Origin of the sequence: Flavobacterium sp. 28YEA47A, assembly GCF_041262125.1 — a bacterium.
Classification (GTDB): Bacteria; Bacteroidota; Bacteroidia; order Flavobacteriales; family Flavobacteriaceae; genus Flavobacterium.
Window position 1 is genome coordinate 230,686 of sequence record NZ_JBGCCI010000006.1, and the last position, 48,994, is coordinate 279,679.

Consider the following 48,994-nt stretch of genomic DNA (forward strand, 5'->3'; position numbering starts at 1 on the left):
CTTCCAGATTACATGGAACTTATGGGCGAAGAAGAAAATCACAATGGTTTTGCGACAAATCAGACGATTATTGACCTGTTTGTAAATAAGAAACCACCAGTTTTATTTAAGCCGGGTGAAAAGCACGAATACAGCAATACCGGCTATGCCATACTGGCCAGCATTATTGAAAAGGCTTCAGGAAAAAGCTTTGGGGATTACTTGCAGGAAAACATCTTCAAGCCTTTAAAAATGAACGATACCCGAATTTACAGAAGATGGTTTAAGCCTGAGAAGATTAAAAATGTCACAAAAGGATATATTTATTCTGACATTATAAAAGGGTTTGTCACGCCAGATGAAATAAGCAAGGATTATTATTCAATCTATCTTGACGGAATCGTTGGTGATGGTATGGTCAATTCGACAACATCCGATCTTTTATTATGGGATCAGGCGTTGTATACTGACAAATTAGTCAATAAACAGGACAAAGAATTGATCTTCAGTTCCTATCCAACCCAAAGTGGCAAAGCAACTCGTTATGGTTTTGGGTGGGGAATATCATCAAGTGACGTATATGGAAAAGTAGTATCGCATAGCGGAGGATGGTCGGGTTATGTGACTTATATAGCCCGTTATCTGGATAAAGGCTACACTATAATCATGCTTCAGAACGTATCCTCCGAAAAAACAAGTATCCCTCAAATGGAGGTTAAAAATATACTTTTCGGTACTCTTTATAAGGCAGATAAGAAGAAAATGGAAGAAATGGCAGGAACGTATAAAAATGATAAGGGAAAAGAAAGAGAATTGCTTTTTGAAAAAGGAAAGCTATACACTAAGCTCGACCCGGAAAATAAACTGGAACTGATTCCGGTTTCAGAAAATAAATTCCTGGTTGATGGTTTCCAGCCTGAGGTTTACTACGAATTTGTAGCAGAAAACAATAAGATTTCCAAATATATAATAACACAACCAGAACTCTCGATACGATCTGAGGGCGTAAAAATTAAGTAGACAGGATATGCAGTCAGAACCTACAAAATCAGAACTAGAAATTTTACAAGTCTTATGGCAGTTTGGCCCTTCGACAGTACGATTTGTAAACGATCAGCTTAATGAGCAAAAAAGAGCCGTTCAGTATACATCAACCTTAAAATTGATGCAGATCATGACCGAAAAAGGAATGCTTGTTAGCGATAAGAGCCAGATGAAACACGTTTATAGTCCGGCAATAGAAGAAAAGAAAACAAAAGGATTCCTTTTGGAAAAATTTGTTGATGCACTATATAATGGCTCCAGCAGCAGCTTGGTGATGCAGCTGTTAGGAAATAAAAACACAACTAAAGAAGAAATCGAAGAAATTCGGAATCTTTTGGATCAGTTAGACCAAAAAAAATAATAACTTAAAAAATCAAACTATGATTATGCCAAATGAAAACGTATTGAAGGCAATTTCTTGGACACTGATCCATTCAGTGTGGCAAGGATTGATTCTGGCAATTGTTGCCGGATTGGTTATAGTGTTTACAAGAAAATCCAAAGCGATAGTTCGTTATAATATACTGTCCGGATTGTTCTTGATTTTCATACTAGCAGTAGGATTTACATTTAATTATGAATACCAGCAAGAAACGGTAATAGTTTCAGAAGGAACGATAACAGGCACAACAGTTTTGGAGCTAAAAAATGTAATGGCAAGTCCAACAGAAGTCGCTCCCGATTATTTACAAAAAGCCAGAATTTATCTTAATGAGCACGCAACGACAATTGCGGCAATCTGGTTCCTGATTTTTGCTATAAAATGTTTTGGTGTGTTTAGAAACCTGACAAATGTTTACAGAATCCGAAACTATAAAGTTCACAATGCCTCTGAATATTGGAACAGCAGAGTAGTGGATCTTAGTAAAAAACTGAACATCAAAAAACATATCGTACTGTTAGAATCCCAATTGGTCAAAGTTCCTTCCGTGACGGGTTTTTTCAAGCCAATTATACTGATTCCGGTCGGATTGCTTTCTAATCTTCCGCAAGACCAGATAGAAGCAATATTGCTGCATGAACTGGCACATATCAAACGCAGGGATTACTTCATCAATTTATTGCAAAGTTTTGCCGAAATTCTGTTCTTCTTTAATCCAGGTTTCCTTTGGATATCTTCATTAATCAAAGATGAAAGAGAAAACTGCTGCGATGATATTGCTGTTGCTATTACGCAAAGCAAATCCCAATTTATCCATGCTTTGGTTTCTTTTCAGGAATACAATATGAAACAGAACGAATTGGCACTTGGTTTTGGAAAAAATAAAAACCAGCTTTTGGCAAGAACAAAACGTATCATTCAGGACAATAATAAGTCGCTCAATACTGTCGAAAAGACTTTTCTATCACTTTGCATCATTATCATGTTAAGCTTTTCTTTGGCTTGTTCGAATACTAAGGCAACAACAGCAACAACAGCTGAAAAGGAAAGTAAGGCTGAAATAGTCTATCTGAAAAACCTAACGAGAGATAAGTTGTTAGGAGAAGAGGAAATTCGTCAGGCAGAAATCGCTGCGCAAGATGCACATAAAGCTGCCGCTATAGCAAAAGTTGAGGCTGAAACAGCTCAAATTAAAGCCGAAGAAGCAAAAGTTGAAGCTCAGAAAGCCCAACAGGAAGGTACGATTTCTCCAGATGAAGTCAAACAATATGAGATGGGAGCTTCACAGGCGAAAATTGAATTTGAAAAGGCTAAAAAAGACCATGAAATTGCGATGAAGGAGCATGAAAAGGCCAAAAAAGAACACGAAATAGCAAGAAAGGAAAATGAAATAGCGAAGAAGGAAGACGAAAAAGCCTGGAAAGAACATGAGAAGGCTAAAAAAGAGCATGAAAAAGCCAAGATTGAATTTAATAAGGCCAGAATGGAAGCCGATAAATACAGACAATCTACTGGTGCTACTTACCAAATTATAAGGCCTATGACATTTGAAGAAGCGCAAAAATTAGGAATTTGTATTGTAACCGACCAGACAAAGGCCGATATCATAGCACAAAAAGAAGCCCTAATCAAACAAATAAAGGAAAATAAAGACCTGATTGTGTATAAAAAAGCTGAGCAAGGCAAAATGATTCAGGAAAAAAGAGCCCAAATGGATGCTTTAAAAGAAAAAAAAGAATTGTGGTTGGCAGATCAGAAAGCTAAGTTTGTGTTGAAAAAAGCAGAAATGTTTGAAATCAAGAAAATAAAGCAGGAAGAACTACAGAAAATGAAATTTAATAGAGACAGTATTTATAAAATTTATAAAATAAAAGGGGACAAAAAAACAGGCAGTATTGATGTTTCAAATGACATAAATAATCAAATCATACAGGTTTTGGCAAAAGAAAAGGCAATTGCAAGCACAGACAATTTGTCCTATAAGCTTTCTCACAATTCTATTATCATCAATGGGAAAACGATCACTGGAAATGTACATTATAAGCTCACAAAGTATTTAAACCCAAATATTAGCGCCATTTATTACAATTATGACATAGCAAATCAAGATCTTATCGATAATGCTAGGCCTAGAAAATCTTAAAACTGCCTCATCAGCAGAGTTTCAATCATCATCAAATCAATCAAAATCTTCAAAACGGCTTGCCTGAAAAACAAATAGGGCAAAGTCAAAAATCAAATTTGTTATTGAGTTTAGTAACCAGAAGGAACCGCCATATCGAGGTTCCTTTTGGGTTTATATAAGTTACCAAGTTTCTAAGTGTCTTAGTCCCTTGGCATCTTAGCTGCTCATTTCAAAACAAATCCCTAAATTTGCAACTTAAATTATACGCTATGTCAATGCTGCGCTTAAAATTGCCAACCGACCCAAGATGGGTAAACATTGTAGAAACCAATATTGAAGAAATATTGACAGACCATGCCTGGTGTGAACAAAAGGCAGCGTCGAATGCTATTACTATCATCACGATCAATTCGGAGTATCCGGATTTGGTAACGGATATGTTGGCTTTGGCAAAAGAAGAAATCGAACACTTTGAAATGGTGCACGAAATTATCAAGAAGCGCGGATTAAAGATGGGGCGTGAGCGTAAAGACGAATATGTTGGAGAATTGGCGCAGTATATGAAACGCAGCAATACCGGAAGTCGTGTGTCCGGGTTTGTAGAAAGGATGCTTTTTTCAGCGATGATCGAAGCTAGAAGCTGTGAGCGTTTTAAAGTACTTTCAGAAAATATCAATGACGAAGAACTTTCAAAATTTTATCGTGACCTGATGGAAAGCGAAGCCGGACATTATACTACATTTATTTCCTATGCTAGAAAATATGGACAGGGAATTGATGTTGAAAAACGTTGGAAAGAATGGCTTGAATTTGAAGCCACTGTCATTGCAAAATATGGCAAAAAAGAAACCATACACGGCTAATCATTCTTTGATTATCAACTCGTGTTTTTGCAATAAACCTTTAAGGCCGGCTAATGAAAAGCTGGCTTTTTTGATTTTGTTCTTTTCCGGATCGATAGAGAAATTATAACTTGTCGTAAAATCAGCCTTGATAGCCGTTGTATTTGAAAAAACGCTCTTGTGCAGGTTGCAATGGTCAAACAATACATTGGTCAGGTCTGTGTTCATAAAATCGAGTGCAATCATGCTGCAATTGCTAAACGTAGTGCCTTTCATTATCAGGTCATAGAATTTGCAAAAATCCAGAATACAGTCTTTGAAATGGATTTCAAAAATCAGCTTGTCGCACATCGAAAAATTGACATCCAATACCTGACAATCGATAAAATTCACTCCCCTAAAAGCCACATGATTGATTCGGGCGCCGCTGAAATCACAGTTGGTAAAACTACAATCTGTAAAAGTAACTCCGATAAAATTACAGCGTGTAAAATCACAATTTGAAAAATGGCATACCTCAAATTCTTTCAGATTGAAAGCATTTTCTGTATAAACTTCATTTGAGTAATTCTGGTCGTGAATATAATCGGTCATAAATCTTTAGATGAATTGCAAAGCTATTTCAATTTCAAATGCGACAAAAAATTATAATTAATACTTGTCAACAATTCGATGGAAGCGGAACTTCATTTTAACTAAAAATTAATACCGTGCCCAAACCATCACATCTGATTAAACATTAATTTTATCATCTATGGAAACTAATAAAAGAAAAGGCTTCTTATTCAAAAAATACGAAGCTCCTAATTTGTCTCCTTTTGATAAACTCTTCGAAATTTTCAAAGAACTAATAACGCACACTTCAGGCGATTTTGACGAAGCTATTGATTGGCTTCGGGAATTGGATAAGGAATATAAACTGACGGATTCAAGCTATACTATTGATGACTTTATCGAAGATCTTAAGAAAAAAGGATACATACGGGAAGAAATAAAAGATGATGGTTCTGGCGGACTAGCCATTACATCAAAAACAGAAAGAGCCATACGCCAGCAGGCACTCGATCAGATTTTTGGAAATCTGAAGCGCAGCGGCTCAGGAAATCACAAAACAAAACATTCAGGAAACGGAGACGAACATACGGGAGAATTCAGGGAGTTTCATTTTGGAGACAGTCTGGAACGGATTTCTTTAACGGAAAGCCTGAAAAATGCCCAGGTCAATAATGGTATAGACAGTTTTAAACTGACCGAAGATGACCTTGTGGTAGAAGATGCCCAATTCAAGGCACAGATGAGTACCGTGTTGATGATTGACATCAGCCACAGTATGATTTTGTATGGAGAAGACCGTATTACGCCGGCTAAAAAAGTAGCTATGGCTTTGGCAGAACTGATTACTACACGATATCCGAAAGACACGCTCGATATATTGGTATTTGGAAATGATGCCTGGCCAATTGCCATAAAAGATTTGCCTTATCTCAAAGTAGGACCTTATCATACCAATACTGTGGCAGGATTGGAGTTGGCAATGGATTTGCTACGCAGGAAACGAAATACCAACAAGCAGATTTTTATGATAACAGACGGTAAGCCAAGCTGCATACGCGAACGTGACGGTTCGTATTATATGAACAGTTATGGCCTGGACGACTATATCGTTGATAAATGTTATGCCATGGCGCAACAAGCCAGAAAACTGCATATTCCAATCACTACTTTTATGATTGCCAACGATCCGTATTTGCAGCAATTTGTCAATTATTTTACAGAAGCCAATCAGGGAAAGGCGTTCTATACCGGACTAAAAGGCTTGGGTGAAATGATTTTTGAAGATTATGAAACCAACAGAAAAAAAAGAATAAAATAACAGACAAAGTAAAAGAATCCCTAATAAAAAGAGTAAGAATAAAAATGAAAGCAGAAACTATAAAAACCCTAGGGGAACTAAAAAAATCAGGATACCAATCCAAAAGTATAAAAGACGAATTGCGTGACAATCTTCGGGAGAAAATCAGCAAAGGAGAAACCGTTTTTCAAGGTGTACATGGTTACGAAGACACTGTTATTCCGGAATTGGAAAGAGCCATACTCTCACGTCACAACATTAACTTACTAGGACTTCGCGGTCAGGCCAAAACCCGACTGGCACGTTTGATGGTTAACTTATTAGATGAATGGATGCCGATTGTGGCAGGTTCCGAAATCAACGACGATCCGTTGCAGCCTATTTCACGATATGCCAAAAACCGTATTGAAGAACATGGCGACAATACGCCAATAGAATGGATACACAGAAACGAACGTTTTTTTGAAAAACTGGCGACACCAGATGTTACGGTAGCTGACCTGATAGGTGATGTAGATCCGATTAAAGCCGCCAACCTGAAACTATCATATGCTGACGACAGGGTTATCCATTTTGGGATGATACCAAGAGCCAACCGCTGTATTTTTGTTATTAACGAATTGCCGGATCTTCAGGCAAGAATTCAGGTGGCCCTTTTCAATATATTGCAGGAAGGAGACATACAGATACGCGGATTTAAAGTACGCTTAGCTTTGGATATGCAATTTATATTTACTGCCAATCCAGAGGATTATACCAATAGAGGAAGTATTGTCACGCCGCTAAAAGACAGAATCGGTTCACAGATATTAACGCATTATCCGGAAAGTATCGAAATTGCAAGAACGATTACTGAACAGGAATCCAATCTTGACAGCCGCCAAAGTAATTTAATACATGTGCCTTCATTGGCAAAAGATTTGCTGGAACAGATTAGTTTTGAAGCCCGCGAAAGCGAATATGTTGATGCTAAGAGTGGTATAAGTGCCCGATTAAGTATTACGGCTTTTGAAAATCTGTTGAGTACGGCAGAACGCAGAGCTTTAAAAACAGGAGCTGAAAAAACGGTCTTGAGACTTTCTGATTTTATGGGAATTATTCCTGCCATTACCGGAAAAGTAGAATTGGTTTATGAAGGCGAACAGGAAGGAGCAGGAGTTGTAGCCCAACATCTGATTGGTGATGCTATCAAGACTTTCTTTTCGATGTATTTTCCAAAAATAGAAAAGCTCGAAAAACAAGAGGAAAAAAGTCCTTATAAAGACATGGTTGATTGGTTTTTCAATGAAAGTGGTTTTGAGCTTTTAGACGATGCGACTGATGCAGAATACAAACAACAGCTTGATTCTATTATTCCGCTTAGAGCGTTGATAGCCAAATACCAGCCTGATGTGACACCTGAGGATATTTACTTTATGAAAGAATTTGTACTTTGGGGACTGGTCGAATACAACAAACTCAGCAAAGACAGGATTGTCAAAGGCTATCAGTTTAATGATCTTTACGGAAGTTATATTCGAAAACTATAAAAAAATGCCTCTCATTTGAGAGGCATTTTTTGCATAAAGCATAGGGGAAAAAAGAGCTGCCGCTGTTAATCTTGCAAACCAGGAACCAGGAAAGTCTTATGCTTATTTTTATTAAACAGCCTAAGATAGAAATAACCTGTTCCGGCAATTCCCATCATCAGTCCGGGCGTATACTGTCCGGTGTTGATGCCAGTAGGCCATGAAATTCGGTTTTCCTGATATTTTTGGATGCCGGCAGTTCCTACAGCTTCTGCTAATTGATGGTATTCAACTCCGCCGCAATCCAGCAATATTTCTGCATTGCCCGCGATTCCATGGCATAAAGAATAATTTGTGGTATTTAGATTATCTGTAAGAGCATGATAAATACTTGAAGTTGTTGTTTTTAAAGCAACACTCATTTCCTGTACAAAAACAGCATTGGCTTTTGTCTGATTTGCTTTTAAGCGTGATAAGGCAATACCGGGAGCACCATGGCACCATGCCAGTCCACAGACTTTTGCAGTTGTTGTAGAAACTCCGTCTCTGAAATCAGGCCAGTTTTGCTGTGAAATATCAAAAGATTGTCTTTCATAATTAAAACCTCCTTCAGCACCTTTTAGAAAAATTTCTTCTCCGGTAACTTCATGTAATTGTAGTAAGGCCAGGGCAACACCGGATGATCCATGAGAAAATCCTGTTAAGTTTTTAGAAGAGGGAACCGTTGCCCAAGACCATACAGTTTCATTTTTTACAGCCATATCACATAACAAATGTCCGAGTGTGATGGCTTTGTCCAGCAAATCTTGTTTTTGGAAAGTCTTATAAGCGTCAATTAACACCGGAATTGTTCCTGCTGCGCCGCTAATGACATCAACTTCATGAGATTGTAATGATGAAGGAATAATGCTGTCGAGCAGACTGAGTCCGTATTCAACCCAATCTTCCCGTTCCAGTTCCTTCCCAATGTGGATCAGGGCAGTGGCAATGCCGGATTTTCCTGCGTAAAAACCAAGATCAGGTATAGTATCGATATTGTTTTGTATATGGGCGATGCTTCCTTCTATCGTTTTGAGCAGGATTGGGTCTTTTCTTTCAGCATATAATGCCGTCAGAAAAAGTGCAATTCCTGAAGTTCCGGAATACAAATCGGCTCCAAAAGTTCTTATAATAGGCTGGTAGGCGCCATCAACGAATTCAACAGAATAACCTTGCCAATTACAGGAATTGTTATGCCAGATGCTGTTTTTCATCAATTGACATCCAATTTCCCATGCCGTTTCCAAGAAGGTGTTTTTAGATATAGCTTCCATGATTGTCTTTTTTATTGAATGCTTTTTTTGTTCCTTTATTTAAAAAAGTAGTTTCCGGATCGATTCCTTTTTGTTGGAAAGCTGTTGCTATTTCCTGAAGCACTAGGTCGGTATCCCATTTTTTAGATGCCGAATTAGCAAGTACTGAGGCAACGGTAGTCATTCTGTTCATTCCAAAACTTTCCTGTGAAGATGGATTTTCTGCCATGCCCATCCCTTTTTGGTAACGGTAGCTAAAAAGAGGTACATCTTCTTCAAGATATTCTTTTATATCCCCATACAATTCAGGAAGTAATTCGTCGAGTAGGTGTTGCAATGTATCTTCCAGATACAAAACAGCGGCATCACGTCTGAAATAAAGCTGCGGATGGTTGAGGCATTTAAAAAGGAATGGAATATTATAACGGTTGAGTTTTTTAGTGATACTGTCAATCAATACGGGAGCGCCTTCGCTTGTAATGTTCCAATACACCCGAAGTAGATTTTTTGAAGTATCGAGATTCTGATTTCCGAAAACATAATAAAAGGTCGGTTGTCGATGTTGGTCTTCTTTCGGAAAAAACACAGAAACATTTTGTCCACTGGTTTCTTTTAATGCACTTAACGGAACGATGTGGCTTTCTGAATGCCTAACGACTTCAACATAGCCGCCAGGATAATTGGTCTTGACCTGCCAGCCCTGTTCAATCCTGTCTTTGCTATGGTTATTTTGAGAAAGCAGTCTCATAAAATTAGCGTCATTCTCGATTGAATAATTAGGCTTATAATGTAAACTGGATTGGTAGGATTCTTTGAGGGCATAACATTCAGAATACAGAATCCGGGTAAGCGATTCCTGTAAAGTATCTGGTGTCACAGCATATTGTTTACCTCTGAACACAATATGGGAAGAGGTAATCTGTAATTGATTGATGAGCCGGGTAAGCTCTTTTATAATAGTGGAATCTTTAAACATATTGATAAAGTTTGATATCAAACAATTCTTCTAAAGCAGCAAGAGGATCTTTCATGATGTTGAAAGCAAGCTGGATGCAACGCATATTGTTGGCTTCTATTTTAGTATTGAAAGTAATGCCTTCAACACTGGTTTGTATGATCCTGGCGGCAGTAAATTGCATCAATCGTGTAAAAAAAGCCGGGTGGTCTGATTCAGGAATAGTCTTTTCTTTTAAATACTGGTAGATAAAGGCTTGTGCCGATGGCTGCATATTTTTAAGATCGTAAAATTTCATATGTTCTGGCAGTTGGTTGCTAAAAGGATCGTTATTGTCAAATCCCAAAAGCCATGTTGCAACATAAGATTGCAGAAGTCCGCCAACATCCCACATCGGATCTCCGATATCTGCCAATTCCCAATCAATAAGTCTTTGGCTGATCCCGTTTTCATTTTCAATAGCCAAAAAATTAATCCATTTGATATCACCGTGAATAAGATGGGTGTATTGCCAAGAAGCTCCCAATTGTGACAAAGCGTTTAGCAATAGAGGATTATCCTTGATTAATTGAATTGCTGATGCACTGGCTTCGTTATTTGCAAAAAAAGAATCGGCATTATGGCGGTCTAGTTGCAACACCCATGGAAGTAATTTTGGAAATAAAGATATATCTGTTTCGGCGTTAGGACGGATATGGCATAGAGCCAATATAGTGGCTTGCTCTCGGGCAAGATGTAAGTCGAAATTTTTAGTGAGCATATAATACTCGGTCAGGTTTTTTGCATTGTGCAACAATTCAAAAACCATTACATTATTTTCATCGTCATGGTCTAATAGACGTGAAGTAAGAGGAGCAACAGCAGAAAATGTCTGGCTGTTCTTGAATAAATCATAAGCGTTTATTTCTCGTAAAAAAAGGCTTTTGGACACGGCATCGTTCGCTGTCTGTTTTACAAAAAGAGAATTATGAGGTTCCAGAACTATCTTTAGTATCGTATTTCGGGTTTTTACAGGATGTACCATAAAATGGCCATTGACTACGGTTTCTTCATCAATAAGCTGCCTTTTGTGCAGGTAGTGGTATACATTTTCAGGAATTAGCTGCATAGTAGTTTTTTTAAGAATTTAGTAGAATAAGCCGCAAGATTTAATCTCGCGGCTTATGAAGAAATGCAATATTCTTAACAGATAAATGGTATTCCGGTACAAGAAATTGTAGGGATACAAGATATTGTTGGAATACAACCAACGCTAGGTACACACTGGTCTACCGGTAATGTCGGAACTGCTGCTGCTTTTAGCCCGCCATTATTGCCCTGCTTGGTAAAGTCACATATAGCAGGTCTTGTGCTACATATGCTTGTTTGTGTTGGAGGACATATAGCTAGGGTAGGATAAGGAGTACAAGCAGGAGGCATTGTTGGATAACAAAACTGCGGCAATGTTGGAAAACACTGTGAGGCAACGATAGTTGGTATATTCTCAGCAGCCGGTGCGCCAACAAGTCCTTCCTGAGCACTACAGATTGGTGATATTCCGGTAACACATGAAGTTATAGTTGGAATACACTTTACTGTTGGGATTGGAAAACACTGTGTTACCGGAATCGTTGGAAAACCAGCTCCAACATTTGCTTCCTGTTGTGCAGCACAAATTGGCGATACTCCAGTGATACATGAAGTCACAGTTGGAATACATTTTACCGTTGGGATTGGAAAGCACTGTGTTACCGGAATCGTTGGAAAACCAGCCCCAAGATTAGCTTCCTTCTGCGTAGCACATATTGGAGATACTCCAGTGATACATGAAGTTACAGTTGGAATACATTGTACTGTTGGGATTGGAAAGCACTGCGTTACCGGAATCGTTGGAAAACCAGCTCCAAGATTAGCTTCCTGTTGTGCAGCACATATTGGAGATACTCCAGTGATACATGAAGTTACAGTTGGGACGCATTGAACAGTAGGAATTGGAAAGCACTGTGTTACCGGAATCGTAGGGAAACCAGCTCCAAGATTAGCTTCCTTCTGTGCTGCACATATTGGAGATACTCCAGTGATACATGAAGTTACAGTTGGGACGCATTGAACAGTAGGAATTGGAAAGCACTGTGTTACCGGAATCGTTGGAAAACCAGCTCCAAGATTAGCTTCCTTCTGTGCTGCACATATTGGAGATACTCCAGTGATACATGAAGTTACAGTTGGAATACATTGAACAGTAGGGATTGGAAAGCACTGCGTTACCGGAATCGTTGGAAAACCAGCTCCAAGATTAGCTTCCTTCTGTGCAGCACATATTGGTGATACTCCAGTGATACATGAAGTTACAGTTGGAATACATTGAACAGTAGGGATTGGAAAGCACTGCGTTACTGGAATCGTTGGAAAACCGGCTTGGCTGTTCAGGTAGTTGTTGTAAATGTCGCCTTGCAATAAAGAAGATCCTTTGTCGTCGCATCCACATGAAGCGTTGAAAGCATTTCCTGAATGTAATGCTATGGTACTTGCAAATTGGCTGTCATCGATATCGCTCTCAATACCATTCAGTTTCAACGGCACGCTAAAGTGGTGGCTGAAATTAAAGCATTTCCATCCCAAGAAAGGAACATCAACACATGGCTGTAGCCCTAGGTCAAAACTAAAAACACCACCAGCTTCGTTAAAGTTAGTGATGCTTACAGAAATTTTAAATCTTGAGAAAGGCTGCCAAGTGAAGCTTACATTTGAATTGAAGTTGAAACTTTTACCAACATTACCAAAAGGTGTCTTTAAATTAATGGTTATGGTTACTAATCCGTTGACTGCACTAGCGCTTATACATGCGCTACAACTCAAAAAGGAGGGCGTACACCATTCCATAGCAGACAGATGGTCATATCCGTTATAAACGGCGCCTTCTTCTACTTTTTCTACGTTTGTTATTTTTGCCATGTTATTTATGTATCGGTTTGCCTACTCTTTTATAGGGTTTTTCGGCTTGCTTCCCTATAGTTTTAATAAATGGCCTATTTAAAATAAAATCCTAATTCAGGTTGGTAAGACATGTAAACACATGCAGGTTATTTAGGAAGGGGGATTTTCAAATAAGCCCAGAAACAATCGATGCTAGCTTTCTTTTGTATTCTGAACTAAAATTACAGGGGTTGCCAGGGTTGTAGTAAACAAATGATATGAGTAAGGAAAATATTGACATGAGCCGTGAAAAACAACGCATGAAAATTGAGGAATAAAAAAGCCCTTCCGGATGGGAAGAGCTGTTAAAATGTAAGGAGAAAATGCCTTATCTTAGGATATTCAGCTTCTTGATAAAATCTTTATGTTTTTCGCTTAAAGTTACTTTATGGTTTCCTTTTAAGATAACCAAATTGTCGTGCAATACTATTTCTTCAATCTTATTCGCATTTACGATATAATTTCTATGGGTTTTGACAAACTTGTTCTTTTCCAAAAGTTCGCTGATTTTGGTAAGTGAAATCATGATGACGAATTTTTCATGTTCCGTAATAATATTGCAATATCTTTCTTCAACTTCGATATAAACAATATCGTCAATCAACACCTTTTTCAAAGAGTTTTTTTTCTTGATGAATAGAGAGTCGGTGCTGAGAACGGTATCCAGGTCATCACTTAGAAAGACATTGGACTGTTCGTAAAATTTTTCAACGGCCATTTCTATCGCATACAGGATTTCCAGTTCATTAAATGGCTTTAGGAGGAAACTAAAAGGTTTTGTGAGTTTGGCTCTTTCAAAAATCTGGCGATCGTTGGAACTCGTTAGGAATACGAAAGGGCGTGAAATATCAGGAGTAATGTTGATGGTTTCCGCAAAAGTGATGCCTTCGGGTGTGCCATTCAGGAAAACGTCAATAATTACAATATCTACCGTATTTTTATAAAATAAGGCCAAAGCCTCGCTGAATGTAGTAGCTACACCAGCAATAGCATAATTGTTTTGCGTGAGTACTTTGACAAGTGCCTCGCTTTCTGCCGGTGTATCTTCAATAATCAATACGCTTACCTTACTCATTTTTCTTTGCCTTTAAGAGTTGTATGCTAATCCTTGTACCTTTATTTTCTTCGCTTTCAATAAGTAATTTTCCTTCGTTTTTCTGTGCCATTGACAGGCATAATTGCATACCCAATCCGGTTCCGCTTTTTTCAGGATTTTCTTTTTTAGATACCAGTGCCGATTGATCCAAAAGCTGGCTGATTATTTCCTGGCTCATTCCTTGTCCGGAATCTTCAACGGTCAAGGTACAAAAATCTTCTGAAGAACTGCCATGAATTGTTATCTGACCATTTTCTCTGGAAAATTTGATGGCATTGTCAATCAGGTTTCGCAGGATTATTTTTAAAGAACTTAAATCGGCATAGGCGAATAATGCTTTTGGAACCGAGTTTTCAAAACTTATATTTTTTTCTAGCATAAGTGGCTTGTAATTAAATTCCATCTGCTGTACGACAGAAAACAAGTGTACCGATTCTTTATGGAAATAAAGCTGTTTTGTTTGGAGCAATGCCCAATGCAGCAGATTGTCAAGCAGATTATACGAACTGTGTGCAATAGCACTGTTGCTCTGAAGTTGTTTGTCAAGTGCCTCGAAATTTTTGCTTTCCAGACTTTCTGCTAACTTAGAGTTGCTGGTTTTTAGTGCATTGACAGACGAACGGAGATCATGGCTGACGATAGAAAAAAGCTGGTCTTTGGCAGCATTCAATTCATCGAGTTTGTTTTTTTGTGATAGAATGATGCGGTTGCTTTTTATTTTCTGTCTATAGAAATAAATACCTGTTCCAAACAAAACCAACAACAGTAAAGAAGAATAGAAAAAGCCATTTCTTTCAGCAATTTTCACCTTATTTTTAGCTTCCAGAATGCCAATTTCCTTTTCTTTCTGCTTGACGGTAAATTTCTTTTCCAGTTCTGCAATCGCCCATACTTTGTTCTGGTCATTTAGAGAATCTCTCCAGCTTTCGTATTCTTTTCTGTAGGTTAAGGCAAGAGGAAAATTCTTGTTGTTTTCTGCAACGACTGCCATATTCAGCGCAGCATTCTGCTTTAATTCTACATTTTTAATCTTTTTGGATAGGGAATAGGCTTTTTCAAAATACGGAATAGCAAGATTGTCTTTGTATTGTTCGTAGTAAAGGTTTGCAATATTCATATACGAACCAATTAAGGAGATTGTATCTTTTTCTGCCTGCATGACTTCTGCGCCTTTAGAAAAATAGGCATCAGCCTGATCGTATCTTTTTTGGTGAAGATAGCATACACCAAGATTGTGATACACTACACCTCTTTTAAAATCATAGTTGCCGGTTTCCGGGAGGTTTTCTATTTCTTTGAAATAGCGGATTGCCAGTTCGCTATTGCTTTCCTCTAAGGCAATTTCACCCAGATAAAGCCTGACTTTATAGTAAAAACGAAACTTTTTCGAAATCTGTAAAAATTCCTTTCGGGCTTGCTGAAGCAATTTTTTGTTTTTGAAACTAAATGCCCTAAAATAGTGGCAGTAATCTGCGAGTTCCTGATGACCAGCATGTGCCAGATGTTTCATGGAATATACCAGGGTAGAATCCCAGTTTTTTTCTAAAAAGAAAGCTTGCGCTTTATAAAAATCAGTCTTGTCCTTATTTTCAAGTGCTATTTTCCTGATTTCTGAATCCAAGAGATTGTTATTCTGTTCTTGGGAAAAAAGAGAAAAAGCCAGAAAAAGGAATACGACAATAAGCGCTGGTTTAATCCTGGACATCATTAAAGGGTGGTGTAGTGGCAATAATTCTGTTCCTAGCTTTGCAATACGTGAGTTACTGTACCTCTTGAAGTTCTTGGATTTGCATCATCAGGATCCGAGTCTTGTACGAATGTCCTAATGCTTGTGAATTGCTCTTCACCTTTTTTTATCTCATGCGCATAGCTGATAAACCAGGCCAGATACTCTTTAGGAGATTTTTCGGAACTCTCATATTTTAGCACAAATTTTAATTCGTTTGGAAGGGCATTATCCAGGTCAATAAAAAGTTCAATAGGAGCTTTTCCCAAAAGTGTTTTTGGAATAAGGATTACCATTTTTACATTTAAAAGAGGGCCTTTGTCGGTCCAATCGACCTCGGCAGAAACCATAGGAGTCAAAATTATTGAAGGTTCGGTTACGCCAATAATGTTGAAGGTTTCACTACTAATTTGTAAAATCTGCTGTGCGCTCACGGGCGTCAGTTTGCCTGATGAAATTGAAGCATTCATAATATTAAGTTTTAATTGTTGAAGATTTGGTAGGGCCTGGGTGCGCTTTGGAAGGTTAAAGGTAATTTTTTTCTTGAATATATTCCTTTTTAGTAAGAAATATTTGATTTCAAATGATAAAATGCTTCAATTGTTTTTAAATAAAAAACTCTGACTATACCAATTTTTTTGAAAAGAAGTATAGCCAGAGTTTATGATTGATTCCCGAAAAAAGGAATATTTTAGTAGAAATTAGCGGGTTGTGTATCCGCCGTTTGCAAAGATGGTTTGTCCAGTAATCCACCATCCATCGGTTACCAGAAATTCAACCAAAGGAGCGATATCTTTGATGTTAGTCAAGCCGCCCAAAGCAGAAGCCGATTTATGGTAGGCCACCGCATCCTCGTTTTCCTGTCCGTAGAAAAAAGGTGTATCCATTGGGCCGGGAGCAACTCCGGTTACTGAAATTCCTCTTGATCCAAATTCTTTTGAAGCCATTCTTGTAAAATGCTCTACAGGCGCTTTTGCTCCGGCATAGGTCGAATACAATCCTGTATAAGCAGCCAAAAGCGAAGTTACAATCGTGCAGATTTTACCATTATCATTCAGATTTTTCCCTGCTTCCTGTATAAAGAAATAAGCCACTTTTGAATTGATATCGAACATAGTATCATATTCTGCTTCTGTTGTATCCAAAAAAGGTTTTTTCAGTACCATTCCTACCGTATTGATAGCAATGTCAATGCCTCCGAATTTTGTTTTTGTTTCTTCAAAAAGTTTTTTGATATTTTCCACTTTTGTCAAATCTCCCTGAAATAAAAAAGCTGTTCCGCCGGCATTTTGAATTTCTGCCAATGTTTTTTCCGCATCGGCTTTTGTATTGCTGCTATTGTAATGAATTGCCACTTTAGCTCCTTTAGCTGCAAAATCACGACTTAATAAACCTCCCAGGTTTTTTGCACCACCTGCAATCAAAACCACTTTTCCTTTTAAATCATTTCTTACCATTGTATTTGTTGTTTAATGAGTTACAAATTATATGACAAAGGTGGGAAGAGTGGACTTTTATATTATGGTGAACTTTTCGGAAGTTTTACCAAGTGCTCTATTTTATGTTTAATGGCTCTTGCAAAGGGAGAGTGCGACTCTGCGGCTTTGCGTGAAAATATCTGCTCGCAAAGCCGCAGAGTATTAAAGGTCTAATTTACGATAATTAACTTATGTTTTTCCGATATGTTCCTGGTGCCTGACCAGTAAATTTCTTGAAAAATTTAGAAAAATTAGAAGGATCATAGGTAAGTATTTTAGCAATTTCTGAGACGGGAAGGGTTGTTTCTTCCAGCATTTTTTTAGCCTGATCGATAATTTTCATATCATAAAAGTGGCAAGGATGATGCCCCGTTTCCTGTTGGATAGTATCAGTCAGGTGCTTGTGTGAAATAAATAATTCGCTGGCAATCTGGTTGATTTCCATAAAGTCTGTTGTCTTGCCTAAAACGACATCGGTTATATGTCTGTCCAAAAACTGAAAATAGTTTTGTGTAATTTCTTCGCTTCGTTTTTGGGTGTCTTGTTTGGATGTCATGGTTGAACTATTAGCCTTTACGCAAGTTATAAAAATGTTTCTGTTATCGCTAGGACATTTGTTTTTATTCTTTTGTCTGTCCTAAAAACAAATGTTTATCATATGTAAGTTTTTAATAAATTTGTTAGGATATATTGTTTATTTAAGTGAAATAATCACAAACATAAGGCAAATGACAATCGATGAACTTTTAAAAGATAAGACGATAAAGTCTAAAGAAAAAACAGAAATAATCAGCAAATGGATTATGGAGAAATCTTTGCCAATTGATGAGTTGATTGTTTTTGCAGAAAAACAAAAAGATCCTGTAAAGGGAACCTGTATAGAAGCGATAGAATATGCTACGAAACAGCATCCGGAAATTGCAGATGAGAATGTATTAAATTTTGTAACCGAGACACTTACCTCTAAGGCACCAAGAATAAAATGGGAAAGTGCCAAAGTAATAGGCAATATAGCCCACCTGTTTAGCACGAGGCTGAAAACTCCAATTATCCATTTACTTATTAATACAGAACATGAAGGAGCTGTTGTACGTTGGAGTTCTGCATTTGCATTGGGCGAGATACTAAAATTAAAGACCGAATACAATAAAGATTTATTGCCTGCCATAGATAGCTTAAGTAAAAAGGAAGAGAAAAAAAGCATACAGAAAATATATTTGGATGCTCTAAAAGCTTTGAAAAAATAAAGTTTCTGATCGTAAATCGATTACCGCAAGAATAACATACTGATGTAAGTAACAAATAATGACCTATAAAATTACTAACAATTAAAACCAAAGAGTATGAAAAAAAGCATTTTGATTATTGCATTGGCATTTGCAGCATTTGCCTGTAATAAAAAAGAAGAAAGTAAAGCAGAAGAAAGCGTTACTACTGAGGAAGTACAACCGGCTGCAGCTACAACGGCCATAGATCTATTTGATAAAGAATGGAAGCTTCAGGAATTGAATGGTAAAGCTATTGTATTAGATACCACCTTTAAAAAAGAACCACTGATAATTTTTAATAAAGAAACGGGTAAAATGACCGGAAATGGAGGCTGTAACAATTTTTCGGGCAGCTATAAATTAAAAGATGCTAACAATATAGAATTGTCTGAAGGTGGAGCTACTATGATGGCCTGTCCAAATCTAGGTATCGAATCTGAGTTCTTTAAAGCATTCAAACAGGTAAAAAGCTACCGTATAGAAAACAACAGCCTTATGCTTGATAATGAAAAGAAAGAAGTTGTGGCAAAGTTAGTAACGGGTAAATAAGAAAAGCGGATTAGTTTCTGAATTATTTAAATGGATCCCTATTTGATATCATTTGAATTGAGAGTTCTAAAAAAAGTAAAGGCAGCCTTTGGGTTGCCTTTGCTTTTTTAAGCCTTCAGAATATTAGTAGTTCCGTTTTTTATAACTGTTTAGTTTTTTGTAATAAGAAAATGTTCTATCATTTTTTCCTATTAACCTTTTAGTAATTACAGATTGTTAAATATTGATAATTATTGTATCATTAAACTTGATACATTACCCAAAAATGTTTGCATTTTTCAATTCCAATGAAATAGATCGTGATTTTTAATTTCCAAAATCCAGTGTTTTTAATTTTGGTTTTATAAGAGTATCCTTATATTAATTTAGGACTTGGTAGCTCTTTTCTCACTATTTTTTTAAGTAAAATTAATTTTATCCAGAGCATTTTAATTATGCATGCATATTAAAATGCTCTGGATAGCTGTTGTTATTATAGGTTTATCAGTTTGTTAAAAAAATGTTAATTGTGATTTTTGGGTGTCTATATTAGGTGCTAATTTTCAGATATTTAATTTTTTATTAATCAGAAAAAATTTACATAGTTATTCTAATTTTTTGTCGCCATATAGTTTTATAAAAGGATTATTTATCTAAATAACAATATTAATCAATTAAGCTATATGGAAAAAAAAATTATCTTCCAGTTACTATTTTTTTTATTTACTATCACTGCTTTTTCACAACAATATTTTCCAGGAGGAGTAGCAGGGGCAGAAGCATGGTATATAGTACATCATGAGCAGTTAGATGCACAGATTTTTCAAAATCATAGTAATGCAGAAATTAAAATACTACAATGCCAGCCTTACGGCAACAATAAAGGCTTTTTTAATTTTAATCCTTCAATAGATGCTGAACAGTTATGTCTATCCTATAACACAGCTTTAGAAATTACTACAGCTCGTAATATTTTTTTTGTAGGCGAACCCAAAGAAAACGGCACAAATTTTTCACACTTAACCGTAAATTGGAACGAACTGCTTGCCAACTTGCCACAGACGGATTCTCTTGTAAAGAATCGTTTTGATCTGGCTGCAACTAATACCTATTTTAATAAACGGTTAGTACCTTATGAACCTACAAATCCTGCAAGTATTAGTTTTTATCATTGGAATATGTACCAGAGTGATAAAAAATTTAAAAGCTATGGAAAAGAAGGGGAAAGTACTTTTTTTATAGGAAAAAGCTTTACCAACGAATTAACCGATGCCTTGCATTATGCCGGTAGTTTTCCAGAATTTATTTCTTTTCCTTTTGAGCTTAGTGCTAATGAAAGGAGTAGGGTTGAGTCCTATCTTGCCTTAAAATATGGGTTAACTTTAGAGATGTCTAAACCCTATAGAAACTCCAAAAATTTAGTATACTGGAGTGAAAAAAACTTAAAATTCAGTAATCGTATTTTTGGTATCGGGCGGGACGATATTTCAGCACTGAACCAGCTACAGAGTGAAAGTTCACACAATAAGGATTATTTAGTAGTGGCTGTTTCTCCAATACGCGAAAATAATGTTATTAAACAGGAAACAGTAAGTATTCCTAACAACCACTTTATTGTTTTTGGAGATAATGGTACGCCTGATACTTTGTTGGAGGTGAATGCTCACGATGTACGAGTATTAAGAAGAAAATGGTTGGCGCAAAGTACCGGAACTACTACATCGGAATTTCCTATGTTTTTAAAACTAAAGTTGCCTAAAGCAATGATAGTACCTTTGAAAAATGATCAATCGCTAAGGGTTTGGATGCTTCATGATAAATTTGCAAAGAATACCCAGGTTTCTAGTTTTACCAGCCAATATGTCGACTATTATGATACTAGTACAGATCTAACAGGAAATTATATACATGTTTCCCGTTTTAATTTTGATAAGGACAAGAGTATTTATGATCAGTTTACTTTTGGAATAGGGCCAAAAATGATTGTACAGGTACGATTTGATCCAAACTGTGATAATGATAAATTAAAAGCAGTGGCTGTCATAACAGGTGGGAATGCACCATTTGAAGTAACAGTTAGCAATACAAATGGTTATGTCCAGGGTTTTGGTGTTCAAGGACAAACACTTTCATTTAATGTAAATGCTCCAGACACCTATACGGTAAGGGTTGTAGATTCTTCAGGATATGAACGACAAATTAGCGTACCGGTTGTATCGCCTCAAATGAATCTTGATTTGGGACCTGATCAGGTACTGAGTGCCAATTTACAGCAAATTACACTGAACGCAGGCCAGAATGTAAGTGATCCCCAGGCTACTTATAAATGGTATCGCAATAATGTACTTTTAGAGTATTATGGAGCTACTTTAACGGTAGACAAGCCAGGAGAATATACAGTAAAAGTTCTGAGCGGAAATCATATGTGTGAGAAAACGGATACGATTTTAATCAGTTATCAATTTTCAGGTACTGCAACACAAATAGTAGATTGCCAAAATCCATCAGGAGTGATTTCCCTTCATTTAAATGGAGGAATAGCGCCTTTTACAACTGTTATTACAGGATCGGGTCAAACGGTCTATCAGGTGCATAATACAGAAAATTTTGTTTTTTCTGACATTGATTTCGGCTTGCGTACAATAACAACTACAGATATCAATGGTGAAGTTTTCACAACTACTGTAATGGTACAAGATCTGGGAGGAATGCAGTTGAATTTAACAGCCCAGCTACAACAAAATTGTACAGACTACGGATACAATTATTCTTCGTCTTATCGCACATTCTCTTGCGAAAATATAATTTTAGATGCAGGAGCTTTGGTAACAAACCCAAATGTTTCTTATGAGTGGTTTATGAACGGAAATTCAATGAATATCTATTCGTCTACGGTACAAACAGTAATTGATGAAGTTGCTTTTCCGTTAAATGCAAGTGGATACAATGAATTTCAGGTGAAAATTAAAAACCTACAGACAGGATGTGAGGTTACTGAATTCTTTGGAATGACTAAGTATGGAGGAATAATAAGTACCGATACCTCTTTTACTACCCGAGTAAAAGATGATGTAAAGGCAGAACCTGAAAAAGATCCAAAATTTATTAATGCCAAAGTATATCCAAATCCAAGCGAATCGGGTGCTACTTTCTATTATGAAGTAACTTCAAGTGAGGTGTTTTCAGGAACAATTGAAATTTTTAGTCCTACCGGAGCCATACTCCATAAGCAATCAATTTCAGGAAAATCAACCTATACGGTACCTTTTTCTCTTTCAACAGCAGGGATGTACTTAATCTACACTAAAACCAATAATGGAACTCAATTAACGGACAAAATCATCATCAAATAACTATGGGAGCAAAACATTTTAAAAGCTTGAGAAATTCTCTAACAGTAAAAGTATTGTTTAGCTCTGTTTTGAGCAATTTGGTTGTTTTTGGACAGCCTTTGCAGGAAATGGTGGTAAGTCATCTTAATATGAGAAATGCGGCTAAGGCCAATGAGAGGAATTATCAATATGATAGTAGAGAAACAGCTAGTGATGAAGCTACTACAAATGCATATAACCATGCAGCATCGCCAACCCATAGTAAATCTGAAAAAACAGCTGCCGTTTTCTATGCAACTGAGAAAAACGGAACCATTGGTAAGGCTTTCGAATCAGAAGGTGAAAATCCGTATGACAACTTTTTTACAGTACATATTCCGGACTATATTGATACAGAAAACTATGAGGCTACATTAGTTTATGAATTGTATGGTGTGGCAGATGCTTCTCATACCACAAAAAGTATTAACGGCTACCCATCTTATGGAGGGAAAATAGTTTCGATAACCAATAAATGGTTGCCAGTTCGAGAAGATTTGTCAACTATCCAGTTAAAATCTGGTAGTAATGAAATCTTTTTTAATCGAAGAGTAAAAGAAACCTATCAGTATAAAATTAAAAACCTGAGAATTGAATTAAAAGAAAAAAGTGCTAAAGTTATACACCTCAACAAAACACTTTTAAATTTTAACGGAAGCCTTTATTTATCGGGTACAGTTTCTAGCCCGGAGATAAAGAGTGTTGAAATTATGGGAGAAATAGTTCCGGTTAATAACGGAGTTTTTGAATACATACTAAATAACGCTTCTAAAGATTTAAAAGAAGTAAAAGTATATTATACAGGCAAGGATACTAAAAAGAATACAGCTAGTTTCCCGGTCGTATATCAGCAAAATAATGCAGTGTATCAATTTACAGAATCGGTATTAGAAAATACGGCAAAATTGTATTCAATGAGCGATTTTGCTTCTCAACCAATTGTTTATAATGACATAAAAATAAATATTGAAAACAAGCAATTACTCAATGGAAATGGACATTTGGTTATTGAAGGTTTAAAGTTTAAAGACATAAAAACATTAAATGATGATATTGAAAATGTTACTGCAGGAACATATTCGGCCTATAGAGTAAAAAAGCGTAATATTTTAGACAGCGTTCCTATGCAGCTTCATATAAAATATGATGCAAAGGAATTGCCGGATGGATATACGGCCCGTGATATAAAGACTTTTTACTTTGATAAAAACCACCGCAGCTGGAAAGCCCTCGAAGTTGATAGCTTAGACCTTGAAAATGAAGAAATAATCTCTACCGTTTATAGTAGTGATACGGATTATATTAATGGGGTTATTAAAGTGCCTGATTCTCCTGAAACTGGAGATTTTGCACCAACGATGATTTCTGATATGAAATATGCCAATCCGGCAGAAGGCATAGTTAGTATTCAGCCTCCTAGTCCGAATAGTGTTGGAACTGTAACAACGAGTTTTCCCTTAAAACTTCCGCAGGGAAGAAACGGAATGCAGCCTTCTCTGGATGTTAATTACAGCAGCGAAGGAGGCAATGGCTGGATGGGAATTGGCTGGGGTTTATCAATACCGGGCATTAGCCTCAATACAAAGTGGGGAGCGCCAACATTTAACGGAAGTTATGAATCTGAATTGTATTCACTCAACGGAGCTGATCTGGTACTTAAAAACGGAACAACCTACACCAATCCTCACCGACAGGCTACTATAGCAAGAGAAGGAGAGAGGGTATTTTACCAAAGAAAAGAAGGAAGCTATCAAAAAATTGTCCGTCATGGTTCAAATCCTTCTAACTATTGGTGGGAAGTTACGGACAAGACAGGAAATAAAACATTTTATGGAGGCCATACGCAAACAGGACTTAATACGAATGCAATAATTACCTCAAATGGTCTAGTGGGCGGAAATATTGCATATTGGGCAATTACCAGAGTGCAAGATTCATACGGAAACTTTATAGAATATACTTACACTAAAAATGAAAAGCAAATTGGCAGTTCTACCGTTAGAGGCCAGGAATTTTATATTGATAAAATAAGATATACCCAACATGCCAATTTAAGTAACTATTATGAAGTCGATTTTAAGAGGAATGAGTACACCACCAATTTGAACGATATAAATAATGAAATTGTAGTAAGCAATGCAACTGTAGCAAGAAAAGATGTTATGGTAAATGCCCGCAATGGATATATTCAGATCATTGATGATGTTTTGACAGAAGTGCATATTTCATTGTTTAAACAAGGAGAAATAGATAGAATACGGTCCTATCGTTTTGATTATGAACAAAAAGAATTTCAGAAACAACAGCTTGTAAGAATTTCGGAGTTTGACACAAATGGTTCGGTATTCTACAGCAATTCACTCGAATATTATAAGGAACATGATTATGCAAATACCAATATAATATCAACTGAATCAACACCTTGGTCTGGAGGTAATGACAACTTTTCTTCTCCATTACAAGATTTATCCGGAGTAACTCAGGGCTTGGTTCCTAATGGTTCGCTTTTGGGAACATCTGTATCTTCCGGTTATTCTTTTGGATTGAGAGCAGGAGTTGGTATTGGCTTAAACGTAATGAGTGTTGGAAATAGTTTAGGAGGCACAATTAATTACAGTCAAAGCAATCAGGATGCCAGAATCAGTTTTATGGATTTAAATGGTGATGGACTACCGGATAAAATTTTCAAGAATAATGAGGGTATCTTTTACAGATACAATACCGGAAATGGATTTGCGGAGCCACTTCTTGTAGATGGAATCAGCAAATTAAATAAAACAAAATCAAAAACCACTGGCGCAGGAGTCGATTTAAATGCAGGTTTCAAAGAACTGGCTAGTGTAGGTATAGGTAAAAACTGGAGTAAGACAACATCGGAGACAGATAGTTATTTTACTGATTTTAACGGAGATGGATTGCCTGATTTGGTAAAAGATGGGAAAGTATGGTTTAATAAATCCCAGAATGGTAATGATTTCATGAGGAAATTTGAACCTAGTATAACTTTTTCTGAAAATGAAATTACATCAGGAACAGTTGATCCATCACTCATTTCGTCACTTAATTTACAAACATTGAATGAAGTCAGAGAAGAACATCCCCAGTTTGATCATGTTAAAGTATGGCAGGCTCCTTATCAAGGTACTGTAAATATAGAAAGCCTTGCGACATTGATTGACAAGAATGTTCAGGATAATAAAGAAAATACATTTCGATTGACAGTTGAGCGCGGTACTCCGCAGATGGGAAATTCTGCAGAAGTCCTGCTTACAAGTAATCTGATCAACAAAAACCAGACAAACACAATTAGTTATGATGGTTTGGCAGTTAATAAAGGAGATAAGCTGTTTTTTAGAATACATAATAAGGATTATGGCTATGGAGGTGAAATAGAGTGGAATCCAAGAATAGTCTATACCAATACCAGCGTATTGCCTTTAAGTACAGGCAATGATGATAATGGTAAAAAAATCCATATTTATGATGCTCAGCAGGATTTTATAATCAATAATGACGGCATGGAACAAATCAAAAACGGAAGCATTACTATAAATTATAATTTGCCTTCTTTTACGGTACTTCCAACAGATGATTTAAGATTTATTATTAAAAAGAAACGAATAAACCTGGAAGAGGGTACAGAAACAATTTTGAATACCTGGACTGTGAGCTATAATCATCTGAATAATGATTATTCAGGTGGTAGCGCTCCTTTTTCAGATTACATAAGTCCGCCTCAAGGTTATAAAGACGTATTCTTTTTTTATGTCGAAAGTAATTCTAATGTAGACTGGGGCGCCATTAAATGGAAGCCATTTTATACAGATAGTGATTCAAAAATTTATTATCCGGGCGTTGACTACATGGCTTTTGATGATAATATAAATCAGGCAAGATATTGGATAGACAATGATTTGCTGATAGAACCTGTAATTGATTATCCGGCTGATGCGCACACTGCATTTATGCAAATGAGCCATAATCTGTTTGATCATGAACCACAATTAAACGAATTAGAAGATAACCAATTTCCAGTACAAATAAACTGGGTTACTAAAGGAGAAATAGGCGGCATTGTTAAAGTGTTAAATGCCAAAAGATTTTATGTATATAAAGACATCAATGGTAATTACTTCTATACCCGTTCAGAAAACCCATATCATATTGTTATCCCTGCCGTTGACAGTAAATTTGATATAAGTAAACAAACAATAAAAGATATTGTTAGCAGCGGTGGCAAAATCTATTCGGCATTTTATATAAATGATACAAGGTTAGCCAATAATAGTGTCAACATAAGTCTAAAACTGCATCCTGATATAGGCGGATACTCATTTAGTGGAATTACATTGAAAAGGCCTTTTATGGCTATAAAACCTCAGACATATGGGATTACTTATAGAGGTTGGGGACAATTCCTCTATAATGGAGGTATAAAGTTCCAACGCGATAATCAAGGAAATATCCCAAATTTGAGCGATCTGACTTATTTTGATGGCCCGATTGAATTAAACTTATTTAATGAAACAATACAGGCAGGCAATGGGAATATTAACTTTGATCAAGACCCTAATGAAATGTCTATTGGCGACAATGCTATTCGATATATATATTATGATTCTCAAAATCAGAACAATAAATATGCAAGTAATACAATCGTTAACGGGACATATGGATATAAAGATGATAAGTTAACGGCTACTCTTGGTCGTTTTGGAGAGGGAAATCTTTATGACGTATATATCGACCCTCAATCTTTGGTATCACCAGGGGCGGGAGTGTTTTTAGGTATGAGACAAATCTCAGAATCTAAAGGAACTTCAGTGTCGGGTAATGTTGGCATCGGTATTCTTGGAGCTAATGGAACACAGAGTGAAGCTACTTCAAATGTGATAACTCAATATTTAGATCTTAACGGAGATAGTTATCCTGATCTTATCACCAAAGGTAAAATTCAGTATACAAATATGTTGGGTATGCTGTTAGCTACTTCAGTGGATAATACAGACCATTTTGTGTCTGGTGACGATAGCAATGATTTTACTGCCGGTGCAACAATTGCTTGTTTCAAGCCTAGTTCTACTGAAAGAGCAGAGACAGATAAAAAACCTAAAACCAGTACACCAGCTTCAACAGGTGCAGCAGATAGTACAGCAGGTGCAACAGCAGGCGCAACAGGTGCAACAGGAGGCTCACCGGCTCCAACAGGTGGTTCAACGGGTTCTACAGCCTCAAGTCCGAGTACTAATAGTACCAACACAAATGTTACTTCAGGTATAAACAAAAGTGAAGGAACATCACAGAACTCAAAGTTATGGGCCGATATGAATGGTGACGGACTACTTGATAAAGTAAGGGTCAATAAGGGAAGCGGTATTCCAGGAGTTGCTGATGCGAGTGTTGAGGTATGGCTTAATACCGGTTATGGATTTAGTGATGTGATAGTATGGGGGAGCGGTTATTTCTATCTTATAGCAAGTAGCAGAAAAAACAGCGTTAGTGCAAATCCGGATTTTTCAGTAGGCAAATCATTTGCTTTTGGCTTTGGATCAGCGTCAAGCACGGCAAATGTCAATACTATGATTATTGATGTAAACGGAGATGGATTACCGGACTTGCTTATCAGTAGAGATGGAAAGTATAGCTATTATTTAAATACAGGTAATGGATTTGATACAGAAATGAAAATTTTTCATGATAGTGACAAGGCAGAAGAAGATAAAAGCATTTCAGGTAATGTTTTTGCAGCTTATACCTACGGTTTTGGCATAACTTTCCTTAATCTGAAATTTGTATTCACAGGTTCCGCAGCAGCCAATGCAAGCTATAATGAAAAAATCAGGACAATCCAGGACATAAATGGAGACGGATTGCCTGATGTAATAAGTAGGGGGAGCTCTACCAATAATAGTAATATATCCGTTAACTTAAACACTATAGGAAAGACATATTTACTTAAAAAAGTAAATACTCCGTTAGGAGGAAGCTGGAGTGTCGATTATAACAGAAATGGAAACACCTATGACATGCCTCAAAGCAAGTGGGTAGTAACCAAAATTGAGACTCATGATGGTTTTATAGACGATAATGCATACAAAACTGATAAAAGTCTGGCCGTAATTTCTTATACTAATCCAAAACACGACAGAAGAGAACGCGAATTTTTAGGCTACGGTACGGTTACATTAAAACAGATCGACCCTGCCGCGTTAGGTACTGCCTATCGCACGGTGGTAAAATCATACCATAACGAAAATTATTACTTAAGCGGAATAGAAAAAGGAAGTATTGTTTATGATCAATCAGGTCAGAAACTATCTGAGGAGCAGAAATTATTTAATTTGCTTGATCCGGACACTCCTGTTGTTAATATGAATGCAACAGCAGAAACTAATTTCCTGCAATCTAATGTGATATACAACAGTAATGCCTTGCTGGACCAGTCCAGATTATTGGTAGCTGTAGCAAAAACGACTTCAACTTCCTACGAAGGCAGTAACAAGCTGGAGGCAGTTAAGGAATTTGTAAATTATGACAACCGTGGAAATCTCACAATTTTTATTGATAAAGGAGAAGGTGTAAATGATGCCTATAGAAGTGTAATTGAATACCATGCCTCGATTCCGGGTCTTGAAAATAGTATAGGTTTTCCTAAAAATATATCCGTTTATAAAAACAGTGACAACAAGTTATTCCGTCAAAGGACGGCTTCCTATAATGCTTATGGCAAATTGGAACAGATTACGACTAAACTCAATCTGAATGAAAATAATAATGTAAGTTTTGAATATGATACTTTCGGGAATTTGTTTAAGGTAAATGAACTGGATAATAAAAATGCGCAGGGCGACCATTATGTCAAGACGATAAGCTATGACGATGTTGTAAATACTTACCCAACAGACTTTGGTAATTCTTTTGGCGAAACTTCAACGACAAATTATAATTATCTGTTTGGGATTCCGGTGTTTACTACTGATAAAAACGGTCAGTCCATGCGTACCCGAATAGATAACAGAGGAAGAATAGTTGAAGTTACTGCACCGAATGAGCTGGCACTTGAAACTCCTGCCAATAGTGCATGGACCATTCGTATGGAGTATAAAAAAGAAGCCCCTATCATTGGGAAATTACATCCTACGGAATATATGCTAATCGCCCAGAACCAATTTTTAGCGATTAATCCGGGCGGAAACCAGCCGGTAAACTCCCAACATTATGCCGTTACCCGACATTTTGATCCGGAATACGCCCCGCTTTATAGCACAGAAAGCACGAATCATTTGTTAACAATAAGCATAGTAGATGGTTTTGGAGAAGCGGTACAGCTGAAAAAAACGCATTTGTCCGATAATCTTAAATGGATGATTAGCGGTTTTGAAACAAAAGATGCCTTTGGTCGTACGCTTAAGAGTTATTTGCCAGCAGTTGAAAATTCATATTCGCCGGCAGGAGATCCGTATAACCTTCAAAATGCAACAACTTATTATGCTATCAGTCCGTCGTCATTACCGGAACCGGTAGAAATGGCCTATGATGCTAAGGATAGGGTAACAGAGATCAGACAGCCGGGTGAAAGTCTAAGTTCCAGCATTAGCTATGGTATTGAAGGAAATTTATTTGTCCAGAAAACAGTCAATGAACTTTCTCAAAGAAATGACACCTATACAGACATAAGGGGACGTCAGAGAAAAACAGTTCAGAATGGTGAAATCACGACAAAACTTGAATATAATGCGATTAATGAATTAACCCATGTTATCAATAATGCCGGATTTATTACAGGTAATATATACGACCTCGCAGGCCGGAAAACGGAAATGCAGCATCCGGATCGTGGCGTTGTTACTTTTAAATATGACAAATCTGGCAACATGATAGAACAGAGCAATTCAAATCTGCTTCTTGCCGGAGGACTTAAAATTAAGTACGACTATGATTTTGGTAGGCTTGTCAAGATAACCTATCCTCAAAATCCGTTAAATGGAGTAAAATACACCTATGGTTCTCCAAATGATGCTACTGCAGTAGACGGAAAAGCGATAGGTCGTTTATTGTATCAGGAAGACGCTACGGGTATTCAGGTTTTTGGCTATGGGCGAATGGGTGAGGTAATCAGTAATTTGCGTTCGGTTGCAGTTGCCGGCTACCAATCGTATTGGTTTTTAACAGAATGGAAATATGACAGCTGGAACAGGGTTCAGGAAATTACATATCCTGACAGGGAAGTTGTTAGTTATAATTATAACATAGGCGGAACGTTACACTCTATTGATAGTAAAATAGATGATATACCGGATCTTAAGCCTATATTGACTTCCATTACTTATAACGATTATGGAGAGCGTAATCTGATTATTCATGGCAATGGAACAAAAACCAGCTATAGCTATGACATAAGACGCAGGATGAATATGCTGTCAAACGACTTTGTAGATTTTTCGATAACCAAGAACTATGAATATGACGCAATTTCCAATATAACGGGTATAGTTACGGATCAGCCACACAACAGCCTTCCGCTTTCAGGTCAGATAGGAGGTCCGGTAAACCATACCTATACTTATGATGCATACAACCGCCTTATTACCGCAAAAGGTAATTATACTGGTTCTAATGATATTTCTACGCCCTTTTTAAGACAGGAGTATGAGCTTACTATGGAGTATAATTTAGATCATACCATTAAGAAAAAAACACAGTCACAAAGACAATTACTAACAGATGGTTATAATACTCCTGCAACGCATAAGGCACCTGTATATAAAAACAGTTACATATTGGATTACTCGGATTATGGCAAAGGAGCTTTTGTTGCAGGAAATGGCTATGGCTACCTGCAACCACATGCACCAAGAACTATTATAGAATCTCCTTCATGGGAAGGTGGTCTGCAACCGGAAGACCCACGTATAAAGCGAAAAGAAGTTCTATACGATGCCAATGGTAATCAGCTTGAAATAAAGGAAAAAGTAGGCGAGCTAAAAACAAGCCTTCGTAAAAACCTTTGGGACGAAGAAAACCGATTGATGGGAGTAAATTTAAAACCGGATGAAACCACCGATCATCCGATAGCTGTTTATTCCTATTCGGGTGGTGATCGTATAATACGATACAATATGGATCGTATGGACATTTTTTCGAATGCCAAAAAAGCGGCCCAAAATTCAAAAGACAACATCATGATTTATCCGAGTGGTCTTTTGATGGGTAAAGTACGACATTCGTTTACAGGCGACAGGGTAGATGTCATGACCTATACAAAGCATTACTATGTTGGCAATGAGCGAATAAGTGCCAAGACGGGTACCTGCAAGGAAATGGGAGTTTATCCGGGTAACTTTTTACCGGCAGCCCAGCTTAATATAAGCGATTCTCAAATACGCGCATTAAGCACGGCCAAAGTAGACAGTGCCGGAATTGCGTTAACGGGAATATACACTAAATTTGGATTAAGCAATCCTGACCTTGTGCCGGTGATAGAAGGAGAAATTACGAAATTCTATCATGATCCAAATGACCTGAATACTTATTATTTTCATCCTGACCATTTAGGAAGCTCCAGTTATATCACCAATGCAGCTGGAATAGTAAGCCAACATATGGAATACCTGCCTTTTGGTGAAACTTTGGTAGATGAACATACCAATTCATTCAACAGCCCGTTTAAGTTTAATGGTAAGGAATTGGATGAAGAAACAGGGAATTACTATTATGGAGCCAGGTATTATGATCCGAAATGGAGTATATTTGTTTCGGTAGATCCATTAGCGGAACAAACAATGGATGCGTATGGATATTGTTATAATAATCCAGTCAATTTGGTTGATCCAGATGGAAGGCAGGGAGAAGATTGGTTTAAAGGTGCAGGCGGTCGTGTTGTTTGGTTTGATAACAAATCAAAAGGATTTACTGATACTAACGGATCTAAATGGACTAATATTGGTGCAACAACAGCACAAGTTCAAAAGAACATGAATATACCGAAATCAAAAATAATAAAATACAATTCAATAGAGGCTTTTGGTACACTTGGAGAGGATGGGTATAAAAAACCTCGTGCAACTCTTAATCTTGTTGTCTTTAATAACACAACTCGAGTGAATTATAGCATGAATGTAGAAAATACAGGAGCTGATGGAAAATTAATAAGTGGCAAAAGTGAGATTACCGGAGTAAATGCTAATGCAAGATTTACAACAGAAACTTTTGCACCAGGAATTCAGACTAATGGAGTATCAGGTTCTTTCGGTGTTAAAGAATGGACACCGATGGGCAAAAAATTTACTTTTGAAAGTACTCCGTTTAAAGATATAGGAACACCAATGTTAAGTAATGCTCCATCACATGCTACATCAGAAGCCAGTTTATTTGTACCTTTGAAAGCTTTTTCACGTTTAACAAATAGTTCATCTTTAAATTTAAAATTTGATACAAAGGCAAATACAACTAATAAAGCATCTGGAGATGATATACAATTTGATATTAGTAAATAAAAATATGAAACATAAAATTTCACTATTTATTTTTTTAGTAACAATTAGCTCTAGTTGTCAAAATAAGCAATCAGATATTAGAACCACCACTATTAAAACTGATAAAGAATGTGTGAAATTTTTTCAAAAGTATAAAGAGAAATTTGTAATATCTGAAAATGATAGTGCACAATATTACATCGAAAGTGCTATGAAGTGTGCGCCAGAAAATAAAAACTATATTAATAATAGTATTCAACTTTATATCAAGATTGGGAGCTATGAAAATGCCATTATTCAAGTTGACAAATTAAAAAGAGATAGAAGTGATATATCATTGGATTTTATGATTTTGGTTCTAAAATTAAAGATGAATGTTCCTACTATAGATAATGATTTGAGAAAAATTTATAAGAGATATAAAGATGATAAGCCGCTTACGTCAAGTAATCTCATTTATAAAATTGCTCTTGATAACTATTTCAATGATAAAAAGTATGCTTTGAATCAATTAAAAGATTATCGTAGAGTTTATACTACTGGATATGATATTCAAAATTTAGATGCAGCTGAAAGCTTAATAAAGTCTTTGGAGAAAAAGGAAGTTTTATTTAATCTTTTTAATATAAAAGATTAGGTTAATTGGTAGTGTGAGAGATATGTTGGTAACTAATTATTTTGGATTATATTTTCAGAAAATCAACAATTTATAATATTATTTTGAGTTTTAATTTGATATCAGGTCATAAATTTTTATTCGATATACAACTATTATTTAATAAACAAAGGCAATCATTCTGATTGCCTTTGTTTATTAAATAATAGTTTAACTCAACTACCTACTTCCTCTTATAAACAACCTTTACTCCACCTTGCTCAAAAATCATTTCTTTCTTTTTAGGTACAAACACAAGTTTTAAATCTTCATATTCAAACTCATTTTTTCCTTTATATTTTAGAGGAACATACGCCTGTCCGGCTCTGGAATCCTGAAAAATCAGGTTTTGACCGTCTGAGGAAATAGTTACTGTTGCATCAGTTTTCTTTAAGTGATAAGTTCCTTTTATAGGCATGAAATCTTTTTCTGAAACCTCAGCTGTTGCATTAAAATTGGCCAATTTGGGAGCCTGCTTATAAAGAAACATTAACATAGAATCCATGACTTCGTCAGTGCTGATATTGACAGCATTGGTTAAGGAAACAATTCCTATGTTTTCTTCAAGGAAATAATAATAATCAGAAATATAATTCTCGACTCTTCCGCTATGTGTATATCCTTCAGGGTTTTTAAAACTTAATTTTATGATTCCCATACCATAAGTGCCTCTCTCTTCAGGAAGCATTATTTTAAGGCTTTCGGGTGTAATGAGTTTACCGTTAAACAAGGCAAAAAGAAACTTGTTTAGTTCTGTTGGATTGGATACAATTCCACCACTTGCCGGATGATTGGAGAAATTAGTCATTTCATTTCGAACATACTTATCCTGGATAGAATAAGAAAGCGCTTCGTTTTTAGCTTCGTCTGTTTCAAAACTATAATAGGTATTGCGCAAATGCAATGGCTTGACAATCTTTTCGTCTAAAATTTCTGCATAAGTCTTGCCATAAATTTTCTCTAGTATAAATCCCAATAAAGCATAATTGGTATTGCTGTATTCGTAGTCCGTGCCAGGTTCAAAATTGCTTTTTTGGTTGATAAAGTAATTTATGAATTCTTGCTGTGTATGAAATTGTTGTCCCCATTGAACTTCATTTTCAATTTCAGTAAAATTGTAAATCCCGGTCTTGTGCTTTAGCAATTGTTCAATAGTTATTTTTTCTGCATTTTTTACTTCCGGATAGTAATTACTCAGTTTTGTATCCAGCGTAAGCAGTTTTTCTTCAACTGCCTTTAATACCAATACACCCGTATAGGTTTTAGTGATGGATCCAATACGAAATTTTGTTTCAGTTGTATTACTTGTCTTGCTATCAGCATTGGCATAACCAATCGCTTTTTTATAGATAATGCTATCATATAATGAAATTGCCACACTTCCCATCATTTTGTTATTGGCGGCCAGATGATTAAAGTAAGCATCCAGTTTGTTTTGAGCAGTTGCTGTTTGTCCTATAATACACAAGAAGATTAATGTAATTGTTTTTACTTTTTTTGTTATTGGATTCATCGTAAAGAGTATATTTTCCGCAAAGGTATAAAAATAAAACACTAATTGGTGTCTAAAGCTTAATCGAAATTTGCTAAATTGCAAACAGATTAATAATCATATGGAAAGGAAAGCAGCAGCCGGCATTATCCGGAATAAAGAAAGAAGCAAAGAAAAGTTTTTGGATGCCGTGGGTCAAATCCTGGAGACTAAAGGTTATTCGGGTTTAAAAGTAAACGATATTGCCGCCACAGCCGGTGTGGATAAAAAAATGATTTATAATTATTTTGGCGGAACAGACCAGCTTATCGATGAATACATAAGTTCATTGGATTTTTGGAGTAATGTAGATGGACAATCAACTCCTGAGATTACAGATGGGGGACAAGAATTTTCGAAACAGCTACTTACGCAACAATTTGACTATGTATCCAACAATAAAAACCTTCAGAAAATATTACTTTGGGGAGTTGCTGAAAAACGCAATTCATTAAGAACTATTGCTGACGATAGAGAACAAAACGGGGAACAACTTTTTAGCCAGATTGCAGATCCTTACTTTAGCGAAAATGCCAGACAATACAGAGCAATTATGGCACTATTAATTTCCGGAATCTATTATCTCAATATGTATAAAGGAGTGAATGCAGAAACATTTTGTGGAATTGATTTGACAAAAGAGGAGGGAACCCAACAGATTAAAGGAGCACTTGAAAAAATAATAGATCTTGTATATGAAGATCAAAATAAAAAACAATAATCTTAAAGAGTTTGAAATAAAAAAGAGGCACTTGGCCTCTTTTTTAATAAACTGTAAATTAGATACAATACCATATTTTTACATATTACTTTCCTTTTCTGACTCCACTACCTACTACTTGCTTATTCTGAAGCATTTCAAGTTTGACATCTCCATTGTCGAGCCTGGTAAAATTCAATACAGCATCGGCGCCACCTTGCCTGATTCCTTTAAACTCATGGTCTGAATAAGGAAAGAATCTCATATTCCAGGGAACAGTAGGAGTATTATAAAGCAAGTGTTTTTCTTTACTGGTTATGATATGGGTTTCGCCTTCTCCATTGGTATAGGTACCAGTATACTGAGCTATTTCATCATCTGACAGTGCAATTTTTTTATGATATTGTAATTGGAGCGGCTGACCTTCCATTATCTGGAATATATTAGTGTAAGGCACGGCGCCAAAATGGAAATTTTGTAAAATAATAAACGTTCTGTCCCTTATCATATCATGAGACATAAAAGTATTATACCCATCCCAACTACCGGTATGCCCAAAGGTAAACTTGTTTTCACCTTTTCTGAGGTCTAATCCAAATCCGTAAGGGATATCTCTACCATTCGATGTTTTAGTAATTTCTGTCATTTCATCGAATTCTTTCTTTGTGAGTAGGGTATTCCTCTTCAGGCAGGTCATCCATTTATAAAGATCTTCCGCATTGGAATGTACTTTTGAAGTGCCAACAATGGCATCCAAATAATAGACTTCCGAGGTTTCGGGTTCGCTATTCTCCAATAGGATTTTCTTAAATCCGCCATCTTCCAACACATACCCATAAGCAAAATTGTCAATCTTTTTAGGGTTTTTATGCCTGCAGTACACAAACGTATTGTTCATCTTTAGAGGTTTAAAGATTTTGTCCGATAAGAAATCAGGGAACTTTTTACCGGATACCTTTTCTACTATGCTGGCCAGAAGGATATAATTCGAATTGCTGTAACTATGTCTGCTTTTAGGAGCAAATTGTAAGGTATCCTTATGAGTGGCAAATGCTTTAATAAGATCATTATTATCTGCTATTTTGCTGTGATCCCATTTACCTGGCAGGTAAGCTAAAAAATCAGGAATGCCGCTGGTGTGCCTTAATAAGTCATAGATCGTAACATTGTTCCAAAAACCAAGCTCCGGCAAATACTTCGAAATTTTATCGGTATACTGTAATTTGCCTTCCCTTTTAAGCAAAACAATAGCAGTAGCCGTAAACTGTTTGGAGCAGGATGCCAGCTCATATAGTGTCTTTTCATTAATTGGGGCTTTGGTATCTTCATTGGCAATGCCATAACTCTTTTTAAAAATAACCTTGCCTTTTTCTGCTATAAGCGCAGTTCCATTAACTGATTTTGTTTATAAAGTACTGTAAAAAGACTGTCAAGTCGTTCCGATTGGCTTTTCTGTGCCCATGTAAAATGGCTGACAATAATCAGCGTAAAGAATAATATGAACTGTTTCATGATTTGATTGATGATTGATTAATCAAACATAGAACTAATTTTTTAGTTGCACAACTATAATTTTAGTTTTAAGGCTAATTAAATAGTATATGTAAAACGAATATAACCACAACCTTATGTTTTATAGTGAGAGGCTTGTATTAAAAAAGTTTAAAAAACATCGAACTGTATAAGCTAGAATTGCAGTATATTTATGCTATTAGTACAGCAGTGCTAACAGGGTGAGAATAAACAATAAATTAGCTAATACCAATATCTTTTGTAGGTATTTAGCATATCGAAAAGACAATGAATACAGATGATTTATTAAAGCAAGTAGCTTTTATCAAAGAAATTGACAAACTAAAGTACATTCAGCGCAGAACCAGATTATTTCAAAGTGACAGGCACGAAAATGATGCCGAGCATAGCTGGCATTTAGCCATGATGGCAGTGGTTCTGGCCGGGCATTCTGACAAGTCTATTGATGTGCTTAAAGTCGTTCAGATGGTATTGATACATGATCTGGTAGAAATAGATGCCGGCGACACTTTTATATATGATACCTCAAAAAATCATACCAATACAGAAGAGGAACTAGTAGCTGCAAAACGCATTTTTGGACTTTTGCCTGAAAAACAGGCACGGGAATTCCTTGCAATCTGGGAAGAGTTTGAAGAGGGAAATACCCATGAGGCCAAATTTGCCCGGGCTATGGACCGTTTTGAACCATTACTACAAAATACGAGCAACAATGGTGGTACATGGGCGGAGTATGATGTGGAATACCATACCGTTTATAATAAGAAAAAAGCAATAAAGGACGGTTCTGCCACAATTTGGAATTATGCGGAGCGCTTGTTGAACGAAAGCGTGGAAAAAGGGATATTAAGGAAAGATTAAAACGCTTTACGCAATAAAAATAACAACGCGATTTCTCATCAGGTAGCAAAAAGTTTTTAAAAAGAAAAGTCGCTTAATTATAAGCGACTCTTTTTATATGTGTTTTCTGTAACATTATAGACTTTCGTTTCCTGAGCTACATGACAAAAGGGCTGATTTTTTACTGATAAACAACTCAACCTTATTTGGCATACTTTTTATACTATACAGTACATAATCCAAAGTAAAAAAAGAAAGGAAATTTAAAATGCTAAAATGGATTGATGTTATACGGTTTGCCAGTACCGGCAATCCTATTCCAGACAAAAAAGTTGTAAAAACAAATGAAGAGTGGCATACGTTGCTTACACCTGAAGAGTTCAGGATTACCCGCTTAAAAGGAACCGAGCGGGCACATAGTTCAGAGATGTGTTCCCTGTTTGAACCGGGCAAATATGCCTGTGTTTGCTGTGGTACATTGCTTTTTGATGCCAATGAAAAATTTGAAAGCGGTACAGGCTGGCCATCGTTTACCCAACCTGCCACCGAAAATGCCATTGCTTACCACAAGGATATAAGTTATGGAATGGTGCGCGTTGAAACCCTATGCAATACCTGCGATGCGCATTTGGGACACGTTTTTCCCGATGGACCTGAGCCTGGCGGATTAAGATATTGCATGAATGCTGTTGCTCTTAAGAAGGTAGAAAGTAATGAAAGGAAAGCGACTTTTGGAGGAGGCTGTTTTTGGTGTACCGAAGCAATATTTAACCAGCTGAAAGGCGTGACAAAAGTAGAAAGTGGCTATAGCGGCGGCAAAATTGCTAATCCTACCTACAGAGAAATTTGCAGTGGACTGACAGGCCATGCCGAAGTTATAGAAGTTACTTACAATCCTGATGAAATAACGTATGACGATCTGCTTCGCATACACTTGAGTACGCATAACCCGACAACACTTAACAGGCAAGGTGCGGACGTAGGCACACAATACAGGAGTGTCATTTTTTACAGGAATGAAGCCGAGAAAAAAGCGGCAGAACAAGTCATTGCAGAAATTCAGACTGCCTACAATGAACCTATCGTTACAGAAGTAGCCCCATTGGAATACTTTTATAAAGCGGAAGAATACCATCAGGATTATTATTCAAATAATTCTCAAGAAGGCTATTGCCAGGCGGTTATCGATCCGAAGCTAAGAAAATTCAGGGAACTTTTTAGGAACAAGCTGAAAGACACGAAAGAAGAGAACTCAAATAGTCATCAGTGAATTTATCACAAGTAAGGAGAATTGTTGGATTAATATTTCAATGATCCGCAAAAGCCTTTTTGTGAACTTTATATCAATCCCAAACTATAGTTTATCATGGAACGGTTTTCTAAGATTGCCGATACTGATAAGCTAAGGCATCTAAAACAATTAGATGCATAATACATTATGGAAACAACAAATAAAAAAGTAGCTTACTCAATATTGGAACTTGCTATCGTATCAAGTGGAGTAACAATTGAGCAGACATTTAAGAACAGTGTAGACCTTGCCCAAAAAACAGAAGATATGGGTTACAAGCGTTTTTGGCTGGCAGAACATCATAATATGATCCATGTAGCGAGTGTAGCTACGTCGGTCCTTATCGGACATATTGCCGGAAATACCAAAACCATAAGAGTAGGTTCGGGAGGCATTATGCTGCCCAACCATTCGCCGCTTATCGTGGCGGAGCAGTTTGGTACGCTAGGCAGGCTTTATCCTAACCGAATTGATTTGGGATTAGGCAGGGCACCGGGTACTGACCAGATTACGGCGCATGCCATACGCAGCGACAGGATGCAGGCGGTGCACAATTTTCCGGGAGAGATTGAGCAGATTCAAAAGTATTTTTCAGACGAGAATGAATGGTCACAGGTACGGGCGGTTGTGGCTGAAGGTGTAAATGTCCCTTTGTATATTTTAGGCTCCAGTCTGGACAGTGCACATCTCGCTGCTAAAATGGGACTGCCTTATGCTTTTGCAAGCCATTTTGCTACCGGTTTCCTGAATGAAGCCTTAGACATTTACAGAAAGGAGTTCCAACCTTCGGAATACTTGGATAAGCCTTATACCATTGCCGGAGTCAATGTCATAGCCGCTAATACTGATGATGAAGCCGAAAGAAATTTTACATCACTTATACGAATGTTCCTCGGTATCCTCACAGGAAAAAGAGAGCCATTGCAACCTCCAATGGAAATGACTGATGAGCTGATGATGATACAACACAATCCCGCAGTACGTGAGATGCTTAAATACTCTTTTGTAGGACGAAAGGAAGCGGTTGCTAAACAATTGAATAAATTCCTTTTAGAAACCGGTGTAGATGAACTTATGGTGGTTTCCAATATGCATGCGCACAAGGATAGGGTAATATCGTATCAGATTTTGTCTGAAATCATAGATGAGAGGAATAATAAAGGGAATAATTAATTGAAGGTAATTAAAAAGCCAATCCTTTCGGATTGGCTTTTTTACTTCAGAAACTTACCACTCTCATCAATTAATGATTAATTAAAAGATCAGCTAATAAATGTTCTAAATTTTTTTCGAGGGCATAATATTAATTATTTAGGGCTGATATTTTCAATGTATTACACTACCAGCAATCATAAAAAAATGAATAACTGGCCCTCAATTTTTCAGCTATTATTCCTTCTTCATCATAAAAATATGATGTTGTGTTATTTTCTTTTAGAATCCAACTTTGTAAACTTGAATCGCTATATAATGTGTCGGTACTTTTACCGTGTCTCATAATAAAAGCATAGTTGTATTCTTTAAAATTTTGTGATGAATGATTTTTTAGGTTCTTAACATCTTCAATAAACACATTGTTTTTGATCAATAACTTAGCATGTTCATCTTTAGAATTCCAAAATGTTTTCTCGTTAATTGAATAGGGTTGTGTAGTAATTGATCCCATGAATTTTATTGCTTCTATAGGATTATTTTGGATTGTAATATTATTTCTGGTTTTACAGCCAAAAAAACAAAACACTGACAGTATTGATATAATTTTTATTTTCATGTAGCAACTCATTTTCATAAATTTGCTGAATTAGTACAAAACCTTATCTGGGTTTTGTTTTCGATTTTTCTTTCCTTTTTTCTATTTCTATATATTTTAATTCAGTAATAAGGTCATCTTTGCTGGTAAAAGAAGTTATCTCTTCAATTGTGCCACTAAAATAATATTGCTGAAGATCTTTGTTAAAAGATCCAATTACTTCTACGTAATTGCCATCATATATCGCCAAATCTGAAATGCTGCTAAAGTATTTTGGATCGAATTCGAGTATAAAGCCGTTTTTTGTATTTCGATAATATTTATCGTCTTTGGATAGATATATAAGAGGCTGCCCCTCATTATAATCAAAAACACCTGCAAAGCCGATATTGGCATTGTGAAATTTGGTTGGATTTGCCAACAACTCGATTATAGAAACAAAAGCAGTGTTCTCTTGTTTTGTTTGTGCTGATAAATTACCTGCGAATAATATCAAGCAGAAGATGAAATTTTTCATAGTAGGAAGGTTATAATAAATTAATATTTATATTTTACATCTATTGGATAGCCATTTATTCCCCAAATAGTTGGTGCACATGGAGGTATAACATTTGGGCTAACATTGTAATTCCGTATTCGTACCGGACTTTTAGGGTCATTTGGTATTAATTGATTGCCAATATTAACATTTGAAGGTCTCATTTTTGGTCCAGCCTCACCGTGGTAAACATCACGTACCATTAATTCTCCACTTGGTGTTACTACATAGACTGGTACTTTAACTTTATTACCCCTAAACATCACGCCATTACTAGCAGGTCCCTTGTCAAAGGAACTGAAATTATTATCATCTGGATTTTCATAATTTGCATGAGTATGTACAAAACCCGAAAGCTCAGCCCCTGCAGGAACATCTGCCATTCCAAAATCGATCCCATAGGTTGTTCCGTTAACCTGACCGTTTTTATATTTGTAAAGGGAACCTGTTGGGATGGTATATGAATAATATCCCCCAATACTATAAATGGCAGAACCCAATTCAACCTTATTAATAATTGAAACCCCATTATACATCACTGCAAAATCTAGAGCAGCACCATCTATAGATATAAATTGAGCATCAGGTCCAGAAGCATAAGAATATTCTCCCTGTACCGTATATGATGCAGTGCCTGTATTAAGAAGACTTAAGATTGCGTTATAAATACCTGCTATGTCTACTCCATTAAAAGACCATGCGGCACTTGTTTGCTGTGCATCTGCTCCACTACTGTCCTGCCAGTATATTGGATTATTATCGTGACCATTATAAGGCGATTTGTCGTAATGTGTCACAGGATCTATTCCTGTCCATCTGCCTATGGCAGGGTCATAATCGCGTGCTGGCATGTCAAACATATTTAGTCCTAACTCATCTTGAAGTTCCTGGCCGTTAAATTTGTAATTGTAGAGGTACGGAATAGGGCAGGTAGGACACCATTCTATTAATCCGCCGCCAATCCTATCGTATACTCTTTTGGTCATGTTGTAGTTTTTGTGAGAAAGACCTAGTGGATAATAGTTGTTCTCCTCCATGATGACCACTTGCTGAGTGTAAGGGTCTTTGGTGTAGCTCAACCTTATATTTCCAAGATGGTCTGTATAATTGTATACATAGTTGAATGTGGCCGATCTCGATCCCCCAGGTGGGGTGTATTTCACATATCCTCCGGCTGTTATAATTACTTCCAGCACACCATTGGCATAATCGAAATTACCAAAGTATTCTTGAACTTTTACAGGCCTTGGGTTTTCATTAACAGTCTTTTTTAATTTTTCGCCCCTTGCATTGTATATATACTCGATTGTGGCCCCACTCATAAATATGATTTTTAAAGGCTGATTGAAGTGATTGTAAATAATTTTGCTGATTCTCTTGTTTTGATCATATTTTAGGTTACCATTAATATCATAATCATAGTCATCTTCATTATCATTTGTCCCGTTGCTGTCATCACTAAAGCCTGCATGACTGTTAGTATGGTCCGTTATCTTACTAATCCTGTTGGAATTGGGCTGGTAGGCATAATCCAGGTCATCAATCATCAAGGCAGTTATCGCATCATCAAACTCCCCATAACGTTGAAGTTTTCTTATATTACCATTCTTGTCATATTGCTGACTTTCCTTATAGGAATCTGGCGCAGAAACACTTTCCGGCTTGTGGTATGAAGTGGATATAAGCCTTCCCATACCATCAAATTGGTAGGTATGCCTGCGGAGTATGTTGTCACTGCCAGTCCTCCAATAGGTTTCCGATATGTTTCCATTTAACTGTGAAGAGGCCGATTGTGGTGCTTCATAATTAATCTTGAAAGCAAAAAGGTCTGTCGGCTCTCCCGTCTGCGCCAATGATGCAACCTTGTTAATTTCTTTCAGCCAACCCCTGATGTTGTAAGTATAATCAATCTTTTGTAACGCTTCATTTCCGGTAAGATCAGTACCACCAACCCTTTTGGATATGAGCTTTCCTAACTCGTCGTATGTATTCAAAGAAATTAGCTCTGTTGACTTACTTCCTATTTTATGTGTGTGTGATAACATGCGCCCCTGATCGCTATATGTAAAATCTTCCCTAATAACTATTTGATTATCATTTGGTGATCGTTTATGTGATAATAATGTATAGAGTGTGTTTCCGGAAAAATCCAGCTTTGCATCCATTTGTGTAAATCCGCCCAGATGGTTTGATTTCCATGTCCGTATCGGCCTTGCCTTACTATCGTATAATGTGTAGGCAAGTTCTCCGGCAACTGCTGTTGCAGCTTCCAGAACCCTTGTCCAACGCCCGGTTGACAGTCCTATAGGTTTTACGGTCTGGTTGTAGAAAACAGCTTGTCCCTCGACGTTTGAAAAGCTTGACGGCCCTTCGGGGAAATTATAATCGTCATAATAGTTTACTGTTAATACATGCCATGTCATTCCGGTAGGCCATGCCTGGTTGGTATATCTGAATGAGACCCCGTTTACGGTTGTGTTTGTAGCCGTCTTTATCTTGCTTTCGTATAGGTTTGTAATCTGCATATCTCGTGCATTTTGTAACGTATTCCGTTCATCAGAATTTACGTTCGCCTGCATCCATCCCGTATATACGGGGCGTCCGACGATATCATACTTTGTAAAAAGCCATCCTATATTATTGGGCTCTGCAATATCAACGAAGGGTGAAAAAGCAGGGCCGGTTGCTATCACTCGATTCAGGCTGTTATATATAATAAATTCCCAATTCTTTCCCGGCTCTTTCTTTTCAACCAGCCTGTTTTGATCATCATAACGGTACTGATAACATAGTCCGTCTAGATCAGCCTGACTTCCAGTTCCATCAGACATTGGCGGCAGTACGAAAGTAAGGTTGCCAAACTGATCATAGACATAATAGGTTTCATGCCATCCCTCAACCTGAACACCACCTGAAAATGAATTCCCCCAAACTCTTTTGAGTAATAACTGTCCTCGATTGTTTTTAAACTCCTGCATCGTATGGTTGTTTCCAGAAGTCCAATTTTCTGTTTTGGTTATGGTTTTATAAAGCTTCCCTGCTTCATATTCTCCCTCTTGTGTTAGCGTCGCAGGGAAGTAGCCATTGGAAATGGGGCCTAAAATTGCTTTATAGAGTTTTACATTGTCATTTACGGTATTCGAATAATACTCTAATTTGATCGTATGGTCAGGATCAGTGAGTGTTAGAGGAAGTTTCCAAGAGTTTCCAGGTGCGCCTTTTTTTGTTACACGGCCAAGAGGAGATGCTTCAAATTGATTCTCGTTGTATGGATTTTCACTGGCCTCAAAATTAGGATTTCCAGTTCTTTGCGGAGAAGGAGAACCGTAGAAAGATAATACCTCAGATTTGGCTCCTGAATCATATTGCAGAGTTGCAGAGTTGCTAACGTAAGGCATATAGCCCTTAAGTTGCTTACCAGATGCATCATATTCTAAATGTGTGACGATATCTCTTCCACTTGCAGACTGTTTAAATGAACGTTGCTGTATGGGCCTGGCTAAATTGTCAAAGTAGGTAATAGTTTGAGAGGCCTGTGCAGCAGTAGGTTCTGCTATTGAAGTTGAGGTTTCGGTCTTATACACGGTAGTCTTCACATGGCTTGTCTGCTGTGCCCAAGCTAATACGGAGAATAACAGTATTGCGATTGATAATATTTTTTTCATCTTGACCTAGTTTTGGTTTGTCAATTGATAATAGTTTTCCTTGATGAGTTTTCCGGTCCTGTCTTTTACAGCCTTGTTTCTGCCAAAGGAATCGTATTCATTTATGATTCTATCGCCTTTAGGGTCTGTTATAGTTGATATTCCGATAAGTGGCTTATGTGTATAGGTTGTCAGAAAAGTATCTGCCAGGGCAGCGTTGTTGCGTAGCAGGTCGAGCTTCTGCAACACTGTGGTTTCTGTCCCGCTGTTCGTTGCAATCTGAACATCGGTGATAAGTGCAGGCGGTATGTTTGCATAGGCCATGTTTTCAATCTGTGCGACAACAACCGTATTGTTGTAACCCCAAATGTAACTTGTCTTCATGCCATTTGGCTGTTCACTTTCTAGCAGATTTCCAAACGTGTCATAGAGATTAAATTTGGTTGTAATTTTTTGATTTCCATGAGCTTTTGCATATCCTGTGAAGGATGGAAGCCATGACACATTGCCAGCCCAAGTGTTCGCATGACTTGTCCATTTTGTAGTAAGCAGGGTGCCGTTCTGGTATTCCTCAGTTTTTTCAAGCAGCGTGAACTTTTGGTCAGCAAGATTCATCCCCATATCATTGTAATAGTATTTGGTTTTCAAAGTCTCGCCGGCTGATGTTGTACTTTCTTTTGATTCGAGGGCGCGGTTCGCATCTCGGTGGTAAGTGAATTTGGTTTCCTGTACGATCGGTTCTGAACCGACCTCGTAGAGCGTCACGGTCTCACTGGCCATCCTTGCCTTACCTGTCCTGTCCAACACGTTTCGTGTCTGAAAATAGTTTACCATATAGGTCTCGTCAGGAAAGCGATAGGTATAGTCGGTGTTTCGAACCAGCATGTTATTACTGTTGTATTCTTTCTTGTTTTTAAGAAGTCCTCTTCTGTAATCCCTGGAAATACTTGCCTGATCTTCATTGTTAAGTAAAGGGTAATCGCCCGATGTAGTAAATGTATATTCTATCTTCCCGTTATTTTCACTGTCTGTCACTGTTACGTTACGGTAGCTCACAAATTCAAGGTGCCCATATGCACGTAAAAAGCCTTCTTTGTCTCCAGCAATAAGACTACCACTACTTCTGTTAGGTTCATCGAAAAGGTTGTAGGCATATCGCGTCTCCTTTACAGGGATGTAATCAGGATATGAATAATACTCCTTGTTTCTTAAATAGTCGGCAGGGATGTCCCCATTAAAGTGTGCTATCTTTTTGATTCTTATACCTCCACCATAAAGCCATTTTTTTTGGTTAGGATTTTTTTGTACAGTACGGAATATTCTGGACGCCATTCTTTGTGTAATTTGTGGTGATATCTGGCCCAACTCTATGTAATAGGTTCCCGGATTAAAGGTATAGCTCTTGCCATAACCCCAATTTTCGATATTGTAAGGTTCATAATGCGGAAAACTTTTTTCGAGCTCGATTAGATTTTGTCCACGAATGGTCATCGAAGGCTTTTCCCAGTTGCCGCTAAACTCGCTTAGGTAGCTATCCGGGCGTATGACCATGTATAGGGTCTTAGGAGTACCTGTAATTGTAAATCTTGACAGGCTCTCAATGCGGTCGTTATATACCTCCTCAACAATGTGGTTATACGGATATATGTTTTCCATAGGGGCATAGCCATATTCATAATAAAAATCGGGATTCTCAACAAGTCCTGTCGGTGTAGGTATCTCTTGCGAAATGGAATATCCCTGATGATAGGAATAGGTATTTGATTCGTATTCATATAGTACGCAGCCGCCCGTAGGGAGTGAAATTTTTTCGAGCACGCCCCTTGTACAGATTTTTGGATTTATGGCTGTTCTTGCCAGAAATGATCCTATTCCGTTGTTATCTTCATATAGTTCCTTAGGAACAAAATTAGGATAGCCAAACTTATCATGACCAAGGATACCTTGATCCGTATCGTAATAGCCATAGGTGCCATTGCTATATGAGAATTTGTAAACTTCGTTCTTGTTCTGCGCTGCGTCACGAAATATAACCTTGTCCCATTCCTTCAGGTCAATCCTTTTAATAACGTTCGTATTTAGGTCCGAGAGGGTTATCTCCTGTAATACTGTAGTTCCGTTATATACTGTGCTGTTTCCTGTTGAATAGGTAAACTGAACCTTCCCGAAGCCTTCAGATTGGATTGAGGTCATCTTGTTGATGATAGATTGATTATTCATAACTGCAGGTGTCCGCATTTCAAGATAGTTGTAACCCACGAGCTTGTTACCGTTAGGATCATATATGCCCGAAAGATTAAATCCCCTTGGGATATTTTTAAAATATATGTTTGGGTTATTTGAAAGTTCTACATCTCTGTCTACTATGTCAAAGACGAACTTATTATTCTTAGAGTCGTATATTGTAAAGGAATTTACTCTATAGGATGTCTGGTCGTAATTGACAGTAATCTTAAGTGCATCTCCCTTACTGGAATAAAAAGAAGGAACCAAATTGTTATTGGAATCCTTCATCAGGTAGAAAGTACCGGAATTGCCCATAAAGCTGAACTTGTACTGGTCGCTGAAGAAGCGCCTGCCTGTGGCAAAGTCGTTTTCATCATAGCTAAACAGCATGTTAGGAGAAGATACGATACGTACAATGCTTCCACCTTTGGGTATCGCCCAGCCTGGCTGTAGAATGTCGTCACTGACGGCTCCTTCGGTGGAAATACTGCTGGGCTGGTAAGCTATAGTAAGGTTAACTCCTATATCTTTGCTTCGGGAGGGAAGTGACACCAGTGGTATAGAAATGTCTGGAGTACCTGTGTAAAGGCTTACCGGCACATCATCAAATCTAAACATGCTCGCTGCTGTATTAGTGATTGCTCCAGGACCTAATTCAGCGGTTGCAGGCTGCTCCTGGGCATGGACTACAATGCTGAACCCTAATAGTAGTGCAAATATTTTTTTCATGATGTAATTTCTTTATTGTTTGTTAATGGCCTTTACGACCTTCACCGAGTCGTTCTGCACGTTGGTGCGTATCTCTATGATATAAATCCCTTCCGGAACTCCGCCAAGGTCAACCGGTACGGTTCTGTCCGTAATGTCGAAGTGCTGCAACTGCCTTCCGGAAAGGTCATATACGGTGGCGCTTCCCTTTTGGAATTCGTAGCCTACCAGCACGTTGGTGTAGTGCAGGGTAGGGTTGGGATAGGCCTCGATAGGGTTTTTCTTTTCTTCTTTTTTACGTTTGTCTTTCAGCTTTACGACCCAGAAGTCGTTTCGTCCCTGGCCGGAGTACCGGTCTCTGGAAGGCGATCCCATTGATGTCCCTGCCAGGATATAGCCCCCGTCTCTGGTCTCTATAGCCTTTCGCAGGATGTCCTCGCCTCCGCTTCCCACGGTCTGCGTCCACTGTTCCTCTCCCTTGTTGTCGGTCTTGATGGCGATATAGTCGTTGATTCCTTCCCTGTCTTTCTTTTTTGTGGAATAAGCTTCGCTCTGTGCATGTCCTCCGAGAAGCAGTGATCCGTCCCTGCTTTCCTCCAGGGAAGTAAGCAGGTCAGCCTTTCCGATATCATAGGTCTTCTGCCAAAGTATCTCTCCGTAAGCATCTACCTTTAACAGCCAGAAGTCGGTGCCCTTGCCGTT

33 protein-coding genes (1 of these 33 cut by a window edge) are annotated in these 48,994 nt (G+C 37.3%); 15 read left to right on the plus strand and 18 right to left on the minus strand.

Annotated features, from left to right (window positions below; genetic code table 11):
- From ABH942_RS10835 to ABH942_RS10850, 4 genes are all read left to right on the plus strand, one after another.
- A protein-coding gene (locus ABH942_RS10835) for a serine hydrolase domain-containing protein (protein ID WP_370031860.1) crosses the window boundary here: on the plus strand, positions 1 to 999 show its 3' portion. It extends 378 nt beyond the left edge of the window; the window shows 999 of its 1,377 coding nt (coding positions 379-1,377); the start codon falls outside the window, past its left edge; its stop codon occupies positions 997 to 999.
- Positions 1,000 to 1,006: 7 nt separating this feature from the next.
- The gene (locus tag ABH942_RS10840; protein WP_370031862.1) at positions 1,007 to 1,384 is read left to right on the plus strand and encodes a BlaI/MecI/CopY family transcriptional regulator; all 378 of its coding nucleotides are present in this window, start codon (positions 1,007 to 1,009) and stop codon (positions 1,382 to 1,384) included.
- Positions 1,385 to 1,403: 19 nt separating this feature from the next.
- On the plus strand, positions 1,404 to 3,548 hold the full coding sequence (locus ABH942_RS10845) for a M56 family metallopeptidase (RefSeq protein WP_370031864.1): 2,145 nt from the start codon (positions 1,404 to 1,406) through the stop codon (positions 3,546 to 3,548).
- A gap of 257 nt (positions 3,549 to 3,805) precedes the next feature.
- The gene (locus ABH942_RS10850; RefSeq protein WP_370031927.1) at positions 3,806 to 4,393 is read left to right on the plus strand and encodes a tRNA-(ms[2]io[6]A)-hydroxylase; all 588 of its coding nucleotides are present in this window, start codon (positions 3,806 to 3,808) and stop codon (positions 4,391 to 4,393) included.
- Here the strand turns inward: ABH942_RS10850 and ABH942_RS10855 are convergent, their stop codons facing one another.
- Entirely contained in the window at positions 4,394 to 4,966 is a 573-nt protein-coding gene (locus tag ABH942_RS10855; RefSeq protein WP_370031866.1) for a pentapeptide repeat-containing protein, read from the minus strand.
- Between the two features lie 160 nt (positions 4,967 to 5,126).
- Here ABH942_RS10855 and ABH942_RS10860 point away from each other — a divergent pair, with 160 nt between their 5' ends.
- Both ABH942_RS10860 and ABH942_RS10865 read left to right on the plus strand, forming a co-directional pair.
- Positions 5,127 to 6,245, plus strand: coding sequence for a VWA domain-containing protein (locus ABH942_RS10860; protein WP_370031868.1), 1,119 nt, complete (start codon positions 5,127 to 5,129; stop codon positions 6,243 to 6,245).
- Positions 6,246 to 6,289: 44 nt separating this feature from the next.
- Positions 6,290 to 7,753, plus strand: coding sequence for an AAA family ATPase (locus ABH942_RS10865; RefSeq protein ID WP_370031870.1), 1,464 nt, complete (start codon positions 6,290 to 6,292; stop codon positions 7,751 to 7,753).
- A 65-nt stretch (positions 7,754 to 7,818) separates the two neighbouring features.
- Here ABH942_RS10865 and ABH942_RS10870 read toward each other — a convergent pair whose 3' ends face one another.
- The 9 genes from ABH942_RS10870 to ABH942_RS10910 all read right to left on the minus strand — a co-directional run bounded on the left by ABH942_RS10870 (position 7,819) and on the right by ABH942_RS10910 (position 17,790).
- Positions 7,819 to 9,045 (minus strand): lanthionine synthetase LanC family protein, encoded by a 1,227-nt coding sequence (locus ABH942_RS10870; protein WP_370031872.1) that lies wholly within the window; start codon positions 9,043 to 9,045, stop codon positions 7,819 to 7,821.
- Complete coding sequence (locus ABH942_RS10875) at positions 9,029 to 10,000, minus strand: T3SS effector HopA1 family protein (protein WP_370031874.1); 972 nt, start codon at positions 9,998 to 10,000, stop codon at positions 9,029 to 9,031. The genes ABH942_RS10870 and ABH942_RS10875 overlap by 17 nt, the downstream gene beginning before the upstream one ends.
- Positions 9,993 to 11,087: a phosphotransferase family protein gene (locus tag ABH942_RS10880; protein WP_370031876.1), complete on the minus strand. Its 1,095-nt coding sequence runs from the start codon at positions 11,085 to 11,087 to the stop codon at positions 9,993 to 9,995. The genes ABH942_RS10875 and ABH942_RS10880 overlap by 8 nt, the downstream gene beginning before the upstream one ends.
- A 74-nt stretch (positions 11,088 to 11,161) precedes the next feature.
- Complete coding sequence (locus tag ABH942_RS10885) at positions 11,162 to 12,913, minus strand: hypothetical protein (RefSeq protein WP_370031878.1); 1,752 nt, start codon at positions 12,911 to 12,913, stop codon at positions 11,162 to 11,164.
- Positions 12,914 to 13,262: 349 nt separating this feature from the next.
- Positions 13,263 to 14,009 carry a LytR/AlgR family response regulator transcription factor gene (locus ABH942_RS10890; protein ID WP_370031880.1) on the minus strand — a complete coding sequence of 249 codons (747 nt, stop codon included), beginning with the start codon at positions 14,007 to 14,009 and terminating at the stop codon, positions 13,263 to 13,265.
- Positions 14,002 to 15,738: an ATP-binding protein gene (locus ABH942_RS10895; RefSeq protein WP_370031882.1), complete on the minus strand. Its 1,737-nt coding sequence runs from the start codon at positions 15,736 to 15,738 to the stop codon at positions 14,002 to 14,004. The genes ABH942_RS10890 and ABH942_RS10895 overlap by 8 nt, the downstream gene beginning before the upstream one ends.
- Positions 15,739 to 15,770: 32 nt before the next feature.
- A complete protein-coding gene (locus ABH942_RS10900) occupies positions 15,771 to 16,226 on the minus strand; it encodes a hypothetical protein (protein ID WP_370031884.1) in 456 nt (151 codons plus the stop codon).
- 231 nt (positions 16,227 to 16,457) lie between these two features.
- Complete coding sequence (locus ABH942_RS10905) at positions 16,458 to 17,213, minus strand: SDR family oxidoreductase (RefSeq protein WP_370031887.1); 756 nt, start codon at positions 17,211 to 17,213, stop codon at positions 16,458 to 16,460.
- A gap of 205 nt (positions 17,214 to 17,418) precedes the next feature.
- Positions 17,419 to 17,790: a helix-turn-helix domain-containing protein gene (locus tag ABH942_RS10910; protein WP_370031889.1), complete on the minus strand. Its 372-nt coding sequence runs from the start codon at positions 17,788 to 17,790 to the stop codon at positions 17,419 to 17,421.
- Between the two features lie 172 nt (positions 17,791 to 17,962).
- Here ABH942_RS10910 and ABH942_RS10915 point away from each other — a divergent pair, with 172 nt between their 5' ends.
- The 5 genes from ABH942_RS10915 to ABH942_RS10935 all read left to right on the plus strand — a co-directional run bounded on the left by ABH942_RS10915 (position 17,963) and on the right by ABH942_RS10935 (position 33,513).
- Positions 17,963 to 18,481, plus strand: a complete 519-nt coding sequence (locus tag ABH942_RS10915) for a hypothetical protein (protein WP_370031891.1) — start codon at positions 17,963 to 17,965, stop codon at positions 18,479 to 18,481.
- Between the two features lie 96 nt (positions 18,482 to 18,577).
- Positions 18,578 to 19,051, plus strand: coding sequence for an META domain-containing protein (locus ABH942_RS10920; RefSeq protein ID WP_370031893.1), 474 nt, complete (start codon positions 18,578 to 18,580; stop codon positions 19,049 to 19,051).
- A gap of 662 nt (positions 19,052 to 19,713) precedes the next feature.
- Entirely contained in the window at positions 19,714 to 22,383 is a 2,670-nt protein-coding gene (locus ABH942_RS10925) for a T9SS type A sorting domain-containing protein (RefSeq protein WP_370031895.1), read from the plus strand.
- A gap of 26 nt (positions 22,384 to 22,409) precedes the next feature.
- A complete protein-coding gene (locus ABH942_RS10930; protein ID WP_370031897.1) occupies positions 22,410 to 32,897 on the plus strand; it encodes a SpvB/TcaC N-terminal domain-containing protein in 10,488 nt (3,495 codons plus the stop codon).
- Between the two features lie 4 nt (positions 32,898 to 32,901).
- The gene (locus tag ABH942_RS10935; RefSeq protein ID WP_370031899.1) at positions 32,902 to 33,513 is read left to right on the plus strand and encodes a hypothetical protein; all 612 of its coding nucleotides are present in this window, start codon (positions 32,902 to 32,904) and stop codon (positions 33,511 to 33,513) included.
- Between the two features lie 202 nt (positions 33,514 to 33,715).
- Here the strand turns inward: ABH942_RS10935 and ABH942_RS10940 are convergent, their stop codons facing one another.
- A complete protein-coding gene (locus tag ABH942_RS10940) occupies positions 33,716 to 35,044 on the minus strand; it encodes a serine hydrolase domain-containing protein (RefSeq protein ID WP_370031901.1) in 1,329 nt (442 codons plus the stop codon).
- Between the two features lie 100 nt (positions 35,045 to 35,144).
- Here ABH942_RS10940 and ABH942_RS10945 point away from each other — a divergent pair, with 100 nt between their 5' ends.
- Positions 35,145 to 35,783: a TetR/AcrR family transcriptional regulator gene (locus tag ABH942_RS10945; RefSeq protein WP_370031903.1), complete on the plus strand. Its 639-nt coding sequence runs from the start codon at positions 35,145 to 35,147 to the stop codon at positions 35,781 to 35,783.
- A gap of 85 nt (positions 35,784 to 35,868) precedes the next feature.
- On the opposite strand, the gene ABH942_RS10950 is transcribed toward ABH942_RS10945, so the two are convergent.
- Positions 35,869 to 37,140, minus strand: coding sequence for a serine hydrolase domain-containing protein (locus tag ABH942_RS10950; RefSeq protein WP_370031929.1), 1,272 nt, complete (start codon positions 37,138 to 37,140; stop codon positions 35,869 to 35,871).
- On the minus strand, positions 37,137 to 37,274 hold the full coding sequence (locus ABH942_RS10955) for a hypothetical protein (protein ID WP_370031905.1): 138 nt from the start codon (positions 37,272 to 37,274) through the stop codon (positions 37,137 to 37,139). Before ABH942_RS10955 ends, ABH942_RS10950 begins: the two co-directional genes overlap by 4 nt.
- A 288-nt stretch (positions 37,275 to 37,562) precedes the next feature.
- Here ABH942_RS10955 and ABH942_RS10960 point away from each other — a divergent pair, with 288 nt between their 5' ends.
- The 3 genes from ABH942_RS10960 to ABH942_RS10970 all read left to right on the plus strand — a co-directional run bounded on the left by ABH942_RS10960 (position 37,563) and on the right by ABH942_RS10970 (position 40,599).
- Entirely contained in the window at positions 37,563 to 38,156 is a 594-nt protein-coding gene (locus ABH942_RS10960) for an HD family hydrolase (protein ID WP_370031907.1), read from the plus strand.
- A 247-nt stretch (positions 38,157 to 38,403) separates the two neighbouring features.
- Entirely contained in the window at positions 38,404 to 39,405 is a 1,002-nt protein-coding gene (locus tag ABH942_RS10965; protein ID WP_370031909.1) for a bifunctional methionine sulfoxide reductase B/A protein, read from the plus strand.
- Between the two features lie 168 nt (positions 39,406 to 39,573).
- A complete protein-coding gene (locus ABH942_RS10970) occupies positions 39,574 to 40,599 on the plus strand; it encodes an LLM class flavin-dependent oxidoreductase (protein WP_370031911.1) in 1,026 nt (341 codons plus the stop codon).
- A gap of 166 nt (positions 40,600 to 40,765) precedes the next feature.
- Here the strand turns inward: ABH942_RS10970 and ABH942_RS10975 are convergent, their stop codons facing one another.
- The 5 genes from ABH942_RS10975 to ABH942_RS10995 all read right to left on the minus strand — a co-directional run.
- The gene (locus tag ABH942_RS10975) at positions 40,766 to 41,197 is read right to left on the minus strand and encodes a hypothetical protein (RefSeq protein ID WP_370031913.1); all 432 of its coding nucleotides are present in this window, start codon (positions 41,195 to 41,197) and stop codon (positions 40,766 to 40,768) included.
- Positions 41,198 to 41,240: 43 nt separating this feature from the next.
- Positions 41,241 to 41,693: a hypothetical protein gene (locus ABH942_RS10980; RefSeq protein WP_370031915.1), complete on the minus strand. Its 453-nt coding sequence runs from the start codon at positions 41,691 to 41,693 to the stop codon at positions 41,241 to 41,243.
- A gap of 20 nt (positions 41,694 to 41,713) precedes the next feature.
- On the minus strand, positions 41,714 to 45,379 hold the full coding sequence (locus tag ABH942_RS10985; RefSeq protein WP_370031916.1) for a DUF6443 domain-containing protein: 3,666 nt from the start codon (positions 45,377 to 45,379) through the stop codon (positions 41,714 to 41,716).
- A gap of 6 nt (positions 45,380 to 45,385) precedes the next feature.
- On the minus strand, positions 45,386 to 48,313 hold the full coding sequence (locus ABH942_RS10990) for a hypothetical protein (protein ID WP_370031918.1): 2,928 nt from the start codon (positions 48,311 to 48,313) through the stop codon (positions 45,386 to 45,388).
- A 12-nt stretch (positions 48,314 to 48,325) separates the two neighbouring features.
- The coding region (locus ABH942_RS10995; RefSeq protein WP_370031920.1) for a T9SS type A sorting domain-containing protein at positions 48,326 to 48,994 on the minus strand (669 nt) is incomplete at its 5' end.

Excerpts from the sequence above, each read along its gene's own strand:
- ABH942_RS10840 (WP_370031862.1), top strand. The coding sequence starts at position 1,007 with ATGCAGTCAGAACCTACAAAATCAGAACTAGAAATTTTACAAGTCTTA.
- ABH942_RS10845 (WP_370031864.1), top strand. The coding sequence starts at position 1,404 with ATGATTATGCCAAATGAAAACGTATTGAAGGCAATTTCTTGGACACTG.
- ABH942_RS10850 (WP_370031927.1), top strand. The coding sequence starts at position 3,806 with ATGCTGCGCTTAAAATTGCCAACCGACCCAAGATGGGTAAACATTGTA.
- ABH942_RS10855 (WP_370031866.1), bottom strand. The coding sequence starts at position 4,966 with ATGACCGATTATATTCACGACCAGAATTACTCAAATGAAGTTTATACA.
- ABH942_RS10860 (WP_370031868.1), top strand. The coding sequence starts at position 5,127 with ATGGAAACTAATAAAAGAAAAGGCTTCTTATTCAAAAAATACGAAGCT.
- ABH942_RS10865 (WP_370031870.1), top strand. The coding sequence starts at position 6,290 with ATGAAAGCAGAAACTATAAAAACCCTAGGGGAACTAAAAAAATCAGGA.
- ABH942_RS10870 (WP_370031872.1), bottom strand. The coding sequence starts at position 9,045 with ATGGAAGCTATATCTAAAAACACCTTCTTGGAAACGGCATGGGAAATT.
- ABH942_RS10875 (WP_370031874.1), bottom strand. The coding sequence starts at position 10,000 with ATGTTTAAAGATTCCACTATTATAAAAGAGCTTACCCGGCTCATCAAT.
- ABH942_RS10880 (WP_370031876.1), bottom strand. The coding sequence starts at position 11,087 with ATGCAGCTAATTCCTGAAAATGTATACCACTACCTGCACAAAAGGCAG.
- ABH942_RS10885 (WP_370031878.1), bottom strand. The coding sequence starts at position 12,913 with ATGGCAAAAATAACAAACGTAGAAAAAGTAGAAGAAGGCGCCGTTTAT.
- ABH942_RS10890 (WP_370031880.1), bottom strand. The coding sequence starts at position 14,009 with ATGAGTAAGGTAAGCGTATTGATTATTGAAGATACACCGGCAGAAAGC.
- ABH942_RS10895 (WP_370031882.1), bottom strand. The coding sequence starts at position 15,738 with ATGATGTCCAGGATTAAACCAGCGCTTATTGTCGTATTCCTTTTTCTG.
- ABH942_RS10900 (WP_370031884.1), bottom strand. The coding sequence starts at position 16,226 with ATGAATGCTTCAATTTCATCAGGCAAACTGACGCCCGTGAGCGCACAG.
- ABH942_RS10905 (WP_370031887.1), bottom strand. The coding sequence starts at position 17,213 with ATGGTAAGAAATGATTTAAAAGGAAAAGTGGTTTTGATTGCAGGTGGT.
- ABH942_RS10910 (WP_370031889.1), bottom strand. The coding sequence starts at position 17,790 with ATGACATCCAAACAAGACACCCAAAAACGAAGCGAAGAAATTACACAA.
- ABH942_RS10915 (WP_370031891.1), top strand. The coding sequence starts at position 17,963 with ATGACAATCGATGAACTTTTAAAAGATAAGACGATAAAGTCTAAAGAA.
- ABH942_RS10920 (WP_370031893.1), top strand. The coding sequence starts at position 18,578 with ATGAAAAAAAGCATTTTGATTATTGCATTGGCATTTGCAGCATTTGCC.
- ABH942_RS10925 (WP_370031895.1), top strand. The coding sequence starts at position 19,714 with ATGGAAAAAAAAATTATCTTCCAGTTACTATTTTTTTTATTTACTATC.
- ABH942_RS10935 (WP_370031899.1), top strand. The coding sequence starts at position 32,902 with ATGAAACATAAAATTTCACTATTTATTTTTTTAGTAACAATTAGCTCT.
- ABH942_RS10940 (WP_370031901.1), bottom strand. The coding sequence starts at position 35,044 with ATGAATCCAATAACAAAAAAAGTAAAAACAATTACATTAATCTTCTTG.
- ABH942_RS10945 (WP_370031903.1), top strand. The coding sequence starts at position 35,145 with ATGGAAAGGAAAGCAGCAGCCGGCATTATCCGGAATAAAGAAAGAAGC.
- ABH942_RS10955 (WP_370031905.1), bottom strand. The coding sequence starts at position 37,274 with ATGAAACAGTTCATATTATTCTTTACGCTGATTATTGTCAGCCATTTT.
- ABH942_RS10960 (WP_370031907.1), top strand. The coding sequence starts at position 37,563 with ATGAATACAGATGATTTATTAAAGCAAGTAGCTTTTATCAAAGAAATT.
- ABH942_RS10965 (WP_370031909.1), top strand. The coding sequence starts at position 38,404 with ATGCTAAAATGGATTGATGTTATACGGTTTGCCAGTACCGGCAATCCT.
- ABH942_RS10970 (WP_370031911.1), top strand. The coding sequence starts at position 39,574 with ATGGAAACAACAAATAAAAAAGTAGCTTACTCAATATTGGAACTTGCT.
- ABH942_RS10975 (WP_370031913.1), bottom strand. The coding sequence starts at position 41,197 with ATGAAAATAAAAATTATATCAATACTGTCAGTGTTTTGTTTTTTTGGC.
- ABH942_RS10980 (WP_370031915.1), bottom strand. The coding sequence starts at position 41,693 with ATGAAAAATTTCATCTTCTGCTTGATATTATTCGCAGGTAATTTATCA.
- ABH942_RS10985 (WP_370031916.1), bottom strand. The coding sequence starts at position 45,379 with ATGAAAAAAATATTATCAATCGCAATACTGTTATTCTCCGTATTAGCT.
- ABH942_RS10990 (WP_370031918.1), bottom strand. The coding sequence starts at position 48,313 with ATGAAAAAAATATTTGCACTACTATTAGGGTTCAGCATTGTAGTCCAT.